Annotated in this window: 60 protein-coding genes (1 of these 60 cut by a window edge); 32 read left to right on the top strand and 28 right to left on the bottom strand. The window is 71.2% G+C overall.

The genetic code is table 11. The features are described 5' to 3' along the window. Together AB0J64_RS33055 and AB0J64_RS33060 are read right to left on the bottom strand one after the other, a co-directional pair. Window positions 1-318, bottom strand: a 318-nt coding sequence (locus tag AB0J64_RS33055) for a hypothetical protein (protein ID WP_364035665.1), incomplete at its 3' end; no start/stop codon positions are given. 254 nt (window positions 319-572) lie between these two features. Beyond that, a complete protein-coding gene (locus AB0J64_RS33060) occupies window positions 573-974 on the bottom strand; it encodes a nuclear transport factor 2 family protein (RefSeq protein ID WP_364035668.1) in 402 nt (133 codons plus the stop codon). Window positions 975-1,028: 54 nt separating this feature from the next. Here AB0J64_RS33060 and AB0J64_RS33065 point away from each other — a divergent pair, with 54 nt between their 5' ends. Next, window positions 1,029-1,583: a TetR family transcriptional regulator gene (locus AB0J64_RS33065; protein ID WP_364035671.1), complete on the top strand. Its 555-nt coding sequence runs from the start codon at window positions 1,029-1,031 to the stop codon at window positions 1,581-1,583. Window positions 1,584-1,631: 48 nt separating this feature from the next. Next, window positions 1,632-2,393: an SDR family oxidoreductase gene (locus AB0J64_RS33070; RefSeq protein ID WP_364035674.1), complete on the top strand. Its 762-nt coding sequence runs from the start codon at window positions 1,632-1,634 to the stop codon at window positions 2,391-2,393. A gap of 45 nt (window positions 2,394-2,438) precedes the next feature. Here AB0J64_RS33070 and AB0J64_RS33075 read toward each other — a convergent pair whose 3' ends face one another. The 4 genes from AB0J64_RS33075 to AB0J64_RS33090 form a co-directional block, all read right to left on the bottom strand. Continuing rightward, window positions 2,439-2,909: a pyridoxamine 5'-phosphate oxidase family protein gene (locus tag AB0J64_RS33075; protein WP_364035677.1), complete on the bottom strand. Its 471-nt coding sequence runs from the start codon at window positions 2,907-2,909 to the stop codon at window positions 2,439-2,441. An 83-nt stretch (window positions 2,910-2,992) separates the two neighbouring features. Beyond that, window positions 2,993-3,871 carry a helix-turn-helix transcriptional regulator gene (locus AB0J64_RS33080; RefSeq protein WP_364035680.1) on the bottom strand — a complete coding sequence of 293 codons (879 nt, stop codon included), beginning with the start codon at window positions 3,869-3,871 and terminating at the stop codon, window positions 2,993-2,995. A gap of 170 nt (window positions 3,872-4,041) precedes the next feature. Continuing rightward, complete coding sequence (locus AB0J64_RS33085; protein WP_364035683.1) at window positions 4,042-5,280, bottom strand: MFS transporter; 1,239 nt, start codon at window positions 5,278-5,280, stop codon at window positions 4,042-4,044. Between the two features lie 158 nt (window positions 5,281-5,438). Next, window positions 5,439-6,035 (bottom strand): NAD(P)-binding domain-containing protein, encoded by a 597-nt coding sequence (locus tag AB0J64_RS33090; RefSeq protein ID WP_364035686.1) that lies wholly within the window; start codon window positions 6,033-6,035, stop codon window positions 5,439-5,441. A gap of 278 nt (window positions 6,036-6,313) precedes the next feature. Here AB0J64_RS33090 and AB0J64_RS33095 point away from each other — a divergent pair, with 278 nt between their 5' ends. Further along, window positions 6,314-7,231: an aldo/keto reductase gene (locus AB0J64_RS33095; protein WP_364035689.1), complete on the top strand. Its 918-nt coding sequence runs from the start codon at window positions 6,314-6,316 to the stop codon at window positions 7,229-7,231. 89 nt (window positions 7,232-7,320) lie between these two features. On the opposite strand, the gene AB0J64_RS33100 is transcribed toward AB0J64_RS33095, so the two are convergent. Beyond that, window positions 7,321-7,890: a CGNR zinc finger domain-containing protein gene (locus AB0J64_RS33100; protein WP_364035692.1), complete on the bottom strand. Its 570-nt coding sequence runs from the start codon at window positions 7,888-7,890 to the stop codon at window positions 7,321-7,323. A gap of 33 nt (window positions 7,891-7,923) precedes the next feature. Between AB0J64_RS33100 and AB0J64_RS33105 the strand changes: the two genes are divergently transcribed. Further along, complete coding sequence (locus tag AB0J64_RS33105; protein ID WP_364035695.1) at window positions 7,924-8,802, top strand: hypothetical protein; 879 nt, start codon at window positions 7,924-7,926, stop codon at window positions 8,800-8,802. Between the two features lie 76 nt (window positions 8,803-8,878). On the opposite strand, the gene AB0J64_RS33110 is transcribed toward AB0J64_RS33105, so the two are convergent. Continuing rightward, complete coding sequence (locus tag AB0J64_RS33110; protein WP_364035698.1) at window positions 8,879-9,220, bottom strand: VOC family protein; 342 nt, start codon at window positions 9,218-9,220, stop codon at window positions 8,879-8,881. A 98-nt stretch (window positions 9,221-9,318) separates the two neighbouring features. On the opposite strand from AB0J64_RS33110, the gene AB0J64_RS33115 reads away from it, so the two are divergent. Then, window positions 9,319-9,621: a metalloregulator ArsR/SmtB family transcription factor gene (locus AB0J64_RS33115; RefSeq protein WP_364035904.1), complete on the top strand. Its 303-nt coding sequence runs from the start codon at window positions 9,319-9,321 to the stop codon at window positions 9,619-9,621. Then, the gene (locus AB0J64_RS33120; protein WP_364035701.1) at window positions 9,618-10,040 is read left to right on the top strand and encodes an SRPBCC domain-containing protein; all 423 of its coding nucleotides are present in this window, start codon (window positions 9,618-9,620) and stop codon (window positions 10,038-10,040) included. Before AB0J64_RS33115 ends, AB0J64_RS33120 begins: the two co-directional genes overlap by 4 nt. Here the strand turns inward: AB0J64_RS33120 and AB0J64_RS33125 are convergent. From AB0J64_RS33125 to AB0J64_RS33140, 4 genes are read right to left on the bottom strand one after another with little or no spacing between them, the layout of a single operon-like run. After that, the gene (locus tag AB0J64_RS33125; RefSeq protein ID WP_345002864.1) at window positions 10,037-10,249 is read right to left on the bottom strand and encodes a hypothetical protein; all 213 of its coding nucleotides are present in this window, start codon (window positions 10,247-10,249) and stop codon (window positions 10,037-10,039) included. The genes AB0J64_RS33120 and AB0J64_RS33125 overlap by 4 nt on opposite strands. Window positions 10,250-10,252: 3 nt before the next feature. After that, entirely contained in the window at window positions 10,253-10,987 is a 735-nt protein-coding gene (locus AB0J64_RS33130; RefSeq protein ID WP_364035705.1) for an alpha/beta hydrolase, read from the bottom strand. Beyond that, the gene (locus AB0J64_RS33135) at window positions 10,984-11,607 is read right to left on the bottom strand and encodes a LysE family translocator (RefSeq protein WP_364035708.1); all 624 of its coding nucleotides are present in this window, start codon (window positions 11,605-11,607) and stop codon (window positions 10,984-10,986) included. The genes AB0J64_RS33130 and AB0J64_RS33135 overlap by 4 nt, the downstream gene beginning before the upstream one ends. A gap of 48 nt (window positions 11,608-11,655) precedes the next feature. After that, window positions 11,656-12,642: a YafY family protein gene (locus AB0J64_RS33140; RefSeq protein ID WP_364035711.1), complete on the bottom strand. Its 987-nt coding sequence runs from the start codon at window positions 12,640-12,642 to the stop codon at window positions 11,656-11,658. Window positions 12,643-12,686: 44 nt separating this feature from the next. On the opposite strand from AB0J64_RS33140, the gene AB0J64_RS33145 reads away from it, so the two are divergent. Beyond that, on the top strand, window positions 12,687-13,439 hold the full coding sequence (locus AB0J64_RS33145) for a DeoR/GlpR family DNA-binding transcription regulator (RefSeq protein ID WP_364035714.1): 753 nt from the start codon (window positions 12,687-12,689) through the stop codon (window positions 13,437-13,439). Then, on the top strand, window positions 13,436-14,623 hold the full coding sequence (locus AB0J64_RS33150; RefSeq protein WP_364035718.1) for an MFS transporter: 1,188 nt from the start codon (window positions 13,436-13,438) through the stop codon (window positions 14,621-14,623). Before AB0J64_RS33145 ends, AB0J64_RS33150 begins: the two co-directional genes overlap by 4 nt. Here the strand turns inward: AB0J64_RS33150 and AB0J64_RS33155 are convergent. After that, window positions 14,620-14,991: a helix-turn-helix domain-containing protein gene (locus AB0J64_RS33155; protein WP_345002858.1), complete on the bottom strand. Its 372-nt coding sequence runs from the start codon at window positions 14,989-14,991 to the stop codon at window positions 14,620-14,622. The genes AB0J64_RS33150 and AB0J64_RS33155 overlap by 4 nt on opposite strands. A gap of 77 nt (window positions 14,992-15,068) precedes the next feature. On the opposite strand from AB0J64_RS33155, the gene AB0J64_RS33160 reads away from it, so the two are divergent. After that, on the top strand, window positions 15,069-15,905 hold the full coding sequence (locus AB0J64_RS33160) for an SDR family oxidoreductase (RefSeq protein ID WP_364035721.1): 837 nt from the start codon (window positions 15,069-15,071) through the stop codon (window positions 15,903-15,905). 48 nt (window positions 15,906-15,953) lie between these two features. On the opposite strand, the gene AB0J64_RS33165 is transcribed toward AB0J64_RS33160, so the two are convergent. Beyond that, on the bottom strand, window positions 15,954-16,718 hold the full coding sequence (locus AB0J64_RS33165) for a TSUP family transporter (RefSeq protein ID WP_364035724.1): 765 nt from the start codon (window positions 16,716-16,718) through the stop codon (window positions 15,954-15,956). Between the two features lie 224 nt (window positions 16,719-16,942). On the opposite strand from AB0J64_RS33165, the gene AB0J64_RS33170 reads away from it, so the two are divergent. From AB0J64_RS33170 to AB0J64_RS33200, 7 genes are all read left to right on the top strand, one after another. After that, window positions 16,943-17,662, top strand: a complete 720-nt coding sequence (locus AB0J64_RS33170; RefSeq protein WP_364035727.1) for a TetR/AcrR family transcriptional regulator — start codon at window positions 16,943-16,945, stop codon at window positions 17,660-17,662. A 90-nt stretch (window positions 17,663-17,752) separates the two neighbouring features. Then, a complete protein-coding gene (locus AB0J64_RS33175; RefSeq protein ID WP_364035730.1) occupies window positions 17,753-18,958 on the top strand; it encodes a sensor histidine kinase in 1,206 nt (401 codons plus the stop codon). Then, window positions 18,955-19,626: a response regulator transcription factor gene (locus AB0J64_RS33180; protein ID WP_364035733.1), complete on the top strand. Its 672-nt coding sequence runs from the start codon at window positions 18,955-18,957 to the stop codon at window positions 19,624-19,626. Before AB0J64_RS33175 ends, AB0J64_RS33180 begins: the two co-directional genes overlap by 4 nt. Before the next feature lie 293 nt (window positions 19,627-19,919). Continuing rightward, entirely contained in the window at window positions 19,920-21,164 is a 1,245-nt protein-coding gene (locus tag AB0J64_RS33185; protein ID WP_364035736.1) for a bifunctional glycosyltransferase family 2/GtrA family protein, read from the top strand. Between the two features lie 20 nt (window positions 21,165-21,184). Beyond that, on the top strand, window positions 21,185-23,323 hold the full coding sequence (locus AB0J64_RS33190) for a glycosyltransferase family 39 protein (RefSeq protein WP_364035739.1): 2,139 nt from the start codon (window positions 21,185-21,187) through the stop codon (window positions 23,321-23,323). Window positions 23,324-23,400: 77 nt separating this feature from the next. After that, window positions 23,401-24,612 carry an FAD-dependent monooxygenase gene (locus AB0J64_RS33195; RefSeq protein WP_364035742.1) on the top strand — a complete coding sequence of 404 codons (1,212 nt, stop codon included), beginning with the start codon at window positions 23,401-23,403 and terminating at the stop codon, window positions 24,610-24,612. A gap of 44 nt (window positions 24,613-24,656) precedes the next feature. Further along, complete coding sequence (locus AB0J64_RS33200) at window positions 24,657-25,010, top strand: VOC family protein (RefSeq protein ID WP_364035745.1); 354 nt, start codon at window positions 24,657-24,659, stop codon at window positions 25,008-25,010. A 72-nt stretch (window positions 25,011-25,082) separates the two neighbouring features. Here AB0J64_RS33200 and lexA read toward each other — a convergent pair whose 3' ends face one another. From lexA to AB0J64_RS33225, 5 genes are all read right to left on the bottom strand, one after another. Beyond that, window positions 25,083-25,751, bottom strand: coding sequence for a transcriptional repressor LexA (lexA, locus tag AB0J64_RS33205; RefSeq protein ID WP_364035748.1), 669 nt, complete (start codon window positions 25,749-25,751; stop codon window positions 25,083-25,085). A gap of 85 nt (window positions 25,752-25,836) precedes the next feature. Continuing rightward, on the bottom strand, window positions 25,837-25,980 hold the full coding sequence (locus AB0J64_RS33210; protein ID WP_364035751.1) for a hypothetical protein: 144 nt from the start codon (window positions 25,978-25,980) through the stop codon (window positions 25,837-25,839). 180 nt (window positions 25,981-26,160) lie between these two features. Next, complete coding sequence (locus AB0J64_RS33215; protein ID WP_364035754.1) at window positions 26,161-27,021, bottom strand: TIGR03619 family F420-dependent LLM class oxidoreductase; 861 nt, start codon at window positions 27,019-27,021, stop codon at window positions 26,161-26,163. Between the two features lie 169 nt (window positions 27,022-27,190). After that, the gene (locus AB0J64_RS33220) at window positions 27,191-27,808 is read right to left on the bottom strand and encodes an ATP-dependent Clp protease proteolytic subunit (protein ID WP_364035757.1); all 618 of its coding nucleotides are present in this window, start codon (window positions 27,806-27,808) and stop codon (window positions 27,191-27,193) included. A gap of 1 nt (window position 27,809) precedes the next feature. Next, window positions 27,810-28,373 (bottom strand): ATP-dependent Clp protease proteolytic subunit, encoded by a 564-nt coding sequence (locus AB0J64_RS33225; protein WP_364035760.1) that lies wholly within the window; start codon window positions 28,371-28,373, stop codon window positions 27,810-27,812. A 145-nt stretch (window positions 28,374-28,518) separates the two neighbouring features. Between AB0J64_RS33225 and AB0J64_RS33230 the strand changes: the two genes are divergently transcribed. Further along, on the top strand, window positions 28,519-30,099 hold the full coding sequence (locus AB0J64_RS33230) for a histidine kinase (protein ID WP_364035763.1): 1,581 nt from the start codon (window positions 28,519-28,521) through the stop codon (window positions 30,097-30,099). After that, the gene (locus AB0J64_RS33235) at window positions 30,096-30,740 is read left to right on the top strand and encodes a response regulator transcription factor (RefSeq protein ID WP_364035766.1); all 645 of its coding nucleotides are present in this window, start codon (window positions 30,096-30,098) and stop codon (window positions 30,738-30,740) included. Before AB0J64_RS33230 ends, AB0J64_RS33235 begins: the two co-directional genes overlap by 4 nt. A gap of 35 nt (window positions 30,741-30,775) precedes the next feature. Here AB0J64_RS33235 and AB0J64_RS33240 read toward each other — a convergent pair whose 3' ends face one another. Continuing rightward, complete coding sequence (locus tag AB0J64_RS33240; RefSeq protein WP_364035769.1) at window positions 30,776-31,639, bottom strand: DUF2268 domain-containing putative Zn-dependent protease; 864 nt, start codon at window positions 31,637-31,639, stop codon at window positions 30,776-30,778. A gap of 46 nt (window positions 31,640-31,685) precedes the next feature. Next, window positions 31,686-32,456, bottom strand: coding sequence for a hypothetical protein (locus AB0J64_RS33245; RefSeq protein ID WP_364035772.1), 771 nt, complete (start codon window positions 32,454-32,456; stop codon window positions 31,686-31,688). 55 nt (window positions 32,457-32,511) lie between these two features. Here AB0J64_RS33245 and AB0J64_RS33250 point away from each other — a divergent pair, with 55 nt between their 5' ends. From AB0J64_RS33250 to AB0J64_RS33280, 7 genes are all read left to right on the top strand, one after another. After that, complete coding sequence (locus tag AB0J64_RS33250; RefSeq protein ID WP_364035775.1) at window positions 32,512-33,513, top strand: AAA family ATPase; 1,002 nt, start codon at window positions 32,512-32,514, stop codon at window positions 33,511-33,513. Further along, entirely contained in the window at window positions 33,510-34,445 is a 936-nt protein-coding gene (locus tag AB0J64_RS33255) for a DUF58 domain-containing protein (RefSeq protein WP_364035778.1), read from the top strand. The genes AB0J64_RS33250 and AB0J64_RS33255 overlap by 4 nt, the downstream gene beginning before the upstream one ends. A gap of 64 nt (window positions 34,446-34,509) precedes the next feature. Continuing rightward, window positions 34,510-35,457 (top strand): VWA domain-containing protein, encoded by a 948-nt coding sequence (locus tag AB0J64_RS33260; RefSeq protein WP_364035781.1) that lies wholly within the window; start codon window positions 34,510-34,512, stop codon window positions 35,455-35,457. A 61-nt stretch (window positions 35,458-35,518) separates the two neighbouring features. Beyond that, window positions 35,519-36,109: a methyltransferase gene (locus AB0J64_RS33265; protein WP_364035783.1), complete on the top strand. Its 591-nt coding sequence runs from the start codon at window positions 35,519-35,521 to the stop codon at window positions 36,107-36,109. Further along, a complete protein-coding gene (locus tag AB0J64_RS33270) occupies window positions 36,106-36,645 on the top strand; it encodes a TrmH family RNA methyltransferase (protein ID WP_364035786.1) in 540 nt (179 codons plus the stop codon). Before AB0J64_RS33265 ends, AB0J64_RS33270 begins: the two co-directional genes overlap by 4 nt. Before the next feature lie 38 nt (window positions 36,646-36,683). Beyond that, on the top strand, window positions 36,684-37,481 hold the full coding sequence (locus AB0J64_RS33275) for a glycerophosphodiester phosphodiesterase family protein (RefSeq protein WP_364035907.1): 798 nt from the start codon (window positions 36,684-36,686) through the stop codon (window positions 37,479-37,481). Between the two features lie 55 nt (window positions 37,482-37,536). Continuing rightward, entirely contained in the window at window positions 37,537-38,970 is a 1,434-nt protein-coding gene (locus tag AB0J64_RS33280) for an MFS transporter (protein ID WP_364035789.1), read from the top strand. 12 nt (window positions 38,971-38,982) lie between these two features. On the opposite strand, the gene AB0J64_RS33285 is transcribed toward AB0J64_RS33280, so the two are convergent. Continuing rightward, a complete protein-coding gene (locus tag AB0J64_RS33285; RefSeq protein ID WP_364035792.1) occupies window positions 38,983-39,462 on the bottom strand; it encodes a helix-turn-helix domain-containing protein in 480 nt (159 codons plus the stop codon). Window positions 39,463-39,495: 33 nt separating this feature from the next. On the opposite strand from AB0J64_RS33285, the gene AB0J64_RS33290 reads away from it, so the two are divergent. The 3 genes from AB0J64_RS33290 (at window position 39,496) to AB0J64_RS33300 (ending at window position 41,199) form a co-directional block, all read left to right on the top strand. Then, entirely contained in the window at window positions 39,496-40,005 is a 510-nt protein-coding gene (locus AB0J64_RS33290) for a nuclear transport factor 2 family protein (RefSeq protein WP_364035795.1), read from the top strand. Between the two features lie 106 nt (window positions 40,006-40,111). Then, window positions 40,112-40,729 (top strand): hypothetical protein, encoded by a 618-nt coding sequence (locus tag AB0J64_RS33295; RefSeq protein ID WP_364035798.1) that lies wholly within the window; start codon window positions 40,112-40,114, stop codon window positions 40,727-40,729. 125 nt (window positions 40,730-40,854) lie between these two features. After that, window positions 40,855-41,199 (top strand): RNA polymerase-binding protein RbpA, encoded by a 345-nt coding sequence (locus AB0J64_RS33300; RefSeq protein ID WP_345002838.1) that lies wholly within the window; start codon window positions 40,855-40,857, stop codon window positions 41,197-41,199. A gap of 87 nt (window positions 41,200-41,286) precedes the next feature. On the opposite strand, the gene AB0J64_RS33305 is transcribed toward AB0J64_RS33300, so the two are convergent. The 6 genes from AB0J64_RS33305 to AB0J64_RS33330 form a co-directional block, all read right to left on the bottom strand. Next, the gene (locus AB0J64_RS33305; protein WP_364035801.1) at window positions 41,287-41,769 is read right to left on the bottom strand and encodes a hypothetical protein; all 483 of its coding nucleotides are present in this window, start codon (window positions 41,767-41,769) and stop codon (window positions 41,287-41,289) included. Continuing rightward, window positions 41,766-44,213, bottom strand: coding sequence for a nitrate reductase (locus AB0J64_RS33310; protein WP_364035804.1), 2,448 nt, complete (start codon window positions 44,211-44,213; stop codon window positions 41,766-41,768). The genes AB0J64_RS33305 and AB0J64_RS33310 overlap by 4 nt, the downstream gene beginning before the upstream one ends. Window positions 44,214-44,265: 52 nt before the next feature. Then, a complete protein-coding gene (locus tag AB0J64_RS33315) occupies window positions 44,266-44,742 on the bottom strand; it encodes an FxsA family protein (RefSeq protein WP_364035807.1) in 477 nt (158 codons plus the stop codon). A 175-nt stretch (window positions 44,743-44,917) separates the two neighbouring features. Continuing rightward, the gene (locus AB0J64_RS33320) at window positions 44,918-45,667 is read right to left on the bottom strand and encodes a polyprenol monophosphomannose synthase (protein WP_364035809.1); all 750 of its coding nucleotides are present in this window, start codon (window positions 45,665-45,667) and stop codon (window positions 44,918-44,920) included. After that, window positions 45,664-47,286 carry an apolipoprotein N-acyltransferase gene (gene lnt, locus AB0J64_RS33325; protein ID WP_364035812.1) on the bottom strand — a complete coding sequence of 541 codons (1,623 nt, stop codon included), beginning with the start codon at window positions 47,284-47,286 and terminating at the stop codon, window positions 45,664-45,666. Before lnt ends, AB0J64_RS33320 begins: the two co-directional genes overlap by 4 nt. 873 nt (window positions 47,287-48,159) lie before the next feature. Beyond that, window positions 48,160-50,376 (bottom strand): ATP-binding domain-containing protein, encoded by a 2,217-nt coding sequence (locus AB0J64_RS33330; RefSeq protein ID WP_364035815.1) that lies wholly within the window; start codon window positions 50,374-50,376, stop codon window positions 48,160-48,162. Between the two features lie 326 nt (window positions 50,377-50,702). Here AB0J64_RS33330 and AB0J64_RS33335 point away from each other — a divergent pair, with 326 nt between their 5' ends. The 4 genes in view from AB0J64_RS33335 to AB0J64_RS33350 are tightly spaced (at most 22 nt apart) and all read left to right on the top strand, a layout consistent with a single transcriptional unit that may run on beyond the window. Then, on the top strand, window positions 50,703-51,926 hold the full coding sequence (locus AB0J64_RS33335; protein ID WP_364035818.1) for an ROK family transcriptional regulator: 1,224 nt from the start codon (window positions 50,703-50,705) through the stop codon (window positions 51,924-51,926). Window positions 51,927-51,948: 22 nt separating this feature from the next. After that, window positions 51,949-53,280 (top strand): ABC transporter substrate-binding protein, encoded by a 1,332-nt coding sequence (locus AB0J64_RS33340; protein ID WP_364035821.1) that lies wholly within the window; start codon window positions 51,949-51,951, stop codon window positions 53,278-53,280. Window position 53,281: 1 nt separating this feature from the next. Next, window positions 53,282-54,211 (top strand): sugar ABC transporter permease, encoded by a 930-nt coding sequence (locus AB0J64_RS33345; RefSeq protein ID WP_364035823.1) that lies wholly within the window; start codon window positions 53,282-53,284, stop codon window positions 54,209-54,211. Beyond that, window positions 54,208-54,217, top strand: partial view of a carbohydrate ABC transporter permease gene (locus AB0J64_RS33350; RefSeq protein WP_364035826.1) — the 5' end (the start) only. It continues 884 nt past the right edge of the window; 10 of the gene's 894 nt are visible here — the first part of the coding sequence; its start codon is at window positions 54,208-54,210; its stop codon lies off the right edge, out of view. The genes AB0J64_RS33345 and AB0J64_RS33350 overlap by 4 nt, the downstream gene beginning before the upstream one ends.

The raw sequence follows: 54,217 nt of genomic DNA on the forward strand, positions 1-54,217 counted from the left end.
TCGGTCTGACCAGTGCAGCAGCGTGGGACGCAGCCGGTTCACCTGGATCCAGACCGACTTGATGTTGCGGGGCTTGATCCGCGGTGCGCCGTCGCACAGCGCCCGCGCCCAGGCCTCGACGTCATCTCGGATGCCTGGGGCGAGTCCTTCCAGCTTGGCTTCCAGCCACCCGTCGAAGGCCGGCGGCCGGTCATCGACGAACACCCCCATCTCCTGGAGCACCTCGAAGGTCCGCCCGACGGTGATGCCCAGCGCGCGCAGCGCGGGGAACACCTCCGAGTAGTAGACGACGTCCAGGCAGCTGTGCCGGGACAACACGATGATCAGGGCGCGCCGGACGGCGAATCGAACACCACGTCGCCACCCGCGCGCCTCGCCCCGCCGATAGACGAGATAGAGGGACAGTGACCGACCGGACCCGGCCCCGCTCAAGCATCGGCCCTCCCCGGGTGGGGGCGGGCCGAGAAGCGGCCCTGGTCATGCGAGTTCGGCGAGGTCGTCCGGTGTGAGGGCGATCGAACGAGCGGCTCGCCGCTCGTTCGGGGCTCATGGCACGTTTCTTGCCGGCACCCCTACGAGTGCAGGATTTTCAGGAGGGGCAGCGGGTTGATGTAGTCGCGATAGGTCACGACCTGCCCCTCCCGTACCCGGAAGACGGCCAGCGGTCGCTGCTCGAACGGCTCACCGGTGGCGGTGACCGTGCCGTGCGCCACGTACTCGACGATGACCACCTCCGGGTCGAGGGTCTCGTGCATCTCCACGTCGGTGTAGTCGTGGAAGGTGATCAGGTGCCTGTTGGCGGCCAGGAACGCCCCGATGGCCTCTCTGCCGCGCAGCTCTGCCGGGACGCCGTCAGGGCGGTACGGCCATTCGATCACCCCGTCGGGGGCCATGAGCTCCAGGAACCGCTCGTGGTCGCCCACGAGGCCGGCCCGCATGATTTCTTCCACCACTTTTGTTGAACGCATGTTCATTGAATGACCGTACAACGAAAATCCTGGTTCGTTCAACGCTCGTACAATCAAACGATGACCGAGCAGCCCCGCCGCACCCGCGCACAGCAACGCCGCGACACCGAAGCCCGGATCCTGACCGCAGCCCGCGAGACGTTCGCCGGGCTGGGCTACGAGCGCACGACGATCCGCGCGGTCGCCACCGCAGCCGGGGTCAACGCGGGCCTGGTGATGCATTACTTCGGGTCGAAAGAGGAACTGTTCACCCGCGCAGCCCACCTCTCACCCCACGAGCTGCCCCCTGGCGACCCTGCCGAGGCCCTGCTCGCCGCGCTGCGCAAGCGCCTGGACGGGGAGCCTGTGGCGTCCCTGGTGCTGCTGCGCTCGATGCTCACGCACGCCGAAGCGGCCGACGGGCTCCGCGAGGCGGCGAACGAGTGGCTGGAGCGGATCGAGGCGGCCATCCCGGCCGGCGACGCCGACCTGCGCGCGGGGCTGATCGGAGCGATCATGATGGGCGTGGTCGTCGATCGCTACCTGCTCAAGCTCAGCTCCCTGGCCGAAGCGCCCGCCGACGACATCCTCGCCCTCCTGCGCCCATGTTTCGAGAGCCTGGTCGGCTCCCGATGAGGACTCGCGCGGACGCTTCCGGAGCGCGGGGTGCTAGCTTGTCCGACCATGTCTGACTATCTGCGGGAGCTGTTCTCCCTCGACGGCCGGCGCGCCCTGGTGACCGGCGGCAGCTCCGGCATCGGGTACGCCATCGCCGAGGCGATCGGCAGGACCGGGGCCGAGGTCGTGGTGGTGGCCCGCAGGCAGGCCGAGCTCGACAAGGCCGTCACCCGGCTGCGCGAGCACGGCGTCATCGCCTCGTGGATCAGCGCCGACCTCGCCGACCGCGACGACATCCAGCGCGTGTGCGCCGCGGCCGGCGACATCGACATCCTCGTCAACGACGCCGGCAACAACATCCGCAAGCCCATGGCCGAGCTCACCGTCGAGGACTACGAGCACACCATCGCCGTCAACCTCACCGCCCCCTACCTCCTCGGCCAGCACTTCGGCCCGCGCATGGCCGCCCGCGGCTGGGGCCGCATCATCAACCTCGGCTCGCAGCAGTCCATCAGCGCCTTCGGCGACAGCGGCGCGTACGGCGCCGCCAAGGCCGCCATCGCCGGGCTGACCCGCTCCCAGGCCGAGGCCTGGTCGGGCGACGGCGTGTGCGTCAACACCATCATCCCCGGTTTCGTCCTGACCCCGCTCACCGAGCCCGCCCAGGCCATCCCCGGCCGCGTCGAAGCGCTCGCCGCCCGCCACATGGTCGGACGCAACGGCGTGCCGGAGGATTTCGCGGGCGCGGCGGTGTTCCTGGCCGGTGATGCCTCCGCTTTCGTCACCGGCCAGATGCTCTTCGTGGACGGCGGCTTCTCCGTCCACTGACGCTCCTTCGAGGGCTGTAAAGACCGGGCGCCTTTACTTTGTAGATTACTTGCGGCGGATCTCCCGCGCCCCAGCCCCCTCGTGCCAGGCGGTCATGACGAGCTCGTCGCCCTCGACCCGCGTCCACACCACCTCCGTCAGCTCGATCCGGAACAGGTGCGACTCCGGGCTGGGCTGCTGGAACTCCTCCCGCACCGCCTCGTCGGCGACCTCCATGGCCCGCCCGGCCAGCTTCACATCGCCCTCCCACGTCGACGGGTCGCCCTCCCCGGGCTCAGGAGAGGCGACATGGATCGCCATCCGCGGATCCCGCCGCAGGTCGTAGACCTTGACCGCCCGGGGCATCGACCCCGTCCACAGCTCGCCGTCCCTGAACGTGGTCTCGATGCCGCTGACCCGCGGTGAGCCGTCCTTGCGCAACGTCGCCAGCACCCGGTGCTTGCACGTGTCCATCACGCGCCGCGCCGCGCCGGCCAGCTCCGGCGCCTGCCTCTCGAACTCCTGCCATGAAGCCATGACGCACATCCTGGCCGACGCCACCGACAGAAGGGATGGCGCGAAGAACCGTGTCATGAGCCCCAAGAGGGCTGGGCCGGAGGTCAGCGTTCGGTGTCGGTGTGTGCGGCGGCCATGTCGTGCTCCTGGGTGGCTGCCCAGCTGGCCAGCAACTGCAGGGCGTCCGCGGCCGGTGTGCCGGGGTCGGCGCTGTAGACGGTGATGGACAGGCCTTCGTCACCGGGCAGGTCCAGGGACTCGTGCATCAGCTCCATCGCGCCTACCACCGGGTGGTGGAAGCGTTTGGTTCCTCTGGTGTAGACGTGCACGTTGTGGGCGCCCCACAGGGTGCGGAAGGCGTCGCTGCGGGTGCACAGCTCACCGATCAGGTTCGACAGGTCGCGGTCGTAGGGGTTCTTGGCGGCTTCGACGCGCAGGACTCCGACGCCGTCGCGGGCGACGCGTTCCCATTCGGGATAGAACGTTCTGGCCCGGGGGTCGAGGAAGACGAACCGGCAGGGGTTGGCCGGCTCCTGTTCGAAAGCCTCGCAGTGCAGGGCGCGGGCCAGTGGGTTGGCCGCCAGGATGTCCAGGCGGTTGTTGCGCAGGTAGGCCGGCTGGTCGTGCAGGCCTTCGATGATGCGCAGCACGCTGGGCCGCACGGTGGCCTGTCTCGGGCGGGGTCGCGCGCGCAGGGGGCGGGCGGTGGCCGCGTGTGCCAGGGCGTACAGGTGGTCCCGTTCGGTGTCGTCCAGGCGCAAGGCCCGGGCGAGGGCGTCCAGGACGCTGTCGGAGACCCCGCCGAGGTTGCCGCGTTCCAGGCGCGTGTAGTACTCGACGCTGACCCCGGCCAGCGTCGCGACCTCGCCTCGGCGCAGGCCGGGCACACGCCGCTGCCCGTGCGCGGGCAAGCCTGCCTGCTCCGGCGTGATCTTGTCGCGGCGGGACCTCAGGAAGGCGCTGACTTCGGCCCGATTGTCCATAACCCCAGCATAGGAAGGATGTAGCGGTCGGTGAGGGCGTGTGAGAGTCCCTGCCAGTACCCCCCACAGAGGTCCCCTCGGCAGGGGACGCGCACCGCACCGGAATCGGGACCTCACTGCGATGGCGGACGAGACGCAGGCGCACGATGGCTCCTCGCACGGTTCAGCCGCTAAAGGGATGCGTCGGTCTTTTCGGCGTACGGCGCGGAAACGTCCGCCGGAGAACCTGCCTCCTTGAGTCGGCCGCGGGTGAGCGCCCACATGACGAGGCCGAGAAGGGTGACGACCAGGGCGGCGGTCATGATCGCCGCCCAGCCGCCGGACGCCCACAGGGGGCCTGCGGCGGCCGATCCGATGGCGCCGCCCAGGAAGTTGCTGACGACGAGGGCGGTGTTCAGCCGGCTGCGGGCGGAACCGGGCAGGGCGAACAGCCGGGTCTGTCCGAGCACGACGATGGACTGCCCGGCCATGTCGAGGACGACGACGACAACGATCAGCGCGATGATCGAACTGTGGGCGGCCCAGCCGGCGACCAGCGACAGGGCCAGCACGGCCAGGGCGGCACCGGTGGCAGGAGCGGACCATCCCCGGTCGTGCAGGGCGCCGGCTCGCCGGGCGGCGAAGGCGCCGGCCATTCCGGCCAGGCCCAGCAGGCCGATCTGGCTGGCCGAGTAGGAGAACGGCGCCGCTGTCAGCAGATAGGTCAGTGACGTCCAGAACAAGGAGAACACCGCGAAGCTCGCGGCGCAGATGACCAGAGTCGGGGACGCTGCGCGGTGGCGCGCCACGGTGGTGCAGACCGACCCCAGAAGGCGCAGGTAGGGCACGGGTTCGCGGGGTTCGAGGGGCGGGATGACGGCGCGGAGTACGACGGCGAGGACGAGCGTCGCCGCGGCCGCGATCACGAAGATCGCCCGCCAGCCGAGCAGGTCTGCGACGAACCCGCTGATCGTGCGCGAGAGCAGGATGCCGATGTAGATGCCGGACGCGACGCTGCCGACGACTCGTCCGCGGCGCTCGGGCTCGGCGAGCTCACTGGCCAGCGGGGTCAGCATCTGCGCACTGACGGTCGTCAGCCCTACGCCGCCGAGCAGCGCCAGGAGCACCGGGAACGTCGGGGCCAGGGCCGCGCCCAGGAGCGCCACGGCCGACAGCGTCAGGACGAGGGGGATGAGCCGTCGCCGGTTGAGGACATCTCCCAGCGGCACGAGGAGGAAGATCCCGAGGGCGTATCCGACCTGGGTGACCGTCACCAGCGTCGCGGCGCTCGATGACGACACCTCCAGGGACGCGGCGATGACCTCGATCAGGGGCTGGGCCCAGTAGAGATTGCCGACGGCCAGGCCGGCGGCGATCGCGAAGATGAGGGTGCGCGCCGGAGTCATCCGGCGGTCGGGCACGGAGGGCATGAGGAGTCCTTTCAGAGAGCAGGGGCTGCGTCGTGAACGGGGTCCGCAGTGGTCTGCTCGCAGGGGGAGAACGAGGCCGTGCGCGCAGGATCACGAATGCGCCGCCGCCACGTAGCGGCCCGAGGTACTGACAGCGGTCCGGCCGGCCGCGCCCGGCGTCATATGGAGCGAGCGCCGGGTGATGGGCCGTTACGTGCGGACGATCGCGACGTTGAAGTCGTACGTTCCCAGTGCGGCCGAGACCGAGAAGAGCAGCGTCGAGTACATCTCTGTCGCGCGGGCGGCGCGGATGCCGCCGAGGTCCAGGATCGCCTCCTCGGACCAGCCGAACGCGCGCAGCAGGCTCTTGACGGTCTCCTTGGCGTCGGCGTCCTCGCCCGCGACGAAGACGTTGTGGTGGCCGGGAATGCGGCCAGGGAGGCTGCGCCCTGCGTGGCGTTGACGATGACCTCACCGTGTGCCCCCGCGTCGGCGAACGACAGCAGCCGTACCGCCGGGTGCGTCTGCCGCCACTGGGCGAAGGGCCCGTTGCCCAGCCGGTCGGGCTCGGTGCGCGCCAGGGTCTGCTCCACGTCACGAGTCCCGATCACCACGTCGTGACCCAGAGTGCTCAGCCGGTCGGCGAGAGCGCGGCCGACCATTCCCGTGCCGAGAACCGCGATCTTCACGATGGTCTCCCCTTTTCGGGTCAGTGTGTTCAGTCGAATGGCGTGTGGTGGAGCGCCGAACGGCCAGTCCTGCCGGAGTCTTCGCATCCAGGACCAGGCAGACCTGGCCGCTGACCATGCAACGCCAAACAGCCGTGACCTGGGAGTCCCCGCTGTGAGGGGTACTGGCAGAAACCCCCTGGCTCGCCGTGGGGTCCGCCATCCGGCACTAGAGTCGGAAACAGATCACTCGTGGGCGCAAAGCCGCAGGCCAGACAGGTCGGCGGCGCCTTCCGGGCGGCACGTCGAAGGTGACGACGACCACCAGGCCGCCGACGCGCGCATCACGTCATGGCCGCAACCCGAGCACCCATCCAGGAGGACCCATGACCACCTCGCACAGCAGGACACTCGCCCCTGGGATGGACATCCCGCTCCTCGGATTCGGCACCTACCTCATCCCTGACGCGGAGGCCGCCGACGCCGTCGAGGCAGCGCTGCGCGTCGGCTACCGCCACATCGACACCGCGGAGGTCTACCAGAACGAACGCGGCGTCGGTGAGGGCCTTCGCCGCGGGATGGCCGCCGAGGGGCTCACCCGCGACGACCTGTTCATCACGACCAAGCTCTGGCCGGGAGACGGAGGCACGTCCTTCAAGTCGACGCGGCAGGCCGTCGACGCCTTCGAGGAGAGTCTCCAGCGGCTCGGCCTCGACCACGTCGATCTGTACCTGATCCATGCACCGTTCAACCGGACGCAGCGGCTGGAGCAGTGGCGCGCACTGGTCGAGCTGTACGAGAAGCACCAGGCGCGGGCGATCGGCGTGTCGAACTTCAGTGCCGCGCACATCGAGGAACTGACCGCGGCGGGTCTCCCCTTGCCACACGCGAACCAGATCGAACTGCACCCGTGGTCTCAGAAGCCCGAACTCGTGCGCTTTCTCGACAAGAACGGCATCGTTCCCATCGCCTACAGCAGCCTGGTGCCGCTCTCGACATGGCGGACCGCCCCGGGACACGGCAGTGGCAAGACGGAGGAGATGCAGGCCGACAGCGCCCGTGGCGATTCGCCCTTCAAGGTCCTCGCTGCGAAGTACGGGGTCACCGAGGCGCAGCTGTTGCTGCGGTGGGGCGTCCAGAACGGGTACCCGGTCCTGCCGAAGAGCACCAACCCCGCACGGATGCGCGAGAACGCGGACGTGTTCTCGTTCGCCATTGATGACGACGACATGCGGGCCATCACCGCGATGGACCGCGGCCAGGGCGTCGCGTGGGGATCATCCGACCCCACTCACGCCGCTTGATCGCCGCGCTCAACCGCTCCGCCGTTCCCGCAACCCGTCGCGAACGTGCGGTGCCCGTAATGCGCACCCCCGAGCAATGACGGGGCCGCTCAGGCGCGGCGGCGGGCGCGGTAGGCGCTGGCCTTGGCGCGGTTCTGGCAGGACAGGCCGCAGAACCGGCGCGAGGCGTTCCTGGTGACGTCCATGAAGACCAGCTCACACCCCTCCGCCTCGCAGCTGCGCAGCCGCCGGCCCTGGCCGACGCCGATCACCATGGCCAGGGCCGTGGCGGCGTCGGCGGCCCAGGCGTCCACCAGGTCCGCCCCGGGCGCGTGGAAGGCCAGGACGGGTGGGTCACCGTGCAGGTTGGGCACGGCGCCGTGACGTGCCAGTGCCTCGTTCAGCGTGGCGACGTCGCCGGCGAACGCCGGGTGCAGCTCGGCGGCCACGTGGGCGAGCCGGTCGGCGTCCGCGCCGGTCAGCGCGCGGCTGGGAGGCCGGCCCTGGCGGGTGAACGCCTCCTCCAGCGCCGCCCTCCGGTCGGCGGGCGGCTCCACGGGACGGCCATGGGCCCAGGCGACCGACAGCTCGTTGACCAGGAGGACGGCCAGCTCCACCCACCTGCCGACATAACTGTCTATTTGTGATTGACCAGTGATGCGCCAAGCCTCTATCGTCACTGGCATAGCTTATCTAGACAGTGAGGGATTGTCGTGAGCGCATTGTCCGGGCTCGCCCGCCGCATGTGGCACCAGCTCGAGCCGATCCACGCGGTGCTGTACTTCTCGCCCCAGGCGTTCGAGGAGGCGGCCGCGCTCGGCTACGACGTGGAGTCCCGCTGGCCGAGCTACTTCGCCTACCGCACGGCGCCGCTCGGGCGGGCGGGCAGCCGGCTGGCCACCGCCACGTACTACAGCTTCAGCCCGCGTACGATCGGCGAGCACGTGCCCGCCGCCTGGGAGATCGCCTCACCCGAGCAGGTGCTCCAGGCGCGGCTGACCGCGGTCGACAGGACCTACCGCGACCTGCTGGGCGACAAGGTGGCCGGGCCGGACGTGGCGGAGGCGGCGGAGCTGGCCAGGCGGGCCGCCGAGAGCGTGACGGTGGCCGGGCGGCCGCTCGCCGCGGCCAACCTCGACCTGCCCTGGCCCGATGAGCCGCACCTGGTGCTCTGGCAGGCCGCCACCGTGCTGCGCGAGCACCGCGGCGACGGCCACCTGGCGGCGCTGCTGGCCGCCGGGCTGGACGGGTGTGAGGCGCTGGTGTCGTTCGCCGCGATCGGCGCCGCCCCGGCTGCCAACTTCGCCGGGCGCGGCTGGAGCGAGCAGGAGTGGGACGCCGCCCGCGAACGGCTGGCCGCGCGCGGCCTGGTCGGCCCCGACGGGCAGGCCACCGAGCAGGGACGGGAGCTGCGCGACCAGGTGGAGCGGATGACCGACGAACTGGCCGCCGAGCCGTGGCGGCTGCTGGGTGAGGAACGCGCCGAGCGGCTGGCCCGGCTCGCCGCGCCCTTCCTGGGCGCGGTCTTCGAGGCCGGGCTGCTGCCGATGACCAGCACCCTCGGCATCGCCACCGTCAAGGCCCCCGACTAACCCGCCCTCCCAGGCAGGCCGCTTCTGCGCGGCCTTCGAGAAGGGGCGCCGGGGGTATGGGGCGGCGTACGGAGAATCAGCCGAAGCCCGGCGCGGGCTGCCAGATGCTGATCTGCGTTCCCTGGTCGTCGGTGCAGGCGCAGCCGCGCCCCGACTTGCTGTCGTACACCGCGCCGGTGCTGCCGCCCAGCTCCCGCACCCGCTCCAGGGCCGCGTCGAGGTCGGTGACGTGGTAGTAGAGGTTGGGCTGCGAGGAGGGCCCGTCGGAGACGAAGCCCATCGGCACGGCCGTGTTCGTGACGTGCAGGTACGTCTCGTGCTCCCGCTTGAACTCCCAGCCGAACAGCCCCCCGTAGAAGGCGGCCGCCCGGTCCAGGTCCGCCACGGACAGCGTGTAGTACCCCAGCTCGGCACTCATGTACGCACCTCTGCAATAGTTGTCGCTATCGTTAAGGATTAACACCCTAACGGAAGCAGGCAACAATTAACACCAACGTTAATGACCTGGATGCCACGCTGGCCGCGCTCGCCGACCCCACCCGGCGTAAGGTCATCGACCTGCTGCGCGACGGGCCGCGACCGGCGGGCGAGCTGGCGCAGGCCGTGCAGATGAGCGCCCCCGCCCTCAGCAGGCACCTGCGCGTGCTGCGGGCCGGCGGTCTCGTACGCGCCGAGGCAGGCGGCGCCGACGCCCGGCTGCGCCTCTACACGCTGCGCCAGGAGCCGTTCACCGCGCTGCAGGCCTGGCTGGACCAGGTGCAGGCGTTCTGGGCCGAGCAGCTCGGCTCGTTCAAGGAGCACGTGGAACGCGGCCGGTGAGCTCCGTCCAGGCCGGCGTCACCGTGCCCGTCGACCCGGCGACCGCGTTCCGGATCTTCACCGACGAGATCGACCGCTGGTACGTACGTGGCCGCCACAGCTGGGTCGACCCCGCCCGCGCGACCGGCATCCGCTTTCAGGACGGCTACCTGCGCGAGCTGTGGTCCGACGGCGGCCACGTCGACACCGGCAGGATCATCGCCTGGGAGCCCCCGCACCGCCTCGCCTGGGCCGACCTCGTCAACCCCACCGGCCGGATGGAGATCGAGGTGACCTTCCACCCGGTCGAGGGCGGCACCGAGGTGCTGCTCGAGCACCGCGGCCTGGAAACCCTGCCCCCGGACGTGGCCGGGCGTATCCGGCGCGGCTACTCCTGGAACATCGTGCTGCGCTGGTTCGCCGGCCAGTGGGAGGACTAACGGCGGCCGTACTTCTTGTGCACGGCCTGCTTGCTCACCCCGATCGCGTCGGCGATCTGCGCCCACGCCAGCCCCGCCACCCTGGCCCGCCGCACCTGGACCGCCTCCAGACGCTCGATCTCACGGCGCAGCGCGGTGGTGGCGTGCAGTGCCAGCAGCGGATCGTCGTCCTGCGCCTGCCTCACAAGGGTCGCCAGGTCGTTCGTCATGCACTAAAGGTAATCCAGGAGCAGCCGGTTGATCTCCTCAGGCCGTTCCATGGCCGGCAGGTGGCCGGCCCACTCCAGCTCCACCAGCCGCGCCCGCGGCAACTCACCGGCCAGGTGGCGGGCGCTGGCCAGGAAGTACGGCAGATCGTGCGCGCCGGCCACCACCAGCGCGGGCACGTCGATCTTCGCCGGCTCGATCTCGCCCTCCGCCTGCTCGGGCTCCGGATCGGCGGCCAGCTGCACCTCGAACGCGTGCCGCTGCATCTCCACCACCCGCCCGAACGCCTCCCGCGTCGCCTCGGGCCCGAGCAGGGTGCGCGCGTTCAGCTCGGCCGCGCCCTGGACGTCGCCCTGCTTCAGCAGGCGCCGCTCCTCCGCCCAGTACGCCCGCAGGTCGTCCGTGGGCGGCAGCGTGGAGAGCGGGTTGAGCAGCACCAGCCGGTCGGCGAGCCCGGCCGCGGCCAGCTCCAGCGCGACCCGGCCCGCTCCTGACGCCCCGACCAGCGCCGCGCGGCCCACCTCCAGCTCGGCCAGCAGCCGGGCCACGTCGCCCGCGTCGCTGTAGGGCCCGTCCGCCCGGAACGCGCTGCGCCCGTACCCGCGGAAGTCCACCGTGATCACCCGGAAGCGGCCGGACAGGGCCTCCACCTGCGCGTCCCACATCCCGGAGTCGACCGCCGTCGAATGCAGCAGCACCACGGGCTCGCCCGTGCCGTGTTCGGCGTGCCAGATCGTCATCGTGCCTCCACCACCAGTCGCACACCCAGTCCGATGAGCACCACGCCGGAGATCTGCTCCAGCCGCCGGCGCACCGCCGGCCTGCCCAGCCATGCCTTCGCCTTGCCGACCGCCCAGATGAGCAGCCCGTACCAGAGCAGGTCCACCAGCACCCACACCACGGCCAGCGTCACGAGCGTCAGCGGCACGTTCCGCCCCGGCGGGACGAACTGCGGCAGGAACGACATCGCGAACACCGCCGCCTTGGGGTTGGCAAGGCACGTCCCGACCCCCGCCAGGTACGGCCCGCGCCAGCCCGGCACGACCGCCTCGTCGGAGGCCGCCTCTGACGGCTGGGCGCCCTTGCGGGCCTGCCACAGCGCCTGCGCGCCCATCGCCACCAGCACCACGGCGCCCGCGATCCGCATCAGGTCGTAGGCCAGCTGCGAGGCCACCAGCAGCGCCGACAGGCCGAACGCGGCGGCCAGCCCCCACAGCAGGATCCCCGTCTCGTTGCCCAGGGTGGCGGCCATTCCGGAGCCGCGGCCCGCGCGCAGCGTCTGCCGCAGGATGATGGCCGTGCTGACCCCGGGCACCATGGCGATCAGGACGCACGCGCCCGCGAAAGCGAGAAGATACATGCCGGGCATGCTCCCAGAAGCGTGTCCGAATATCGCCTCAATAAAGGCTCAACCGTACAACTTGTGCAGTTCCGCGACCGCCTCGCACATCGCCGCCCGCAGCTCCGGCGGCCCGAGCACCTCGACGGCGGCCCCCATCCGCAGCAGCAGCCAGCGCCCGTGCGGGATCGACTCGATGGGCACCGTGAGCGTCACCCAGCCCTCCGGATCGGGCTCTGCCGCGACGGCCAGCGCGGCGCCGACGACGTCGGAGCCCATCGTGTACGCCAGCAGATCGGCATACCCGGGAGCCAGCCTGATCACGGCCTCGGCCGTGTACATCCGCTCGCGGAACTCCTTGGCGTACTCCTGCCAGAACCCGCCCAGGTCGAACTCTTCAGGCCGGGCGAACCGCCCCGGCAGCGTCTCCGTCGTCAGGATCCGCGCCACCCGGTACGTGCGCGGGCTCCCGCCCTGCTTGCTATGTGGGCGCGGCGCGGCCACCATGTACCAGGAGCCGCCCTTGAGCACCAGGCCGTACGGGTGCACCACCCGGTCGACCTCCTGCTGCCCCCAGCGCCGGTACGTCATGTGCAGCGGCCGCTGGTCCCACACCGCCTCGGCCACCTCGCTCAGATGCGGCACGTCGTCGGCCGAGCGGTACCAGCTCGGCACGTCCAGCAGGAACCGTTCGCGCATCCGCGAGGCGTGCGAGCGCGGCTCGGGCGGCAGCGCGGCCAGCAGCTTCAGCTCCGCGGTGGCGGCCACCTCGGCCAGCCCCAGCTCGGCCGCCGGGCCGGGCAGCCCCGCCAGGAAGAGCGACGAGGCCTCCTCGGCCGTCAATCCGTTCAGCCGGGTGCGGTAGCCGTCGAGGAGCTGGTAGCCGCCCGCCGGCCCCCGGTCGGCGTAGACGGGCACGCCGGCCGCCGACAGCGCCTCCACGTCGCGGTAGACCGTACGGACCGACACCTCCAGCTCCGCGGCCAGCTCGGGCGCGGTCATGCGGCCGCGCGTCTGCAGGAGCAGCAGCAGGGAGAGCAGACGGCTGGCACGCATGCACCCCATTGTATTGCGCACATACGTCGTGTTTGTATGAACACATGGATCGTTTGCGAGCCATCATGAACGCCTTGCGTACCAACGACAGCGTCTCGGTCGCCGAGCTGGCCACCGAGCACGGCGTCTCCGAGATGACCATCAGGCGCGACCTGGACGAGCTGGCCCAGCAAGGAGTGGTGCGCCGGGTCAGGGGCGGGGCGCTGTCGCTGCTGCTGCGCGGCGAGGAGCCGCCGTTCGGCGTGCGCGAGCGGGAGGCGGTGGAGGCCAAGCAGCGCATCGGCGCGGAGGTGGCGGCCCTGATCGCCGACGGGGAGGCGGTGGTGCTGGACGGCGGCACGACCGCGCTGGAGGTGGCCCGCGCCCTGCACGACCGGCGCCTGACCGTGCTGCCGCTGGCCTTGCAGGCGGTGGCGCTGCTGGCCTCGGCCCCGCGCGTGCGGCTGGTGCTGCCCGGCGGCGAGGTACGCCAGGGCGAGCTGAACGTCATGGGGCCGCTGACCGAGAGCTCGTTGAAGGCGTTGCGGTTCGACACGGCGGTGATCGGCTGCTGCGGGCTGTCGGCCGAACACGGGCTGACCGCGCACGACCTGCCGGAGGTGGCGGTCAAGCAGGCGGCCATCGCCTCGGCGCGGCGGGTGATCGTGGCGTGCGACTCGGGCAAGTTCGCGCGTACGGCGTTCGGCGCGGTGTGCCCGATCTCGCGGCTGGACGTGGTGGTGACGGACCCCGGGATACCGGGCGAGGAGCGCGACGCCCTGGTGGCGGCCGGGGTGACGGTCAGGGAGGCCGGGTGAGAGCCGCGCCCGGCACCCGGCGGGGCGCCCTGCTACGGGAGCGTACGGCGGTCTACCTGCTGTTCTTCCTGGCCGGTACGGCCATGGGCACCTGGACGGCCCGCATCCCCGCCATCAAGGAGCACCTCGGACTGGGCGACGGCCACTTCAGCCTCGCCCTGCTGGCCATCGCCGGCGGGGCCATGGCCGGGATGACCGCGGTGGGCCGGCTGGTCGACCGCCACGGCAGCAGCCGCGTCATGATCCCGGCCGCCCTCCTCCAGGGCGTCGTCCTTGTGCCGCCCGCCTACGCCCCGAACCTGTGGGCGCTGGCGGGCACGCTGCTGGCGTTCGGGACCGTGCACGGGATCCTCGACGTGGCCATGAACGCCAACGCCGTCGAGGTGGAGCGGGCCCACGGGCGGCCGATCATGTCGTCGTTCCACGCCGTCTACAGCATCGGCGGGTTCGCGGGAGCCACGTCGGGCGGCCTGTTCGCGCATCTCAGCCTGTCGGCCGCCGCCACGTTCGCGTCGGTGGGCGCGGCCGTCGTGCTGCTGGCGATCTGGGCCGCCCGCTGGGCTCTTCGCTCGCTCCCGTCCCCCGCCGAGGATCCATCGATCGAGGGCGGCTCGGCCGCGCGGCCGAAGGGGATCGTGTTCCTGGGCGTGCTGGCGTTCTGCTGCCTGGTGGGCGAGGGCGCCTCGGCCGACTGGAGCTCGGTCTACCTGCGCGAGGACCTGGCCGCCTCGCCGGGGCTGGCGGCGGCGGGGTATGCCGCGTTCTCCATCATGATGACGGCCGGGCGGCTGGCGGGCGACCGGCTGGCGGCCAGGTTCGGCGCGGTGCCGCTGGTGCGCTGCTGCGGGCTGCTGGCCGCGACGGGGCTGGGGCTGGCGCTGCTGGGCGGGCACCAGGTGGCGGGGGTGATCGGGTTCGGCTGCTTCGGGGCGGGGCTGTCGTGCATCGTGCCGCAGGTGTTCTCGGCCGCCGGCCACCGAGATCCCGCCTTCGCGGGCCGGGCGCTGGCGCGGGTGGCCTCCATCGGGTACATGGGGATCCTGTCGGGGCCGGTGTTCATCGGGGCCGCGGCCGAGCTGACCGGGCTGCCCCTCGCGCTGGCCATCCCGGCGGTGCTGGCCGCCTTCGTCGCCCTGGCCGCCACAGCGCTGCGCCCTCGTACCTCCGCTTCTCCCGGTCGCTAGCGCGAGGCGTGCTCCTCGCGGGCGGACACGACCTCGGGCATGCGCTCCTCCACCCACTCCAGCAGGGGGATCAGGCGCTCGGCGGCCTCGCGGCCCAGCGCGGTGAGACTGTATTCGACCCGGGGCGGGATCGAGGTCTCGGCCACGCGCAGCACCATGCCGTCGCGTTCGAGGGCGTGCAGCGTCTGGGACAGCATCTTCTCGCTCACCCCGTCGACGCGGCGGCGCAGCGCGTTGAAGCGGTAGGGCCCTTCGTGCAGGGCCACCAGCGCCAGGATCGCCCATCGGCCGGTGAGGGTCTCCAGCACCGTGCGCGAGGTGCACCTGCGCGAGAAGACGTCTGCCACCAGCTCATCGAACTCCTCCATGGAAGACAGCTTACGCCTTTGGGTGTACTTTCTGATAGAAAGCACTAACCAACAGAAAGTACCGAGGGAGAGAAACCATGATCGTGGTAACCGGAGCGAGCGGTCACCTGGGCCGGCTGGTGGTCGAGGAGCTCACGAAGCGGGTCCCCGCCGCGCAGGTCGTCGCGGCCGCGCGTACCCCGCAGAAGGCCGCCGACCTGGGCGTCGAGGTCCGCGAGGCCGACTACGACCGGCCCGAGACGATCGAGGCCGCCGTGCGGGGCGCCGCCAAGGTGCTGCTCATCTCCGGCATCGAGCCCCAGCGGGTGCGCCAGCACGCGGCCGTCGTGGACGCGGCCAAGCAGGCCGGGGCCACGCTCGTCTACACCAGCGCGCCCAGGGCCGACACCACCGAGGCCGCCCTGGCCGCCGACCACCGGGCGACCGAGGAGTACATCAAGGCGTCCGGGGTGACGTACACGATCCTGCGCAACAACTGGTACAACGAGGTCTACGAGCAGTCGATCGTCACCGCGCCCGAGCTCGGCGCCGTGTACGGCGCCGCCGGTGACGGCCGGGTCGCCTCGGCTTCACGTGCCGACTACGCCGCCGCCGCGGCCGCCGTGCTGACCGGCGAGGGCCACGACGGCAAGGTGTACGAGCTGGCCGGCGACACCACCTGGAGCCGGGCCGATCTGGCCGCCGAGATCTCCAAGGTCACCGGCAAGGAGGTCGCCTACCGGGACCTGCCGAAGGACGAGTACGCGGGCGTCCTGGCCGGCGCCGGCCTCCCGGCCGCGTTCGCCGAGATCCTGGCCGATGTGGACGTCAACATCGCCCGTGGCTGGCTCGACCACACCCCCGGCACGCTACGCGAGCTCATCGGCCGCCCCACCCAGCCGATCGCCGACTACGTCCGCTCCCTGCTGGCCTGACCACCGCAGCCGCACCGGGGGCGCCCCGCTTGCCACGGAGGCGCCCCTTCAGGGGCCGAACTGCTGCCACCCCAGCCGGGCGACCAGGGCCACCACGACGCACAGCAGGACGATCCGCACGAAGCCGGCGCCGCGCTTGAGCGCCATCCGCGCGCCGAACTGGGCCCCGGCCACGTTGCACACGGCCATGCCGAGCCCGAGCGCCCAGTTCACGTGCCCCTGGAGCCCGAACACCACGAGCGCCCCGAGATTCGTCCCGATGTTGATGATCTTGGCGGAGGCCGACGCCGAGACGAAGTCGAGCCCGAGGATGGTGGTGAAGGCGATGATGAGGAACGTCCCCGTACCGGGCCCCACGATGCCGTCGTAGAAGGCGATCCCGACCCCCGCCGTCGCCACGGCGGCGAACACCCTGGCGTCGGTGCGCAGATGAGGCACCGGCACGGCCCCGAGCGCGGGCCGCAGCGTCACGAACGCGGCCACGCCCAGCAGCACCACCATGACGAGGGGCCGCAGCACCTCGGCCGAGATCGCCGCCGCCGCCCATGCCCCTAATCCGGCGCTCACCATGGCCAGTCCCGCGCCCGGGAGAGCCACCTGCCGATCGACCTTGGTGGACCGGGCGTAGGCGATGGCGGCCGACGTGGTCCCGAAGACCGAGGAGAGCTTGTTGGTGGCCATCGCCTCGACGGTCGGCATTCCGGTCATCATGATGGCGGGAAGCTGCAACAGCCCCCCGCCGCCCACGACGGCGTCGACCCACCCCGCCCCTGCCGCTGCGGCCAGCAACACCAGGACCTGCTCCAGCGGCACGCCACTCCCCCGTTTTCCCCCGTAAACGCAAAGAGTGTACAAGGTGCACTTTGACCGGTTTTCGCCGCCACCTTCCCGCGCGCAGCCTCATCCACCAGGTGGAGGGGCAGGCTAATATCGGAACGCATGGTCGCGCCCGCCGAGCACGACGTCATGTTCCCGCGCTGCGCCGGCTCCGCCTCCCGAGCCCGCACCCGACCGCGAAGCGAAGAGGACAGTCCCCGGTGAGCCAGCTGGTCGAACTCCACTCACGCAAAGCCGCCCGCATCCTGGACAGCGCACGCGAGCTGGTGCTCGACCACGGCGCGGGCAAGGTCACCGTGTCCGAGATCAGCCGGGCGGCCGGCGTCGGCAAAGGCACCGTCTACCTGTACTGGCCCAGCAAGGAAGACCTCATCCGCGGCCTGTTCGCCCGCGACCTGCTGGCCGCCATGGACGAGATCATCGCCGCCATCACCGCCGACCCCGCCGACGTCCGGCCCAGCCGCATGGCCCCGCTCATCGTCCGCACCGCGCAGAAGCTCCCGCTGGGACAGCGCCTGCACAGCGGCGACCCGGAGTTGCTGCGGCTGCTCACCCAGGAACCCGGCGATCGCGACCTGTACGCCCGCACCAATCCCGCCGCCATGGCCAACGCGGTCCTGCCGATCCTCCACCGCCACGGCCTGATCCGCGACGACCGCCCCCTGGCCGGCCAGACCTACGCCCTGCACGCCGTGCTCATCGGGTTCCTGGCCACCATGTCCGCTCCCGCCGCCGCTCCGCCCGGCGTCGACGACCCGGCCGCAGTCCTCGCCGACACCGTCGCCACCCTGGTCGACCCCCCGGACCCGCCCGGCGAACGGGCCACGGCCGCGGCCGCCGAGGAGATCGTCGCTCTCTTCCGCGGCATCCGCGACGCGGTCCTGGACCTGATCGACCGCAGCCAGGTCCTCCAACCGTGACGGCCGGCCCCGGGCGTACCACGGTCGCAGTAGAGCGGGTGGGTACCACGGGATGAGGGAATGCGCCGAGGTCAGACCTACCGTGGAGGGGTGCGTCCGCAGACCTGGCTGAGACAGGAGCTCCTCTCCCGCCCCTACGTGGCGGACACGATCCTGGCCGCGTGCGCGTACGCGATGGCCCTGCTGGCGCCGGGGCCGCCGGGGCCGCCCGGGGCGGAGTGGCCCGGCCGGATGCAGTCCCTCACCGGGTACGGCATCGCGCTGGCCTCGGTCGTCTGCGGGGCGCTGATCTTCAGGCGGCGGTGGCCACGCGCCGTGCTCGCCGTCACGGTCACCGGGTTCGTCGTCTACGTCATGATCGACGGCGGACGCTCCCCCTTGGACATGGCGTCGGCGATCGCGGTGTACACGGTGGCCTCGCGATGCCCCCGCAGGAAGGCGTGGGCCTACGGGGAGCTCGTCGCGCTCGTCGTCGTCGTGGCCAGGGTCGGGTTCGGCGGGAGCGCGTGGCTGGCGCCCGAGGTGCTGGCGCCGATCGCCTTCATCGGCATGGCCACCGCCGTCGGGGACGCGCTGCGCAGCCGCCGGGCCTATGTGGCCGCCGTCGAGGAGCGGGCGCGCCGGGCCGAGGAGACCCGCGAGGAGGAGGCCGAACGCCGGGTCATGGAGGAACGGCTGCGCATCGCACGGGAGCTGCACGACGTTCTCGCCCACCACATCGCGCTGATCAACGTGCAGGCGCAGGTCGCCGAGCATGTGCTGGCGACCCAGCCCGAGCAGGCCCGCACGGCGCTGGGCCATGTCCGCCATGCCGGCAAGGAGGCGCTGGACGAGCTGCGGACCACGGTGGGGCTGCTGCGCCGTCCGGGCAGCCGCGACGAGCTCCTCACCGAGCCCGCGCCGGGGCTGGACCGGCTGCCCGAGCTGGCCGACTCGTTCACCGCCGCCGGGCTGAAGCTGGACTGGCAGATCCACGGCGACCCCGGACCGCTGCCCGCTCCCGTGGACCTCGCCGCGTTCCGGATCGCCCAGGAGGCGCTGACCAACGTGAGCAAGCATGCCCCGCGGGCGAGCGCGACCGTACGGATCGGCTACGCCTCCCATGAGGTGATCGTCGACGTGACCGACGACGGCGCCGGGCATCCGGGCGGCATCTCCTCCGGGACCGGTCACGGGCTGATCGGCATGCGGGAGCGCGCCCTGTCGGTCGGCGGCACCTTCCTCGCCGGGCCCGTGGCAGGCGGCGGGTTCCGGGTCCACGCCGTGCTCCCCCTCTCCAGGAAGAGCCGGCCATGACCGTCAAAGTGCTGCTGGCCGACGACCAGGCGCTGGTCCGCGCCGGCTTCCGGGTGCTGGTCGACTCGGCGCCCGACCTCGAGGTGGTCGGCGAAGCCGCCAACGGTCATGAAGCCGTACGGCTGGCGCGCGAGACCCTGGCCGACGTGGTGCTGATGGACGTCCGCATGCCCGGCATGGACGGCCTGGCCGCGACGAGGGAGATCACCTCCGATGAGGCCCTCGCCGACGTCCGGGTGCTGGTCCTGACCACGTTCGAGATCGACGAGTACGTCTTCGCCGCGCTGCGGGCGGGCGCCAGCGGCTTCCTCGGCAAGAGCGTGGAGGCCGGCGAGCTGCAGGAGGCCATCAGGGTGGTGGCCCGGGGCGAGGCGCTGCTGTCGCCGTCGGCGACCAGAGGCCTGATCACCCGCTTCCTGGCCAGCCCCGGCGCCTCGGCCGCGCACGTACCCGAAGACCTGGCGGTGCTCACCGAACGCGAGCGGGAGGTGATGATCCTGGTGGCCTACGGGCGCACCAACGACGAGATCGCCGACCTGCTGGGCATCAGCCGCGTGACCGCCAAGACGCACGTCAACCGGGCGATGACCAAGCTGAAGGCACACGACCGCGCCCAACTGGTGATCATCGCCTACGAGACCGGCCTGGTCCGCCCCCAGTCCCGCTGATCGGCCCGGGACCACGGGCGCGGTAGCCCGCCCCCGCCTCTACTGCGATCGCCGCAGTTCAGAACCGTCCTCCAGGCGGACGTCCGGCCGCGACGACGCCACGAGGCTTGGTGGTGACCACGACGATGCCGCCGCACCGCCCATGGCCGAGACCCCCCAAGGAGCCGGTCTCCTCCGGCCGGCCCGGCCCCGCGGGCCTGCGCGCGACCGGCACCGTTCAGCGCTCGTTCCCGATGCCCCGGCGCGGCGAACATCCTGCTCGCCCATCCGGCATCGGCTCCATGAGGAGATCAATGACCAACACCACCCGCGGCCCAGACATCTGCCGCGATCTCCAGCACTCGAAGGTACCGAATCCCACGGTCGAGGTCGTCATCCCCGTCTACAACGAGGAGCGGGCGCTCCCCGGATGCCTGCGCACCCTGCACGCGCACCTGCGTGAGCGGATGCCGTTCCCCTGGCGGATCACCGTGGCGGACAACGCGAGCAGTGACCGCACCCTGGAGGTGGCCCGGGAACTGGCCGCCGAACTGCCCGGGACCGACGTGGTCCACCTCGACAGGAAAGGGCGCGGCCTCGCGCTGCGTACGGCGTGGGGCGCGAGCGAGGCCGACATCGTCGTCTACATGGACGTCGACCTGTCCACGCGCCTGGACGCCCTGTTGCCGCTGATCGCCCCGCTCGCCAGCGGCCACTCCGACCTGGCCATCGGCAGCCGGCTGGCCCCGGGCTCCCGCACCGTGCGCGGCCCGCGCCGCGAGCTGATCTCCCGCTGTTACAACGCGATCATCCGGCTCACCCACGGAGCCCGCTTCAGCGACGCGCAGTGCGGCTTCAAGGCCGCGCGTACGGACGTGCTCGGCCCGCTGCTCGAAAAGACGCAGGACGACGCGTGGTTCTTCGACACCGAGCTGCTGCTGCTCGCCGAGCACAACGGGCTGCGCATCCACGAGGTGCCTGTCGACTGGGTCGAGGACGTCGACACCCGGGTCGACGTCGTCAGCACCGCCGCGGACGATCTGCGCGGACTGTGGCGGGTGGCCCGCATGAAGGCGTCGGGCGCCGCGCGGGCCTCGTTGCCGGGACGCCCCGCTCCCGCCGCCGAGCACCCCGACGCCGTGCTCGCCCCCGGCAGGGCAGGCTCCAGGATCACCTGGGAGGTCGGCTGCTTCGTGGCCATCGGCGTGCTCTCCACGGCCGGTCAGGCGCTGCTCTACTGGCTGCTGCGCGCGTGGTGGCCGCCCGTGCTCGCGAACCTGGTGTCGCTGCTGGTCCTCACCGTGCTCAACACCGAGGCCAACCGCCGGCTCACCTTCCGCTGGTCAGGCACCGGGGCCGGACGGGCGCACCTGGGGGCCGGAGCCCTGTTCCTCATCGGGTACGTCGTCACGTCCGCCGCCGTGCTGCTGTTCCGCCAGGCCCAGCCCGAGGCGTCGGCCGCGGCCGAGACGCTGGTGCTCACCGCCTCGTCCGTGCTGGTCACCGCCGTCCGCTTCGTGGTGCTGCGGCTGGCCGTCTTCCGCCGTACCACGTCCTGATCCGCCCACATTTCCAGAGAGTGACGTACCAGATGACTCTGCCGTCCACCCCACGTGCCGCAGGCCGTCCGCTCCCAGGCTGGGCGGCGCCGGCCGCGCTGGCGGCGATCCTGCTCCTGGCCACCGGCCTGTACGGCTGGGCCATGGGCTCCCTCGGCTGGGGCAACAGCTACTACTCCGCCGCCGTGAAGTCGATGGGCCAGAGCTGGACGAACTTCCTGTTCGGCTCCTTCGACCCGGCGGGTGCGATCACCGTCGACAAGCCACCGGCGGCGCTGTGGCCGCAGGTACTCAGCACGAAGATCTTCGGCCTGCACGGCTGGGCGATGATCCTGCCCCAGTTGCTGGAAGGCGTCGCCGCCGTGTTCCTCCTGCACCGCACCGTGCGCCTGTGGGCGGGCGAGGCGGCGGGGCTGCTGGCCGCGCTGGTCCTGACCCTGACCCCGATCACGGTGGCGATCAACCGCGACAACAACCCTGACACCCTGCTGGTGCTGACGCTGGTGGCGGCGGCGTACGCGCTGACCCGGGCCTTGCGGACGGCTTCCGGACGGTCCGCCCTGCGGTGGCTGTGCGCCGCCGGGTTCCTGATCGGCCTCGGCTTCATGACGAAGATGCTGGCCGCCTGGATGGTGATCCCCGCGTTCGCGGCGGCCTGGCTGGTCGGCGCGAACGGACCCTGGCTCGGCCGGCTCGCCAGGCTGCTGGCCGGCGGCGCCGTGCTCGCGGTGTCCTCCCTGTGGTGGGTGGCGATGGTGGCGATCTGGCCGGGAGAGCGGCCGTACATCGGCGGCAGCACCGACGGCGACGCCTGGGACCTGGTGATCGGCTACAACGGCCTCGGCCGGGTCCTCGGCGGGAACGGCGGCGGCATGGGCGGCTTCGGCATCTCCTTCGGCGGGGCGGCCGGTCCGGGACGGCTCTTCAACGAGCAGGTCGGCGGGCAGATCAGCTGGCTGCTGCCGTTGTGCGCGGTGGCGCTGACGCTGGCCGCGGCCCTCGCCGTGCTGCGCCGGCGTGGGGTCACGATGCCCGGTGAGCCGCTCGCCGCGGCCGGATGGGTGCTGTGGGGCACCTGGCTGGTGGTCTGCGGCGTGGTGTTCGCCACTCAGCAGGGAATCTTCCACCCGTACTACACGACGCAGCTGGCTCCGGCCGTCGCCGCCATCACCGCCGGCTTCGTCACGACGCTGGCCCGCGCCCACCGGGCAGGAGCTCGCTGGGCGCTCCCGCTGGGCGCCGGGACCGTCGCGGTGACCACGGCCTGGGCGTACGTCATGATCGAGCGGGTGCCGTCCTGGAACGGCTGGCTGGTGTGGCCCGTGGGCATCGTCGGAGTGGCGGCGATCGTGCTGCTGCTCCTGTCCGCCGGCCGACAGGGATCTACGCGACGGCTGCTGCCCGCCGCGCTCGGCCTCGCACTCGTCGCGGTGCTGTCGGCTCCCGCGGCCTGGGCGATCAGCGTTCCCGGCTCCACGTCGGTGATGGGCGGCGCCAACCCCACCGCGGGGCCGATGGCCATGCCCTTCGGCGGTGGAGGCGGAGGTGGCCAGGCTCGGGGCGGGTTCGAACTGCCGGAGGGGATGGAGCTTCCGCCAGGCATGGAGCTCCCTGGAGGGATGGAGCTTCCCGGAGGGATGCAGCTCCCGCCGGGCATGGAGACCCCCGAAGGACGCCCCGGCGGGAACGGTGGCATGCCGGCCGGGTTCTCCGGAGGCTTCCCCGGCGCCGCAGCCGAGCTCACCTCCGACCAGCGCAAGATCCTCGACTATGCCGTCAAGAACGCCGGCTCCGCCCGGATCAAGCTCGCCGTCGAGGGCGGCGCCATGTTCGCCGCCGGTTTCATCCTCCACAGCGACGCCACCGTCATCGGCATGGGCGGCTTCATCGGCATCGACGACGCCCCGACGGTCCAGCAGCTGAAGGACTGGACGGGTTCCGGGCAACTGCGCTTCGTCATGGGATCCGGCTGGGGCGGCTTCGCCGCCATGATGGGCGGGACGAGCACGCACCGCTCGCAGTGGCTGAAAGAGAACTGCGCCGAAGTGCCCGCCGCCGCATATGGCGGCAGTCCCACCGCCTCCACGCCGGGCAGCCCGACGGCCGGCGGCCCCATGGGAGGCGGCACCACCCTCTACGACTGCGCCCCCAAGCACTGAGGGCGGACTGACCAATAGAACTCAAACGGTCAGTTTGTTTGATAGCGTGGCGAGGACGTGACAGGAAGGGAGCCGTCATGAAGGACGGAGTCGGGCGTGGCCGGGCGCTCGTGGTCGGGCTCGGGATCGCGGGCATCGCCACCGCGCTGCGGCTGCGGCAGATCGGCTGGGAGCCGGTGGTGGTGGAGCGGGCCGCCGCACGCCGCTCAGGCGGGTACTTCATCCTGCTGTTCGGCACCGGTCTCGCCTCCGCGAGCCGGCTGGGCGTGCTGGAGGCGATCGGCGACCGTACCCCGCAGCTCGCCCCGTACGAGGCGAACCGGGCCGGACGCCTCACTGTCGGCATGAGCCTGGCCGGCCTGCCCGGCAAACCGCGGGTGGTGCTGCGCGGCGACATCGAGCAGGCGCTGTTCTCCGCGCTGCCGGCCGATGTGGAGATCCGCTACTCCACCGTGCCCACCCGCATCACCCAGGACGAATCGGCGGCGGAGGTCACCTTGCACGACACCGCGGCCGACACCACCGTCACCGAGCGCTTCGACCTGGTGGTGGGCGCCGACGGGATGCGCTCGACCGTGCGCAGGCTGGCCTTCGGCCCCGATGACCACCTGCGTCCGCTGAACTACATGATCGGCGCCACCGTCCTGGACAAGCCCGTCGAGGGCATCGGCCAGGACCGGGGCCTGACCCTGGCCGAGCCGGGCCGCTCGGCATGGATCTTCCCCTTCTCCAACCACGCACCGGGCCTGCTGTTCTCCTACCGCACCCACGACATCGACGCCGAGTTCACGCGCTCACCGATCGAGTCCATCCGCGCCGCCTTCGGCCCGCAGCCCACCGGACCGATCCTGGAGAAGCTGCTCACCGCGTTCGAGCAGGCTCCCGAGTATCTGTTCGACTCGGTGAACCAGGTCAAGATGCCGCGCTGGCACCAGGGCCGGGTGGTCCTGGTCGGCGACGCCGCCTGGTGCGTCACTCTCTACGCGGGCATGGGCGCCTCCAGCGGCATCGCCGGAGGCGAGCTCCTGGGCACCATGCTGCAGCGCCACCCCGGCGACCTGCCCGCCGCGCTGCACGCGTGGGAGGCCCGGATGCGGCCCTTCATCCAGACCGAGCAGGACAGCGCGCTGATCATGCGCAGGATCTTCACGCCCCACGACCGCAAGGAGCTGCTCCTGCGCGCCGCGATGCTGCGCCTGATGCGCGCGCCGGTCATCGGGCAGGCCATGGGCAAGCTGATGAACGGCGCGGACATGAAGAACAAGACGTTCGACGTCGCCGCCGTCTGACCCGGCCCCAGCACGATCGATCGCAGTCCTGGCAAGATGGCGACATGGAACGTGTGTTGGGAATCGGTGGATACTTCATGCGGGCCGCCGACCCGGTAGCCCTGGGCGCGTGGTATCGCGACTGCCTAGGCCTGGACGCCGATGACCACGGCCTGTGGCGTCAGGAAGCCGGCCCGACGGTGTTCGCGACGTTTGAGTCCGAGACCGACTACTTCGGGTCCCGCGCCCAGCAGGCAATGATCAACTTCCGGGTCCGCGACCTGGAAGCGATGCTCGCACAACTGCGCGCCAAGGGAGCGGACGTGGCTGCGGAGACGCAGGACATGGAGGGTGTCGGTCGATTCGGCTGGGTCACCGATCCTGAGGGCAACCGGATCGAGCTGTGGCAGCCCGCCTGACCGTGTCTTCACGCAGGCGGTGACTGCTCCGGGCCACCTGGCAGATCCATGGTGGACTTCCTCTCAGGGTGCTCAAACGGTGCGAAGGACCGAGACCACGATGCCCAGCACCGTGGCAGCGTCGCCGTCAATGATGTCGTAGTCGCGGTTGCGTGGTTCGAGATAGATGTGCCCGTTGCGTCGGCGGTACACCTTGACGGTGGCCTCACCATCGATCATTGCGGCGACGATCTGGCCCGAGTGCGCCTCGGACTGCTGCCGTACCACGACGATGTCGCCGTCGCAGATCGCGGCATCGATCATCGAATCGCCCCGTACACGCAGGCCGAACACGGTGCCACGCCCGGTGAGGTCGCGGGGCAGGGTCAGCGCTTCGTCCAGGTACTCGTCGGCCGGGATGGGAGTGCCCGCGGCGATGTCCCCGACCACAGGCACGGTCACCAGACCGTCAGCCGGTTTCGGCTCCGATGCCGGCAGGAACGGACGCACGTCGATCGGCCTGGTCATCGTCGTGCTTCGGCGAAGGAACCCCTTGTCCTCCAGGCTCTTCAGGTGTTTCGACACCGACGAGGACGACCGCAGCCCGGCCGCGTGGCCGATCTCGCGGGTGCTCGGAGGATACCCATACCTGACCACCCAGTCCCGGATCACGGCCAGGATCCGCTGCTGACGCGGCGGCAAGGCCGAGAAGTCCAGGTACTCGAACGCGTCATGGTCGTCGTAGGTGGTCACGTGCGCCATGCTAGAGCCCTCGGCACCGCTGTGAATCCATCCAGCGGGCGACAGCGCCGAGCCGGCCCGGCATATGACCGCTCGCAGCCTGAGTTCACACCTGCCGACTCTGGCGCGCCCGCTCGTTCGCGCCGGCCTGGGCCGTGGACCGGCGCTCCACCGTGGCCTTGCCGGCCTGCCAGGTCATCTCCGGCCTGCTGGGAGTGCTCGGCCTGTTCGCCACCACCACGGCGCTCAATGAGCTGATCCGATCGGCTCGCGACCCCGCACGCTTTGAGGACGGCCCTGCCCTCGCGGCAGTACTGGTCGCAGCGGCCGGCCTGCGGGCCGTTCTCGGCGTCGCGATCCAGGGCCTGCCGAGCCGGCTGAGCCCGCGGATCTCCCGGGAGGCGGTGTGGGCCGAGCCCCGAGCGCCCGGTCAGCCGGCGTTGAGGCGGCCGACGCGCTCCACCATCTCGTCGGGGTCCGCCTCGAACGTGTGCCAGAACACGTGGTCCACGCCCATCGCCCGCACCTCGGCCAGGTCCTCGGCAACCTGCTCCGCCGAGCCGGTCAACGGCATCCGCTCGTCCAGCGGCCGGTCCGTGATCACCCCGTTGACCTGGGCCACCACCGGCCCCGAGCCCTTGCCGTACGTCTCGACGGCCTGCCTGAGCTGGTCCCAGGCGAACACGACCACGGTGAGCCCCATCCCCAGCCGGGCCGCCCGCTCGATCGCGGCCGGCGCCGCCGCACCAGCCAGCAGCGTCAGCCCGGTGGGCTTCGGGCCGATCTGCGACTCCGCGATGGTGTAGAAACGGCCGGCGAAGCTCACCGGGTCGGGGCCCCAGCAGGCGCGCATGGCCGCGACGTGCTCCTCGAACCCCGCGCCGCGACGCCGTACGGGAGTGCCGGTCGCGTCGTACTCCTGCTGCATCCACCCCTGTCCCAGGCCGATCATGGCACGCCCGCCGCTGAGCCGGTCGAGCGTCGCCAGCCGCTTGGCCAGCACGACCGGGCTGTGGAACAGCGCGTCCACGACGCTCGTGCCGAGCCGGATCGTGCTGGTCTTGGCCGCGACGTAGGCCAGGGTCTCCAAGGGGTCGTAGACGAGGGCGTTGTTGTCGGGGAGCGGCATGGACTGGTCGGTGCCGGCGAACACCGCCTCGGCCGGCCGCAGCAGCCGCTCGAACGCCCACACCGCCCCCAGCCCCGCCCGCTCCGCCGCCTGCGCCACTCTGCTGATCGCCTCAGGGTCCGCGTGCCTCCCAGACGTGGGGAGACCGATTCCGAGATCCATGTCCTGCTCCTCTCTGCTACCTGTTGGACCAGGGTGGCAGAGAAAAGTCATCGGTCTTCCGGGACGGATCCGGGAAACGGCCCCTCCGAGCTACCAAGGAACCCGGTTATCCACGCACGAGGAGCCTCACCCGGCCGTGAGAGGCCGGGTGAGAGCCTCGGGCGGCGGCTCAGCGGGCGGCGGTCAGGGTGCGCTTTCTGGAGGCGTAGACGTCGTCGATCAGCCGATACGTACGCGCCTGCTCCGCCGTGAAGATCCGGTCGCGCTCGATGTCCTTCCTGATCTCCAGGATCCCCCGCCCCGTGTGCCGGGAAAGGATCTGTTCCTGCTGGTCGCGCATCCGCAGGATCTCCCTGGCGTGGATCTCCAGGTCGCTGCCCTGGCCGCGCCCGCCCTCCGTGTGGGGCTCGTGCAGCAGGACACGGGCGTGGGGCAGGGCGGCGCGCTTGCCGGCCGTGCCCGCCGCCAGCAGGACCGCCGCCGCCGAGGCGGCCTCGCCGATGCAGACCGTGTGGATCTCCGGCCGGACGAACTGCATCGTGTCGTAGATGGCCGTCATCGCCGTGAACGACCCGCCAGGGGAGTTGATGTAGATGCTGATGTCACGGTCGGGGTCGAGCGACTCCAGCGTCAGCAGCTGGGCCATCACGTCGTTGGCCACGACGTCGTCGATGGGCGCGCCGACGAAGACGACCCGGTCCTCGAAGAGCTTGCTGTAGGGGGTCGTCTCCTTGACCCCGTACGACGTGCGCTCCGAGAACGAGGGCAGGACGTAACGGCCGCTCATATCAGTTCATCCCCGCTGAGATGTGGTCGACGATGCCGTACTCGAGCGCTTCCTGGGCGGTGAACCACCGGTCGCGGTCGGAGTCGGCCTGGATGCGCTCCAGCGGCTGGCCGGTGTGGTGGGCGATGATCTCGGCCATCCGGCGCTTGGTGTAGAGCATGTTGTCGGCCTGGATCTGGATGTCGCTGGCCGAGCCGCCGATGCCGCCGAGCGGCTGGTGCATGACGACCCGGGCGTTGGGCAGGGCGTAACGCTTGCCCTTGGCGCCCGCCGAAAGCAGCACCTGCCCCATGGACGCGGCGAACCCCATCGCCACCGTCGCCACGTCGCACGGAATGAACTGCATCATGTCGTAGAGCGCCATCCCGGCCGTCACGGATCCGCCCGGCGAATTGATGTAAAGCGTTATGTCGCGCCTCGGGTCCTCGGCCGCCAGCAATAGGAGCTCCCCGCAGAGCCGGTTGCAAATCTCGTCGTCCACCTCTTGGCCGAGAACGACGATGCGCTCCTTCAGCAAGCGCTGGCCGAGCTGGTCAGGCCAGGTCGCGCGCTGGGTCTCCGTCATGACCGGTCGCCTTTCTGTGCTGGGTATTTCTGGGAAAAACGCTAGACCCGGCGGCCGGTAATTCTGAGATTATTTCGCTGGCGGCGCATTTCTCCAAGGGCGCATTCCACCGAGAGCGAATAACTATCGACATACAATCGCGGATGTGAGAAGGAACCTCCCCCGCCGGTGGGCGTGCCTCATCCTGGGCGGCGCGCTGCTGATGCCGTACATGATGGCCGGGGTCGTCGTCTCGGCCCAGTGGCAGGAGCAGAACGCCAACCTGCTGCTGCCCATCCAGATCGGGGTGTTCGTGGCGGTGCTGCCGGTGGTGGCCGTGACCGGGCTGTTCCTGCCCGTCCGCGGGCTGGAGGTGAACGCGGCGCAGGGCCTGCTCGGGGCGCACGTCGAGACACCGCCCAGGCAGGCCGGCCGCTCCTGGCAGGAGCGCCGCCGCACGGCCGCCTGGTTCACCCTGCACCTGGCGATCGGCGGCCTGGTCAGCGGGTGCACGCTGGCGATCGTGCCGTTCACGCTGGCCACGCTCGCGCTGCCGTTCACCGGGCAGGCGACACCGGTCCTCGGCGTCGCGGTGGAGCCGGGGTGGCCGGTCGCGCTGTGGATGGCGGGCGGGCTGGCGCTGCTCGCGGCGCTGGTGGCGGTGGCGGCGGGCGCGGGCGCACTGCTCGCCCGGCTGGCTCCCGTCCTGCTCGGCCCCACCCCGGCCGAACGCCTGGCCGCCGCCGAGGAGCACGCCCGTACGCTCGCCGAGCGCAACCGGCTGGCCCGCGAGCTGCACGACTCGGTCGGCCATGCGCTCAGCGTCGTCACCCTGCAGGCCGCGGCCGCGGGCCGGGTCATCGACCGGGATCCCCAGACGGCGAGGACCGCCCTGGCCGCCATCGAACAGTCGGCCCGCGCCGCCCTGGAAGACCTCGATCACGTCCTGGGCCTGCTCCGCGAGGACGCCCCGGCCAACGGCTCTGTGGGCGTCCAAGACCTGCCCGGCGTCTCCCGGAACAGCCGCGATGCAGCCGACCTCGCCCGAGGCGACCGCGACACGGGCCGCATCGACCACGGGGATCGCCACGCAGGACGCGTCCCCCGGGGCGACCGCGACGCGGCCCGCGTCCCCCGGGAGGACCGCGACGCGGATGGCGTGGGATTGCCCGGCCGCGACGTGGCCGGCGTCGCCGAGGGGGACCGCGACGCAGGCGGCGTGGGACTGCCCGGCCGCGACATGGCCGGCGGCCCAGATGGTGCCCGCCGCGCTTCGCTCCCCGAAGGGACCCCGGCCGGCGCGCGGAGGGACTCTGACCCTGCTGGGCGAACCCGGCGCGGTCCGGACGGACACGATGCGCGGCGAGGGTCGCGGGCGCCCAGGGCCACGCTGGCCGACCTCGACGAGCTGGTCGCCGCGTCGGGCGCACAGGTACGGCAGGAGGTGGGCGATCTGTCCGCCGTGCCCGCCGTGGTCTCCAGGGAGGCCTACCGCATCGTCCAGGAGGCACTCACCAACGCCATCAAGCACGGCCGCGACCCCGTACACCTGACCGCCACCGTGCACGGGGACGACCTGCGGCTCGAGGTCACCAACCCCGGAGGCCGGAACGGCGCCCACTCCGGCGGCAGGGGCGTGACCGGCATGCGCGAGCGTGTCCGGCTGCTCCGCGGCGAGCTGGAGGCCGGGCCCACCGAGACCGGATGGAAGGTCTCGGTACGCCTGCCGCTACGGTCGAGCCCATGACGCTCAAAGTCGTGATCGCCGACGACGAGGACCTCATCCGTGCCGGCCTGCGGATCATCATCGACGCCGAGCCGGACCTGACCGTGGTCGGCGAGGCCGCCGACGGCGCCGCGGTCGTGCCCGTGGTACGCCGTGAACGGCCCGACGTGGTCCTCATGGACGTACGCATGCCCGCGCTCGACGGCATCCAGGCCACCCAGCGCCTCCTGGCCCTCGACGACCCGCCCAAGGTGCTCGTGGTCACCACGTTCGAGAACGACGACTACGTCTACGACGCGCTGCGCGCCGGGGCCAGCGGTTTCCTGCTCAAGCGCGCCAGGCCGGACGATCTCGTGCAGGCCGTCAGGCTGGTCGCCGCGGGCGACTCGCTGCTGTTCCCCGCCGCGATCCGGACGCTGGCCGGGCGCCGCCCCAAGGGCTCGGCGCGAGTGCCCGGGATCGACCGGCTGACCGGCCGCGAGGGCGACGTGCTGCGCCTGATGACCAAGGGCCTGTCCAACAACGAGATCGCCGCAGAACTGGTCGTCAGCCAGGAGACGATCAAGACGCACGTCGGGAACGTGCTGGCCAAGCTGGGTGTCCGCGACCGCACCCAGGCCGTGATCGCCGCCTACGAGTCCGGCTTCGTCTCCCCCGCCTGAGACCGCCCCACGGGGCCGTGACCCCGATCGGCGGGTTACGGCCGGAGGCCGGCGCGTCGTAGGAGCTCGGAGGCAGGCAGCAGCGTCGCCTCGGTGGCGGTCAGCCCCGTGGCGGCCAGGGCCCGGTCCACGAGCCGCAGTCCCACCGCATATCCCGCCATGTCGGGAATGCCGCGAGGCTCCTGCCCGAAGTTCCGCACCGCCGAGTCCCCCAGCACGTACGCGGGCGTGTTCTGCATCCCGGCCAGCTCGAAGTCCGCCATGATCCGCTCATACGCGAGCTCGAACGCGTCCCCGGTCACCATCGACGACCACGGCCCCATGGCCCCGGGGCCCGACAGCTCCCGTACGAACGCCTCCGCCAGCCCCTCGGCGACGACGTGCTCGCCCACGGTCACGGTCGCCGGGTTCCACTCGACGTTCGTGTACCGGACGTTGTGGTGGAACTCGTGCACCGCGAGGTGCGCGATGCGGCCGATCACCTCGTCCGAGGGCCAGGCCAGCAGGTAGAGCCAGCCGGGAGCGCCACCCATGCCGTAGTAGCCGCCCGTCACGTTCATCAGGTGCGCGTTGTCGGGGTCGCCCATCACGAACATGACCTGCAGCGAGTCGGCCTGCTTGGCCCCGTGGAGCCGTTCGGAGGCGCGTTCCAGCTCGCGCCGCACCTGGCCGGGCACGTCGGCGTCGATCATGCGCTGGACCGCGGGCAGGTAGCGGGGGTCGTCGGCGTCGACGCGGAAGCCGCCGCCCTGGTGGTGGATGTCGACGATGTCGCCGGGCATCGGGATCGCCTGGCGCATCGGCGCCAGCATCTCCCGCAGCGCGTCGGGCCGCCGGTCGAGCGGCTCCCGAAGAAGGGCGGCCATGGCCGTGAGCGTGTCGTGAACGATGAACTCCATGCCGCGGACGGTAAAGCCTCACGGAACGTGAGGCTCAAACCGGATGTCAGAGCGGAGATTCCTCGCCCGCGTCGTCGCCGGGCGTCTGCCCGGGCGTGACCTGCCCGCTCTGCGAGGGCGACGGAGACTGCGACGGGGAGGGCCGCGGCTCGGGGCTCGCCGGCGTCGGCGGCGGCGTCGGGACGAACACCGTCGGCGGCAGCTGCTTGGGCTGCGGCTCGCTGTCGCGCCTGCCCAGCAGGAGCATCAGCAGGATCGCCGTCACCAACAGCACCAGAAGCACCAGCGCGAGCGCGGCCGTCAGCACCCGCTTGCGGGTCTCGGTCAGCGGCCTGCGCCGCCGCGTCGGCCCCGGCAGGGCGGGCGCGCGGTCGGTCAGCCAGTACGGCACGAAGTCGGGCCCGTGAGCCTGCCCGATGAGCGTCCCGCCCACCATGACCGGCTCCAGGAAGCGTTCCGCCCCCGGCCGGCCCGGCACGTACGGCACCGCCACCCACGGCGCGGGCCCGCCGTCGAAGGCGAGCACCTCGGGCGCGCCGTCCAGCACCGCGCTCCGCGACCGCCCGGCGAGCCCGAGCCAGCCGCGCACCCCGGACCGCTCGCCCTTGGCCTCCGTGATCGCGGTCACGAACCTGTCGCGCGCCGCCGCGTCGAACGCGGCCCCTCGGGTCAGCACGGCCAGTGACACGGCGCGCCCGTCCGGTCCCTGGCCCAGGTACACGAAACCGGCCGGGGCCGCGTGCAGGCGGGCCTGGACCACGTATGGTCCCAGCCGGGGTGGATCGCCGTACTGCAGGGGACTTGCCACGTTTGCCATGAAAGCACAGACGTGGCGTCGTGCACGTTTGCGGCGCGTTTGGTGGAATGGCGTCATGAGCGTCGCCGAAGAGTTGCCAGGCGGAAACGACGTGGAGCTGCTGCGTCAAAGTCTTGACGAGGTCCGGCGTGTCATCGTCGGCCAGGACCACATGGTCGAAAGACTCATCGTGGCCCTGCTGGCGCGCGGGCACTGCCTGCTCGAAGGAGTCCCAGGCGTCGCCAAGACCCTCGCCGCCTCCACCCTGGCCACTGTCGTGGGCGGCACGTTCGCCCGGATCCAGTTCACCCCCGACCTGGTGCCGAGCGACATCGTCGGCACCCGCGTCTACCATCCCTCCAACGAGAAGTTCGATGTCGAGCTCGGCCCCGTGTTCGTCAACTTCCTGCTGGCCGACGAGATCAACCGCGCCCCCGCCAAGGTCCAGTCCGCGCTGCTGGAGGTGATGGCCGAGCGGCAGGTCACCCTCGCGGGCGTCACCCATCCGCTGCCCAAGCCGTTCATCGTGCTCGCCACCCAGAACCCGATCGAGTCCGAGGGCGTCTACCCGCTGCCCGAGGTGCAGCGCGACCGCTTCCTGTTCCGGGTACGGGTGCCGCACCCCAGCGCGCACGAGGAGCTGGAGATCCTGCACCGGATGAGCGTCACTCCGCCGGTCCCCGAGCGGGTGCTCGACCCCGGCAAGCTGCTGGCCCTGCAGGAGGCGGCCGAGCAGATCTCGGTGCACCAGCTCGTCGCCGACTACGTGGTACGGCTGGTCATGTCCACCCGCAACCCCGCCGAGTACGGCCTGGCCGACCTCACCGAGACCATCGAGATCGGCGTCAGCCCGCGGGCCACCCTGGGCCTGGTCTCGGCCGGCCGGGCCCTGGCCCTGCTGCGCGGCCGCGACTACCTGCTGCCCGACGACGTACGCGACGTGGCCGTGGACGTCATGTCGCACCGGCTGATGCTCACCTTCGACGCCCTGGCCGACGGCGTCGATCCGGAGCAGGTGGTCAGGCAGATCCTGCACGCGGTGCCCCCGCCCCTCGTCGTCTGGAACCAGAACCGTTGAGCACGACAGCGGAGCAGGCGCTTCGGCGGCTGGAACTCACGGTCACCCGGCGGCTGGACGGGCTGCTGCACGGCGCCCACCAGGGGCTGCTGCCGGGGCCGGGCAGCGAGGCCGGCGACAGCCGCGTCTACGTGCCCGGCGAGGACGACGTGCGCCGCATGGACTGGAACGTCACCGCCCGCACCACCGTCCCCCACGTACGCGACCTGATCGCCGACCGCGAGCTGGAGACCTGGGCGCTGGCCGACCTGTCGCCCAGCATGGACTTCGGCACCGCCGACACCGACAAGCGCGACCTGGTGGTGGCGGCCGTCGGCGCGATCGGGTTCCTGTCGAGCAGGATGGGCGACCGGTTCGGCGCGCTGGTGCTGCACGACGAGTACGTGCACCGCATGCCCGCCCGCACCGGCCGCCCCGCACTCTACGGGCTGCTGCACTCGCTCATGGACGCCCCGCGCGGGCGGGTCGTGCCCGACCCGCCCGACCTGGCCGAGGGCATCGAGGTGCTGGCGGCCAGCCGCAGGCGGCGCGGCGTGCGGCTGATCGTCTCGGACTTCCTCGACGCCCACCCCGACCTCGACCCCGACGCCGAACGGCCCTGGGAGCGGCCCATCAGGCGGCTGGCGGCCCGGCACCAGGTGCTGGCCGTGGAGGTGATCGACCCGCGCGAGCTTGAGCTGCCCGATGTCGGCCGGGTAGCGTTCACGGACCCCGAGACCGGGAACGTACGCGAAGTGCATCTTTCACCCAAAGTTCGGCAAGCGTACGCGGAGGCGGCCGCCCTGCAGCGCGAGGGCACCCGCGTGGCGCTGCGCCGCGCCGGCATCGCGCACCTGGTGCTGCGTACCGACCGGGACTGGGTGTTCGACGTGGCACAGTTCGTCCTGCGCCAGCGCCGCATGAGCCACCTCGCCCACAGGAGACCCAAGTGACCGAGCGAAGCGAGGGCACCATTAGACGCAGCACTTCTGTCACAAGCCCGACGAAGGAGGCCTTGTGACGTTCCTCGCCCCCGGCTGGCTGTGGCTGTTCCTGCTGGTGGGGCTCCTGGTGGCCGGGTACATCGCGTCGATGTTCGCCCGCCGCCGCTACACCGTGCGCTTCACGAACCTGGCCCTGCTCGACCTGGTCGCCCCCGCCGGGCCCGGCTGGCGCCGCCACGTCGCCCCCTCGCTGTTCCTGGCCATGATGGCGCTCCTGGTGGTCGGCGCGGCCAAACCCGCCGACCAGGTACGCGTCCCGCGCGACCGCGCCACCATCATGATCGCGCTGGACGTGTCGCTGTCCATGGACGCCGACGACGTCCAGCCGGACCGCATCAGCGCCGCCAAGGCCGCCGCGCAGGCGTTCGTCAGGGAGCTGCCCGACCGCTTCAACGTCGGCGTGGTGTCCTTCGCCCGCTCCGCCAACGTCGTCATCTCGCCCACCACCGACCACCAGGCCGTGGTCACCGCCCTCGGCACCCTCACCACCCGCCCGGGCACCGCGATCGGCGAGGCGGTCTTCAACTCGCTCGACTCGCTGCGCTCCTTCGACCAGCAGGCCGCCACGGACCCGCCGCCGGCCGCGATCGTGCTGCTCTCCGACGGCGACAACACCTCCGGCAGATCCGTGAACGAGGCCATCGACGCCGCGCAGCAGGCCCGCGTGCCGGTCTCCACGATCGCGTACGGCACCCAGGAGGGCACCGTCAGCATCGACGGCAGGCCGGTGAACGTGCCGGTCAACAAGCAGACCCTGCAGTCGCTGTCCGACGGCACCAGCGGCCGGGCCTACGCCGCCGAGTCCGGCAGCGAGCTGCGCGAGGTCTACGAGCAGATCGGCACCTCGCTCGGCTACAAGCTGGTCAACCAGGAGATCAGCCAGTGGTTCATCGTGGCCGCGATCGTGGCGGGGCTGCTGGTGGCGGGGGCGGCGGTGCTGTTCGGGTCCAGAATCCCCTGACCCGGCCCGCCGGCCTCGGCGCGGACCGAGGCCGGCGGGCGGTCCGGTAACGTTTTGCGACGTGGCCCACTACTTCTCCGAGCAGCCGAAGACCGCGAGCAGGCCGGGTTCGGTCGACCTGGTCCTGCCCGATCTGCACCTGCGGCTGGAGACCGACAGCGGCGTGTTCTCGCCGGAGCGGGTCGACGTGGGCACGCGCGTCCTGCTGGAGAGCGTTCCGCCACCCCCGCAGGAGGGCGACCTGCTCGACCTGGGCTGCGGCTACGGCCCGATCGCGCTGACCATGGCCTCGCGGGCGCCCGAGGCGACGGTCTGGGCCGTCGATGTGAACCGGCGCAGTCTGGAGCTGACGGCCAGGAATGCACAGGCCGCCCGCCTTTACAAAGTAAGATCAGTACATGTCGATGAAGTTCCAGATGATGTGAAATTTCGGGCAATCTGGTCTAATCCTGCGATCCGAATAGGGAAGCAGGCTCTGCACGAGATGCTCACCAGGTGGCTGACGAGGCTCACCCCTGACGGCGTGGCCTACCTGGTCGTCCAGAAACACCTCGGCTCGGACTCCCTGCAGCGCTGGCTCGGCGAGCAGGGCTGGCACGCCTCGCGCGAAGCCAGCCGGGCCGCCTACCGGATCCTGAAGGTGACCCGATGAGAAGGCAACTGCGCCCCACCGACGTCAAGCGGCTCAACCGCACCTGGCGCAGGAACACCGGAAACCGCCTCGGCCTGATCATCGAATCGGTCACGGGCCCGTTCAACATCGGCTCCATCTTCCGCAGCGCGGCCGCGTTCGGCGTGGACGAGATCTGGCTCGCGGGCAACGCCACCCCGCCCACCAACCCCAAGGCGGGCAAGACCGCGCTCGGCACCGAGCGCCTGGTCACCTGGCACGAGCCGGTCGTGGCCACCGAGGCGGTCAAGGCCGCCAAGGAGGAGGGCTACGCGGTGCTGGCCATCGAGCTGACCGCCGAAGCCGTGCCGCTGCACCGGGCCGATCTGGCCCGCGACGTGTGCCTGGTGGTCGGCAGCGAGGACCACGGTTGCTCCCCCGCTCTGCTCGAGGCCGTGGACGGCGTCTGCTACATCCCGCAGGTCGGGCGGGTGGGCTCGTTCAACGTGGCGGTCGCGGCGGCCATCGCGCTGGCCGAGGCGCGCCGCCAGGAGTGGGAGAATCTCCCCGAACCGTAACCGATCCGTTCACCCACGGAAGGCATACTCAGGACGTGCTGAGCCGTCGATTCGCCTTTCTCGACCATCCGGGCCCGCTGGCCTTCGCCCACCGCGGCGGGGCAGCCGAGAGCGCGGAGAACTCCCTCGCGGCCTTCGAGCGGGCGGTCGCCCTCGGCTACACCTATCTGGAGACCGACGCGCACGCCACCTCCGACGGCGTGCTGCTCGCCTTCCACGACCACACGCTCGACCGCGTGACCGACCACCGGGGCCGCATCTCGGAGCTGCCCTACCGGGCGGTCAGGCAGGCCCGCATCGGCGGGGTCCACGAGATCCCGCTGCTGGAGGACCTGCTGGGCACCTGGCCGGAGGTCCGGTTCAACATCGACGTCAAGGAGGCGGCCGCCATCGCCCCGCTGGCCGCGGCGATCCGGCGTACCAACTCCTATGACCGGATCTGCCTGACCTCCTTCTCCGACGAACGCCTGGTGCTGGCCAGGGCGGCGCTGGGCAGGGAGGTGTGCTCGGCGCTCGGGCCGCGCGGCGTCGCCGCGCTGCGCGCCGCCGCCTCCACCTCCGGCTATGGCCGCCTGCTGGCCCGCCTGTCGCGCTCCGGCGTCCCCTGCGCGCAGGTTCCGGTGGGCTTCCGCGGCCTGCGCGTGACCACCCGGGCCCTGGTGCGTACGGCGCACGCCGTCGGCATGCAGGTGCACGTATGGACCGTCAACGACGCCGCCCGCATGGAGCGCCTGCTCGACCTCGGCGTGGACGGCATCATGACCGACAACCTCACGGCCCTGCGCGGCGTGCTGGAGCGCCGCGGCCAGTGGCACCCCGGCAGCCTGGCCGCGTAGGAGCCCCCACCCCCTCCACAAACCCCTCACGGCCGCATAGGAGCGACCCGACGCCATGCCCGTACCCGCACCCCCCGCGGCCCTCGACGACTCCCCCGCAGCGCGCAGGCGCGAGCAGCGCGGCTGGTACCTCTACGACTGGGCCAACTCCGCCTTCTACACCACGATCATCTCGGTCTTCCTCGGCCCGTATCTCATCCCGGTCGCCAAGACCGCGGCCTGCGCCAAGGACTTCCCGACGGTCGCGTCCGACACGTGCGTGGCCGACTTCGACAAGCTGGCCGCCGCCCACCCGGGCCTGGGGTACGTCGACGTGCTGGGCGCCGACATCAGGCCGGCCGCGTTCTTCGGGCTGACCCTGACGATCGCGGTGCTGCTGCAGATCGTCGCGCTGCCCGTGGTGGGCGCGCTGGCCGACCACACCGGCCGCAAGCGGGAGCTGCTCGGCGGCTTCGCCTACGCCGGAGCGCTGGCCACGATGTGCCTGTACTTCGTCGAGGGCGACCGCTACCTGCTGGGCGGGGTGCTGTTCATCCTGGCCAACCTGGCGTACGGGTCCTCGGTCGTGGTCTACGACTCGTTCCTGCCGCAGATCTCCACCCCGCAGGAGCGCGACGGGGTCTCCTCGCGCGGCTGGGCCATCGGCTACCTCGGCGGCGGCCTGCTGCTGGCGCTCAACCTCGTGCTCTACCTCCAGCACGAGAGCCTGGGCCTGGGCGAGGGCATGGCGGTGCGCATCAGCATGATGTCGGCGGGCCTGTGGTGGGCGATCTTCACGATCATCCCGCTGCTGCGGCTGCGCAACCGGCCCGTTCCCGTCCACGAGGGCACGGCGCTGCGCTCGGTCGGCGGCAGCTTCCGCCAGCTCGGCCGCACCCTGGCCGAGCTGCGCCGCTATCCGCTGACGCTGCTGTTCCTGATCGCCTACCTGGTCTACAACGACGGGGTGCAGACGGTCATCGGCAACAGCGCGGCCTTCGCCTCCGAGGCGCTGAAGCTCGACAAGACGGTGCAGATCACCGCGATCCTGATGGTGCAGTTCGTGGCGTTCTTCGGGGCGCTGCTGCTGGGGTGGCTGGCCCGCGGCTTCGGGACCAAGCGCACCGTCCTGGCGAGCCTGGTGCTGTGGACGATGATCGTGGTGGCGGCGATGTTCGTGGCGGAGGGGCAGGAGCTGCAGTTCTACCTGATGGCCTTCGCGATCGCCATCGTGCTGGGCGGCACTCAGGCCCTGTCGCGCTCGCTGTTCTCGCAGGTGATCCCCAAGGGGCGGGAGGCCGAGTACTTCAGCCTGCTGCAGATCAGCGACAAGGGGTCGGCGTTCATCGGCTCCCTGACGGTCACCATCGCGCTGCAGCTGACCAACAGCTACCGCATCGCCATCGTTTCCATGATCATCTTCTTTGTGGTCGGCTTCGTCCTGCTGGCCCTGACCAACCTCCGCAAGGCCATCGAGGCGGCGGGCAACGAGGTGCCCGACCGCCTCTGAGTGACGGCCGGCTTACGACGGCGCCGCGAGGAGCATGGTGCCGGGGCCCTGGGCCGCGCCCGGGCCCCCGATGGCCGTCACCGTGTCGGCCGTGGCCTCGCCGCCGCAGTGCGGGCAGGTGACCACGGGCGTGAAGCGCTCGCCGCAGGAGTGCACCAGGAGCGCGGGCGGGCCGCCCGGCGGCGTCGCCCAGCGGTCCCCCCACGCCATCAACGTCAGCAGGGCGGGCACGATGTCGCGGCCCGCCTCGGTGAGGACGTACTCGTGACGCACCGGACGCTCCTGGTACGGCCGCCTGTCCACCACCCCCGCCGCGACCAGGTGCTCCAGGCGGCGGGTGAGGAGGTTGCGCGAGATCCCCAGATCCTCCGCCAGGTCGTCGAACCTGCGCAGCCCCAGGAACAGGTCGCGCAGGATCAGCGGCGTCCACGGCTCGGCGACCACGCCGACGGCCTGGGCGATGGAGCAGTGCATCTCGCCGAACCTGTTCATGCGCCCAGCATAGTGGGTTGATAAAGTGAACTCATGACAGTTCACATTCAGGACTCACCTGCGAGGGCGTACCGCGAGGCCGGGGAGGCGCACGACGTCGACGCCCTCCTCGCCACGCTCGCCGACGACGTCGTCTTCCGCTCGCCGCTCAGCGCCACGGCCTCCTTCGCGGGCAAGGAGCAGGTCCGGGAGCTGTTCTCGGTCGCGTTCAGCGCCCTGTCCGACCTGCGCTACCAGAGCGACATCGGCGACGGACGCCGCCGCGCCCTGACCGCGACCGCCCGGCTGGGCCGCCAGGAGATCCACGAGGCCGCCTTCGTCGAGGTGGGTGACGACGGGCTGATCAAGGAGGTCACCATGTGGGTCCGCCCGCTGCCCGGCCTGACGGCGATGATGGCCGCGCTCGGCCCCGGCCTGGCCCGGGCCACCGGCAGGCCGGGGCTTCCCTGGCTGGTGAGCGCCGCCGTCAAGCCGCTGGCGGCGATGACCCGCCTGGGCGACAGAACACTGGTCCCCCTCCTGACCCGGCGGCGCTCCCGCTGAAAGGCGTATTCACCGCTCCAAAGAGAGAGCACCGCTCTTGACATTAGCGACCACTGGCGAGAGCATTGCTCTCGCATAAGAGCGTTGTCCTCTTCAAGGAGCATTGATGGCCCCCAGACTCACCTCCGCCGCCTTCGCCGCCGCCGGGATCCTGTTCCTCGTCTATCCAGCGGTCCGCCCCTCAGGCGACGACGCCGAGGCCATGGCCTCCACCGCGTGGGTCGCCGGGCACGCGGCCGCCATGGTCGGATTCGTGCTGCTGGGCCTGGCGGTGCTGGGGCTGCACCAGGTGCTCGGCGACCGCCTCTCCCTGCGCGCCGCGGCGGTGACCTGGGTGGGCGCGGGCCTGACCCTTCCGTACTACGGCGCCGAGGACTTCGGCCTGAACGTGATCGCCCAGCGCTCGCTCCGCGACCAGGCGCCGGCGCTGATGGAGCTGGCCCAGGAGTTCAGGTACGGGCCCGTCGCGGTCACCATGTTCGCCGCCGGACTGTTGCTGCTCGGCGTCGGCACGATCATGGCCGCGGTCTCCGTGTGGCGGTCCGGCACGCTGCCCAAGTGGAGCGGGACGGCGCTGGCGCTGGGGTTCGCGCTGTTCATCCCGCAGTTCTTCGGACCGTATCCGCTGCGGATCGCGCACGGCGTCCTGATCATGATCGGCGGACTTTGGCTGGCTGCGGCCCTGGTCACGGCCGGGATGCGGGCCCGTTCGGCGAAGGTGTGAAGAACCGAGGCCCCAAGCGCGATTGGATCACCCCGCGGGTGGGAATCCCATCACGGTACCAAGCGTTAGACACCGTGGGAGACAGACCCCCCCACGCAAGGGGGCCCTGTAGGAGGCATTTAGACATGGGCGAGCGCGCGCTTCGTGGCACCCGGCTCGGGGCAACCAGCTACGAGAACGACCGTAACACGGATCTGGCCCCGCGCCAGGAGGTGTCCTACACCTGTCCTAAGGGCCATCGCTTCGAGGTTCCGCTTGCAGCCGAGGCTGAGATCCCAGCGACCTGGGAGTGCCGCATGTGCGGCGCGACCGCGGTACGCATGGACGGCGAGCAGCCGGAGTCCAAGAAGGTCAAGCCCCCGCGGACACACTGGGACATGCTTCTGGAGCGGCGGTCCATCGAAGACCTTGAGGAGGTGCTCAACGAGAGGCTCGCGGTTCTGCGGGCCCAGCGTCGTAAGAGCGCCTGAATTGATCTCACGGTGACACCCCCGGGCGGCCTGCCGCCCGGGGGTTCTTCATGCGCGCGTGTCAGGAGGCCGTGTCAGGAGGCCGTGTCAGGAGGCCAGGGCCTGCGGGGCGGACTCCTTCAGCCGGGCGTTGGCCCACCGGAGCTGCCTGAGCGTCTGAGGATGGCAACGCCGCGCCAGCTCGAGCAGGTCCCGCTGTTTCGCCCCCTGGGCGGCCTGGGCCAGCAGTTCCCAGTCCAGGGAGACCCCAGAGGCCGCCAGATACAGGTGGCGGAAGTCGGCCAGCAGGAGCAGCCCGGGCTCCGGGCGGCGGCCGAGCCATTCGGCGGCCTTGTCGCGCAGGCGTTCCACCATGGACGGGTCGCCCGCCGGGGACGGGTCCAGGTCCAGCCCGTAGTCCTTGCCCGCCTCGGCCAGGGCCCGCACGTGGTCATGGCACCAGCTCGCGAGGTCGCGGGCCACGTGGTACGTCTCGTGGTCGCTCTTGTGCCGCTCGGACATCCGCAGCAGCACGTGGGCCAGCTCGTTCTCGGAGCGGTGCAGTTCGCGGATCACCAGATCCAGGTTCATGACAGGGACTCCTCCGCCTGGGCTTCGGCTCCTCCGACCGTCGCGGGCACCTCGGAGGAGACGGGACGGGACGCCGTGGTGGTCGGCGCCAGGGACGGCGTGCCGGGGCAGACCTCCACCAGCGAGACCCGCGCCGCGGCGGTCTTGAAGAGAGGCTGTTTGGAGACCGGGTCCCAGTCCGTGATCGTCAGCTCGTTGGCCGCCCGGCCCGATCCGGCCCCGGGCCCGCAGCCGCCAGGAAGGTCCCAGTAGCCGTAGTGGAACGGCAGGAAGACCAGTCCGTCCCGCATCTCGGTGATCCGCAGCCGCGCCCGCACCGCGCCGCGCGCCGTGGCGATCTCCAGCAGGTCGCCCTCGGCGAAGCCGTCGCGGGAGGCGTCCGCCGGGGACATCTCCACCCACGGCTCCGGCGCCGCCCGCTGGAGCTGCGGCGCCCGCGCGGTCTTGGTCCTGGTGTGGAAGTGGTAGAGGGTACGCCCGGTCGTCAGCCAGAACGGGAACTCGCCGCCCGCCTGCTCGTGCGGCGGGACGTACTCGGCGGCCTTGATGATCGCCTTGCCGTCGGGGTTGAGCGCCCGGTACTCGGTGTCGGACACCGGCGCCCCCGTGAGCAGGTCATGCCCATAGTCCTCGCAGTAGCCGGGGGCGCTCCAGAAGCGGCCCTCGGCGTACAGGCGCTCGGTGCCGCCGGGGTGGTCGGCGTCGCACGGCCACTGGATGCCGCCGCTCCCGCGCAACCGCGCGTACGACAGCCCGCTGTAGTCGCACGGGCGCCCGCGCGAGCACTCCTTCCACGCCTCGAACGCCCCCTCCGCGTCGCTCCACTTCACCAGCGGCGCGCCGTCCTTGTCGCGCAGGTCGAGCCGATGTGCGAGGTCCAGGAAGATGTCCAGGTCGGGGCGGGCCTCGCCGGGCGGCTCGACGGCCTTGTCCGACAGGTGGACGGTGCGGTCGGCGTTCGTGAACGTGCCGGTCTTCTCGGCCCACGTCGCGGCGGGCAGCACCACGTCGGCCAGCTGCGCGGTCTCGGACAGGAAGATGTCCTGGACGACCAGGAAGAGCCGTTCCTGGGCGAGGATCGAGCGGATCCGCTCCAGCTCGGGCAGCGACACGGCCGGATTGGTCCCCGTCACGTACAGGAACCGGATCGAGCCCTCCTCCGCGTAACGGAACATCTGCATGGCGTGGGTGGGCGGAGCGTAGTGCGGGATGTCCATGGGGTCGACGTTCCAGACGCGGGCGAGGTCGCGCACGTGGGTGTCGTTGGACCAGTTGCGGAAGCCCGGCAGGTCTCCGTCGGCGCCGCATTCGCGGGTGTTCTGGGCGGTCGGCTGGCCGTTCATCTGCAGGACGCCGCAGCCGGGCCTGCCCAGCATGCCGCGTACGAGATGGATGTTGTTCACCTGGACGGCCGCGGCCGTGGCCTGGTGGGCCTGGTAGAAGCCCTGCAGGACGGTGGAGAGCAGCCGCTGCGCGGTGCCGATCAGGCGGGCCGCCTCGCGCAGCGCGTCCGGAGGGACGTCGCAGATCCGGGCGGCCTCCTCCACCGGGAAGTCGTGCACCCGTTTCCGCAGCTCCTCGAAGCCGACCACATGGTCGCGCAGGTACCGCTCGTCGATCCAGCCGTTGGCGATGATCTCGTGGAGCAGCCCGTTCATCAGCGCGACGTTGGTACCGGGACGGTTGGTCAGGTGCACGGTGGCGGCCCGGGCCACCGGCGTCTCGCGCGGGTCCACGCAGACGAGCGCGGGCGGGTTCGGGCCGGCGAGCCGGTCGAGGATCCGCGTCCACAGGACGCTCTGCGTCTCGGCCATGTTGTGCCCGTACAGGGCGATGACGTCGGCGTGGTCCACGTCGGTGTAGGAGCCCGGCTGCCCGTCGCAGCCGAACGACTCCTTGAGCGAGGCCGCCGCCGTGGCCGTGCAGAGCCGGGTGTTGCCGTCGAGGTGGTTGGTGCCGATGCCGCCGTGCGCGATCACGGCGAGCGTGTAGTACTCCTCCAGGAACAGCTGGCCGGTGGTGTAGAAGCCGATGGCGCTCGGTCCCTGCTCGTCGAGGAGCTGCCTGGCGCGGCCGGCCACGCGTTCCATCGCAGTGTCCCAGTCGGTCTCGACCAGCCGTCCGTTCTGGCGGACGAGCGGGCGGACGAGCCGGTCGGGCGCGTTGACGGCCTGCCAGCCGTACAGGTCCTTAGGGCCGAGGCGGCCGTGGTTGACGCGGTCCTCGGCACGCCCGCGCACCCCGACGACGCGCCCGTCCTTGACGGCGATGTCCAGCCCGTCACCGTTGCTGTGCAGGATGGTCGCGCTCTGCACCCAGCGGTCCACGTCCTGCGCGCGTACGCCGGCCTCGAGGAAGGAGTCGACGCGGACCGGCCAGGGCTCCCCCGGCCCGTACGGCGTCCGCGTCCCCCATGGCTCGGCGATCCTGTCCACATGCGGCATGCGCCCTCCCCCGAGTCGTCCGGTCCCGGACGCATGCCCCGTGCGGGAGGAGTCAGTCGCGCTCCTCGCGGATGACCTCGCCGTGGACCACCCGGCCGCCGTGGGCCGCTCCGGGGTCCTCGACGGAGGGGAAGAGGTGCGCGTACGGGGAGCTCGCGGAGAGCTTCTTGACCCTGCGGTCGAAGAACCAGGCGCCCAGGCGGCGCATCAGGGGCCGGGTGAACGGCAGCACGCACAGGAACCCGAACACGTCGGTGAAGAAGCCCGGCGTCAGCAGCAGCGCGCCGCCCACCAGGACCAGGCCGCCGTCGGCCAGCTCGCGGTCGGGCATCCGGCCGGACCGCAGCGCCTCCTGCAGTGCCTGCCAGGCCCTGCGGCCCTCGCGGCGCACCAGCCACGCGCCCAGCAGGCTGTCGGCGATGAGCAGGGCCACTGTCGCGGGGCCGCCGATCACCGAGCCGACCTGGATGAGCAGCCAGATCTCCAGGACGGGGACGACCAGGAAGGCCAGGAAGAGCAGGAGCCGCATCGTTTCCTCGATTCCGCACACGCGTTACAGCACGAACAACGCCCGGCGGCCGGAAAGCGTTCCGCCCCTCCTGAGAGCCCGCTCAGTTGCGCCCGCCCGGACCGCTCAGCCGCGGCCGATCAACCACGTCGGCTCGGTTGCGGCCGCTCAGCGGCCGCCACTCAGTTGTGGCCGCTCAGTTGTGGCCGCTGCCGCGCAGGCGCTTGGGCAGGCCGGTGACGCCCCACAGGCCGATGCGCCACAGCGCCTCGGACATGACCTTGCCGCTCATCTTGCTCTTGCCGATCGTGCGCTCCACGAACGTGATCGGCACCTCCACCACGCGCAGCCCGTGCTTGGACGTACGCAGCGTCAGGTCCACCTGGAAGCAGTAGCCCTGCGACTCCACGCCGGACAGGCCCACCTTCTCCAGGGTGGCGGCGCGGTAGGCGCGGAAGCCGGCGGTCGCGTCGCGTACGGGCAGGCCGAGCATGACCCGGGTGTAGAGGTTGGCGCCCTTGGACAGCAGCTCGCGCCGGTGGGGCCAGTTGACCACCTTGCCGCCGGGCACGTAGCGGGAGCCGATCGCCAGGTCGGCGCCGTCGGCCAGCGCCTCGAGCAGCTTGGGCAGCTCCTCGGGCTGGTGGGAGCCGTCGGCGTCCATCTCGACCAGGACGTCGTAGCCCTCCCGCAGACCCCAGCGGAACCCGGCGATGTAGGCGGCGCCGAGGCCCTGCTTGGCCTCCCTGTGCATGACGTGCACGTGGTCGTCGTCGGCGGCCAGCCCGTCGGCGACCTCACCGGTGCCGTCGGGGCTGTTGTCGTCGGCCACGAGCACGTGGGCCTCCGGCACCGCGGCCCGGATCCGCTCGACGATCGCGGGCAGATTGTCGTGCTCGTTGTAGGTCGGCACGACGACGAGCACCCGGCCGAGAGTCTCCATCATCCGTCGTTCCTCATCCGATCGCCTCGACGCCTGCCACGCCATGCGGCGACTCCTGCCGCCGCCGCTCCCATCATCATCAATGCCCATTCCGGAACCGCGCCCACTTGCGTGGCGATCGTCTCCCGGGTGCGTACGGGCACCTTGACCACGTTCATGTCCGCGACCAGTTCGCGGGTCCGCCAGGAGACCTTACCGTCAGGTCCGATGTTCGCGGAGATCCCCGTGGTGGCGGCGGCCACCACCGCCCTGTTGTGCTCGACGGCGCGCAGCTTGTACATGGCCAGCTGCTGCGGCGGCAGGTTGGACAGGGCGTAGGTGGCGTTGTTGGCCTGCATCACCAGCGGGCTGCCCCCGGCGCGTACGGTGCCGCGCACCGTGTCGTCGTAGGCGACCTCGTAGCAGTTGACCGCGCCGATCGTGACCGGCCCCAGCTTCAGGTCGCCCGGTTTGTCGCCCGCGACCGACTGCCTGCCGACCAGGCTCGCCCGTTCCCACAGGGCCAGCACGATGTCCTTGAACGGCGTGTACTCCCCGAACGGGACCAGGTGCTGCTTGTCGTAGTAGGCGCCGGGCCCGGTCTTCGGGTCCCACACGAGGCTGCGGGTGGCGCGGTTCTCCTCGCCGATCTCGACCACGGCTCCGATCAGCGTCGGGACGCCGACGTCCTGGACGGAGTCCTGGATGATCTGGCGGGCGTACGGGTCGCGGTAGGGGTCGATGTCCGTGGAGTTCTCGGGGAGAGCGACGAAGTCCGGCTTGGGGAGCTTTCCCTCGCGTACGGCCTGGGCCAGGCGTTTCGTCTCGTTGGCATGATTTTTCAGGACAACGGCGGGTTCGTCGCCCAGAAAGCCCATGCCCCTTCCCGGGACGTTCCCCTGGACGATGCCGACGTTGACGGTCCGTCCCTCGTCGCCCGGCCGGGGGATCGCGAGGGTCAGCACCGGCACGGCCAGCGCCACCCCCACGGGTACGGCCCTGCGCCACACGGCATTTCCCTTGAGCCCGGAGCCGACCTCGGGCCGCGCACCGGCGCCCGGCGCCGGAGCAGCATCGGGCGTCAGGGCACCGTCAGAGGGCGGTGAGACGAGCTCGGGCCTTGGAGTGGCCTCGGGCTTGTGAAGGGCGGCGTAGGCCAGCAGGGCGCCGCACGCAGCGACGGCGAACGACACCAGCGGCGCGCCGCCCAGCGCCGCGTACTCGGTGAACAGCGACTCGCTCTGACTGAACGCCACCCGCGCCCACGGGAACCCGCCGACGGGCACCAGCCCGCGCGCCCACTCCATGGCCACCCACAGCCCGCCGAACCACAACGGCCAGGCCCGCAGCCTGAACACCAGCGCGGCCAGCGCGGCCATGACGGCGTAGAACACGCTCTCCGTGCCCACCAGCATGAGCCAGACGTCGTCGCCGATGGCCCGCACCCAGGCGAGGGTGGGCAGCAGGAACACCACGGCCGTCAGGTAACCGAGCCAGGCGGCTCTCCTGGGCCTGGTGCCGTAGAGGGACGCGACGATCAGGCCGATGCCGAGAGGGGCGCACAGCCACCAGTCGAGCGGGGGGAAGGCGGTGTAGAGCGCGAGCCCACCGACCACACCCGCCACCACACGTGCGAGCAGCACCCACCGCCCCTCGGTGTGCCCACCCCGCGCGGACCCGGCAACCGGCACAGAAGCGGTCGCCGGCGCGGCCTCGGGCTCAGGCGTCGATGCCGCGCCGAACGGCAGCTCAGGCTCCGACGCTGCAACGCCCGCCACTCCGTCCTCGGCAACCGCAGCATCCGACGTGGCAGTCGTGGAGGCGACGTCAGTGAGTGGTGCCGCGTCCGGCGCGGGCGCCTGCTTGCTGCCGGTCGAGAGGGGGCCGTCGGGAAGGGCTGCGTCGTGAGGCGTCTGCGGGGCGGCGGGAGGCGGCGCAGTGGCATGCGTCGAGTCGCGCCCGGGGGTGGGCGGTAGGCTCGCTCTCTCCTGAACCACTCCGGGGTCTCCTCCGCCGAATCGCACGCCTGCTTGCGAAAACGCTACCGCCCCGCGGGCACGGCTCAAGCCAGCGCGGTAAAGAAGATCGAAAGAATCCGCGTTCCATGGAGGCGGCAGGGTGATCCCGTAGCCGACGGGACCACCCGGCGCACATGTCGGTCCTGCGCACGAGAGCGGGAAGAGGGCCCGGAAACCCTTCGGACCGGACCCGTCTCGTCGGCGGCGAGCGCGGAATTCCGTTGTCTACTGGGCTCCCGGACCCGTCCCGGGTCCAACCCCCCGCCCGGTTGGGGTGCCCCGACTCGACGGACCGACGGCCCTGCACCTGGCTGTGTGGACGAAGTCACGCTCCGTCACGGACGCAGGATCCGACGATGTCAGAGACGGCCAACCGGCCAAGTCCCGTGCTGGACTGCGCAGCAAACTACCGACTCCACCTCAGATGTCAACCGTGTCCCGATCAGCAGAAACATCAAGTTTTCGCAGGTAGGACATGGGCCGGAAGCCGATCGAAGCTCATTTGCGTGCCGGTGAGCGGCTTTGCAGACCGCTCAGCGCCTGCGAAAGCGGGCGCGCGTGCACCACTCCGAGCCGTTGCGTGGCACGGGTCAGAGCAACATACAGGTCGCTCGGCCCCCGTGGCGACTGGGCGGCGATGAGGTCGGGCTCGGCCACGATCACCGAGTCGAACTCCAGCCCCTTCGCGTCGGCCACCGACATCACGGCCACCGGAGCGTCAAGAGCAGCCGCCGCCCCGGCCCGTACCGTACCTCCAGAGCCCCCAGAGCCCCCTGAACCGGCCCTGGCCGCGCCTGAGGTCACCACCGCCGCGCCCGTCACCGTGGCGGCCACCTCGGCGCCCAGGGACTCCAGCAGCGCGTCCGGGACCACCACGGCGACCTTGCCGCCCTCGCCCACTTCCGCCTTGGCCAGCTCCGGCAGCGCGGTCAGCGGCGCTGACCACGGCTCCACGCCCGCCTCACGCACGGACGTCGGAGCCTGCAGCGAGGGATCGATGGTGGCCAGGACGCGGGCGGCCACCGCCATCAGCTCCACCGGCGTGCGGTAGTTGACGGTGAGCCGCTCCTGCCGCCATCGCCCGGCCACGTACGGATCCAGGACCTCCGCCCATGACCGCGCCCCGGCGGCGGATCCGGTCTGCGCGATGTCCCCGACGATGGTCATCGACCGCGTCGGGCACCGCCGCATGACCGCCCGCCACGCCATCGGCGACAGCTCCTGCGCCTCGTCCACGATCACGTGCCCGTAGGCCCACGTGCGGTCGGCCGCGGCGCGTTCGGCGGTGGTGAGGTAGGGACCCCCGTCGCGCTGCCGCTCGGCCAGGCGCTCGGCCTCCATGACGTCGGACAGCCCGGTCAGCTCCAGGACCTCGCGGGCGTAGGCGAGCTCGGCCTCGCGCTGGTGCTCCTCGGCCTGCCTGGCCGCGGCCAGCTCCTCCTCGGCCTGCATCGCGGTGGCGCGCAGCACCTGCTCGTCGATGTCGCCGAGCAGGTCGGCGGCCTCGTCGAGCAGCGGCACGTCCGACTCGGTCCATTCGCCGCCGTCGCGTCGCAGCAGCGCGCGTTCCTCCGGGCTCAGCGCCGAGGCCGCGTACCCGAGCCGCTCCGGGGACCCGTACAGGCCGAGCAGGAGCCGCTGCGGCGTCAGGTACGGCCACAGCCGGTTGAGCGCGGACTTGACCGCCGGCTCGGTGCGCAGTTCCTCGCGCAGGTCGGCCAGCTCGTCGTCGTCGATGAGCCCCTTGCCGATCTTCCGTGCCTGCTGCCTGGCCAGGGCGTTGAGCAGCGAGCGCACGAACACGGCGCGGGCCTGGTTGTGCGGGCGGCGGGAGCGGGCGGCCTTGTTCCTGGCGGCCTCGAGCATGGAACGGTCGACGGTGAGCGCGATGCGCCCGATGGTGATCTCGACGGGTTTGCGCGGCACCCGCTGCCGGTCGCGCACGGCCTTGGCGATCACCTCGGCCATGCGGATGTCGCCCTTGACGGCGGCCACCTCGGGCCGTTCCCTGGCGGTGGCGGTCACACCCGGGTACAGCTCCCCGACCGTGGACAGCAGCACGTCGGTCTCGCCGAGCGAGGGCAGGACCTGCTCGATGTAGCGCAGGAAGGTGAGGTTGGGGCCGAGGACGAGCACGCCGCGGCGCTCGAGGCGCTCGCGGTGGGTGTAGAGCAGGTACGCGGCGCGGTGCAGGGCCACGACGGTCTTGCCGGTGCCGGGGCCGCCCTGCACGACCAGCACGCCGTTGAGGTCGCTGCGGATGACGCGGTCCTGCTCGGCCTGGATGGTGGCGACGATGTCGCGCATGCGGCCCGTGCGCCGCTCGTCGAGCGCGGCCAGCAGCGCGGCCTCGCCGTTGAGCGTGGCGCGGTCGTCGTCGGTGAGCGAGTCGAGGTCGAGCAGGTCGTCGTCGACGCCGACCACGGCGCGGCCCTTGGTCTGCAGGTGGCGGCGCCTGGTGACGCCCATCGGGGCGGCGGGGGTGGCGCGGTAGAACGGCTGCGCCACCGGCGCCCGCCAGTCGATGAGCAGGCGCGTCTGCTCGTCGTCGGTCATGCCGATCTTGCCGATGTACAGCCGGCCCTCGTCGACGTGATCCAGGCGACCGAAAACCAGGCCGCGCTCGACCGCCCACAGCCGCGCGAGTCTGGAGGCGTGCATGTCGGCGAACGTGTCGCGTTCGGACATGTTCTGCATCGTGCCGACGGCCCCCATGGCCAACACCTCTTTGAGCTGCCGCTGGGTACGCTCGCGAAGCTCGTCGAGGCGGGCGTAGAGTCCGGTGACGTACGCCTGCTCCTTGGCGAGCTCTGTTTGACGAGTTGCCGCCTGACCATTATTGTGGTTAATGGGACACTCCGGGCCATTCTGCTTGTTGTTACGACAAACGACTACATTAGCAGGCCTGTTGAGGCACTCCCACTCGCTTTCTCTTGATCCTCTCCTGTTACGTCTTGGTCTCACCCCTTGACCAGCACGGGCCGACTCCATATGTTCCGAGTTAGGAAACTTTCCTAACTCTTGAGCAAGGAGATTTGACTGTGAGCGGTCCGGTCCCGGGGACCCCTAGTCTGCTACGCGCCATCAATGATCGCGCCGCCCTGCAGGCCCTCCTCGAACGCGGTCCGCTGACCCGCCCCGAGATCGGCACCCTCACCGGGCTGTCCAAGCCGACGGCCTCGCAGCTGCTCTCCCGGCTGCAGGAGGCGGGGCTGGTCGTGCTCGACGGCATCAGGGAGGGCCTGCCGGGGCGTACGGCCGAGGTCTACCGCATCAACCCGGCGGCGGCGTACGTGGCCGCGCTCGACGTCACCCCGGACCGGATCGAGGCCAAGGTGGCCGACATCACCGGCGCGATCGTCGGCGAGCACGCGCTGCCGACCCCGCGCCGGCCCCACGGCGAGCTCGTGGACCGTCTCAAAGCCGCCCTGCGGGGCGCGAACCCGCCGGGCAGGCTGCGCCGGGTCGTGATCGGCGTGCAGGCCGCCATCGACCCGTCCACCGGCCGGCTCGGGTACGCCGCCGCCAAGGACGTGCCCGGCTGGCAGATCCCCGACCTGGTGCCCACCCTCAGCGCGGGCCTGGGCGTGCCGGTGGACGTGGAGAACAACGTCAACCTCGTCGCGCAGGCCGAGCAGGCGCACGGCGCCGCGCAGGGTCACCAGGACTTCGTGCTGCTCTGGGCCGACGAGGGCATCGGCGCGGCCATCGTGCTGGGCGGGCGCATGCACAGGGGCGCCACGGGCGGCGCGGGCGAGGTGGGCTACATGCCGACCCCGGGCGCGCCCACGGCCCGCGAGGCGGGCCGCTACGCCAACCACGGCTACCAGGCGCTCACCGGCGGCCCGGCCGTGCTGAAGCTGCTGCGCTCGTACGGCGTGCGCGGCGCCGACTTCCAGCACGCCGTCGCCAACGCCGTCAAGGCGGCCGAGGGCAAGGGGCAGAAGGCCGACGACGCCAGGGCCGGGCTGCGCGACATCGCCGCCCGGCTGGCCGTGGGCCTGGCCGCCATCACCTCCGTGGTCGACCCGGGGCTGGTGATCCTGACCGGCGGCATCGTGCTGTCGGGCGGCGAGACCCTGCGCGAGCTGGTCGAGCACGAGTTGCACGCGCTCACCATCCCGCAGCCCCGGGTCCGCCTGTCGAGCGTCGAAGGCAACCCCGTCCTGGCCGGCGCACTCCACCTGGCCCTCGGCACCGTACGCGACCAGGTCTTCAGCTCCACGGTGGCCGCGTCCAGCGGCTCGCCGACCGTTCCGTCATGATCCCCGGCAGGAGGCACCCCCCGTGCGCTTCGTCCCCCTGGCGGTCGCCGCGCTTCTCGCGCTGACCGCCTGCACAGCAGGCAAGGAGGCGGGGCCCTCGCTCGGCGCCCGGCCCAGACCCTCGGGCTCCGCCTCGCAGCCCCTCCCCGCCGCCACGCTGGAGCTGTGGCACGGTTTCTCCACCGACGCCGAGGTCAAGGCGTTCGAGGACGCCATCAAGGGCTTCAACCAGAAATTCCCGCAGATCACCGTCAAGGCTGTCAAGGGCGTGCAGGACGACCAGATCACCCAGGCCATCCGCGGCGGGAACGCGCCGGACGTGGCGGCCTCGTTCACGACCGACAGCGTCGCCCAATGGTGCAAGTCGGGATCGTTCCAGGACCTCACTCCGGTGATCAAGCAGGACGGCATCGACCTGTCGGTGCTGCCGGAGGTGGCGCGGTCCTACTCGAGCTTCGAGGGCAGGCAGTGCACGCTGCCGCTGCTGGCCGACGCGTACGGCCTCTACTACAACAAGGCCCTGATGAAGGGGAACGCGCCGCCCAAGACGCTGAGCGAGCTGACGGCGCTGGCCAAGAAGCTCACCGTGCGCGACGCCGACGGCACGATCAAGGTGGCCGGGTTCGTCCCGAGCGCCCAGTACTACGAGAACGTGCCGAGCCACCTCGCCCCCTTGGTGGGCGCCACGTGGTACAACGACGACGGCACCTCGGCCATCGGCTCCGACCCGGCCTGGAAGAAGCTGCTCACCTGGCAGAAGGAGCTCGTCGACTGGTACGGCTACGCCAACCTGGAGAAGTTCCGCAAGAGCCTGGGCGACGAGTGGAGCGCCAAGCACCCGTTCTACGAGGGCAAGGTCGCCATGGTCCTCGACGGCGAGTGGCGCAACGCCATGATCGGCAACGAGGCGAAGGGCCTCGACTACAGCACCGCTCCGCTGCCCGTCGCCGACGACCGGCCCGACCTGTACGGCAGCGGCTTCACCGCGGGCACCGTGATCGGCGTGCCGAAGGGCGCCAAGCATCCGCAGCAGGCGTGGGAGCTGGTCAAGTACCTCACCACGGACACCTCCTCGCTGGTGACGCTGTCGAACGCGCTGCGCAACGTCCCCACGACGAGGGCCGCGATGGACTCCCCCGACCTCGCCAAAGACGCCAACTTCACGACTTTTCTGGATATCTTCGCCCACCCGAAGACCTCGACCATCCCCGCCAGCGTGAACAGCGTCTTCAACCAGGAGGCCATGCAGACCTTCATGGAGAAGTGGGAGAAGGGCGCCGTACCGGACCTTGACGCGGGCCTGAAGATCGTCGACAAGCAGATCAACGACAAGCTGAAGCTGTCCGGGGGCTGAGGTGGCCTCGCTCCCTGACGTGTGGCGGCGCCGCGAGGGCCTGCGCGCCCTCGTGTGGCTCTCGCCGTGGCTGGCCGGAGTGGCGATCTTCTTCGTCTACCCGCTGCTGTCCACGGTGTACTTCTCCTTCCACCGCTACGACATGTACACGCTCGAGTTCGCCGGCCTGGACAACTACCGGTACCTCTTCCAGGACCCCAGAGTGCTGACCTCGGCCAAGAACACGCTCTGGCTGGTGATCGTCCTGGTGCCGACGACCGTGCTGTTCTCGCTGGCCCTGGCGCAGCTCGTGGTCAGGCTCAAGGCCGGGGCCGGGCTGTTCCGCACGATCTTCTACCTGCCGTCGCTGGTGCCGATGGCGGCCGGCACGATCACGTTCGTCTTCCTGATGAACCCCTCGACCGGGCCGTGGAACCAGTTCCTCGCCCTGTTCGGCATCCAGGGGCCCGACTGGTTCGGCGACCCGGCCTGGTCCAAGCCGAGCCTGACGCTGCTGTCGCTGTGGAGCTGCGGCCAGCTCGTCGTGATCTTCCTGGCGGCGCTGCTGGACGTGCCCAGACACCTGTACGAGGCGGCCGCCATCGACGGGGCGGGCCCGTGGCGGCAGTTCCGCAGCGTTACGCTGCCCACGCTCGCGCCGGTGCTGATGTTCGCCCTGGTCACGAACGTCATCTACGCCCTGCAGTACTTCACGCAGGCAATGATCGCCTCCCGCGTGGCCTCGGGCTCGACCGACTCCCCCGGCAGCTCGTTCTCGCCCGGCTATCCGGACGAGTCGCTGCTCACGCTGCCGCAGTGGCTCTTCCAGGTCGGCTTCCGCGACTACTCCATGGGGTACGCCTGCGTGCTCGCGCTGCTCCTGTTCGCCACGTCGATGATCTTCACGTTGATCCTGCTCCGGCAGTTCCGCCGGGCCGAGGAGGCGTCATGAGCGCCA

It is taken from the genome of Nonomuraea sp. NPDC049695 (assembly GCF_040674955.1).
Taxonomy (GTDB): domain Bacteria; phylum Actinomycetota; class Actinomycetes; order Streptosporangiales; family Streptosporangiaceae; genus Nonomuraea; species Nonomuraea helvata.

What these genes read in the sequence shown, in the direction of transcription:
- AB0J64_RS33060 (WP_364035668.1), bottom strand. Translation starts at nt 974, where the DNA reads ATGAACATGCGTTCAACAAAAGTGGTGGAAGAAATCATGCGGGCCGGC.
- AB0J64_RS33065 (WP_364035671.1), top strand. Translation starts at nt 1,029, where the DNA reads ATGACCGAGCAGCCCCGCCGCACCCGCGCACAGCAACGCCGCGACACC.
- AB0J64_RS33070 (WP_364035674.1), top strand. Translation starts at nt 1,632, where the DNA reads ATGTCTGACTATCTGCGGGAGCTGTTCTCCCTCGACGGCCGGCGCGCC.
- AB0J64_RS33075 (WP_364035677.1), bottom strand. Translation starts at nt 2,909, where the DNA reads ATGGCTTCATGGCAGGAGTTCGAGAGGCAGGCGCCGGAGCTGGCCGGC.
- AB0J64_RS33080 (WP_364035680.1), bottom strand. Translation starts at nt 3,871, where the DNA reads ATGGACAATCGGGCCGAAGTCAGCGCCTTCCTGAGGTCCCGCCGCGAC.
- AB0J64_RS33085 (WP_364035683.1), bottom strand. Translation starts at nt 5,280, where the DNA reads ATGCCCTCCGTGCCCGACCGCCGGATGACTCCGGCGCGCACCCTCATC.
- AB0J64_RS33090 (WP_364035686.1), bottom strand. Translation starts at nt 6,035, where the DNA reads ATGCGAAGACTCCGGCAGGACTGGCCGTTCGGCGCTCCACCACACGCC.
- AB0J64_RS33095 (WP_364035689.1), top strand. Translation starts at nt 6,314, where the DNA reads ATGACCACCTCGCACAGCAGGACACTCGCCCCTGGGATGGACATCCCG.
- AB0J64_RS33110 (WP_364035698.1), bottom strand. Translation starts at nt 9,220, where the DNA reads ATGAGTGCCGAGCTGGGGTACTACACGCTGTCCGTGGCGGACCTGGAC.
- AB0J64_RS33125 (WP_345002864.1), bottom strand. Translation starts at nt 10,249, where the DNA reads ATGACGAACGACCTGGCGACCCTTGTGAGGCAGGCGCAGGACGACGAT.
- AB0J64_RS33130 (WP_364035705.1), bottom strand. Translation starts at nt 10,987, where the DNA reads ATGACGATCTGGCACGCCGAACACGGCACGGGCGAGCCCGTGGTGCTG.
- AB0J64_RS33135 (WP_364035708.1), bottom strand. Translation starts at nt 11,607, where the DNA reads ATGTATCTTCTCGCTTTCGCGGGCGCGTGCGTCCTGATCGCCATGGTG.
- AB0J64_RS33140 (WP_364035711.1), bottom strand. Translation starts at nt 12,642, where the DNA reads ATGCGTGCCAGCCGTCTGCTCTCCCTGCTGCTGCTCCTGCAGACGCGC.
- AB0J64_RS33145 (WP_364035714.1), top strand. Translation starts at nt 12,687, where the DNA reads ATGGATCGTTTGCGAGCCATCATGAACGCCTTGCGTACCAACGACAGC.
- AB0J64_RS33155 (WP_345002858.1), bottom strand. Translation starts at nt 14,991, where the DNA reads ATGGAGGAGTTCGATGAGCTGGTGGCAGACGTCTTCTCGCGCAGGTGC.
- AB0J64_RS33160 (WP_364035721.1), top strand. Translation starts at nt 15,069, where the DNA reads ATGATCGTGGTAACCGGAGCGAGCGGTCACCTGGGCCGGCTGGTGGTC.
- AB0J64_RS33180 (WP_364035733.1), top strand. Translation starts at nt 18,955, where the DNA reads ATGACCGTCAAAGTGCTGCTGGCCGACGACCAGGCGCTGGTCCGCGCC.
- AB0J64_RS33185 (WP_364035736.1), top strand. Translation starts at nt 19,920, where the DNA reads ATGACCAACACCACCCGCGGCCCAGACATCTGCCGCGATCTCCAGCAC.
- AB0J64_RS33195 (WP_364035742.1), top strand. Translation starts at nt 23,401, where the DNA reads ATGAAGGACGGAGTCGGGCGTGGCCGGGCGCTCGTGGTCGGGCTCGGG.
- AB0J64_RS33200 (WP_364035745.1), top strand. Translation starts at nt 24,657, where the DNA reads ATGGAACGTGTGTTGGGAATCGGTGGATACTTCATGCGGGCCGCCGAC.
- lexA (WP_364035748.1), bottom strand. Translation starts at nt 25,751, where the DNA reads ATGGCGCACGTGACCACCTACGACGACCATGACGCGTTCGAGTACCTG.
- AB0J64_RS33215 (WP_364035754.1), bottom strand. Translation starts at nt 27,021, where the DNA reads ATGGATCTCGGAATCGGTCTCCCCACGTCTGGGAGGCACGCGGACCCT.
- AB0J64_RS33220 (WP_364035757.1), bottom strand. Translation starts at nt 27,808, where the DNA reads ATGAGCGGCCGTTACGTCCTGCCCTCGTTCTCGGAGCGCACGTCGTAC.
- AB0J64_RS33225 (WP_364035760.1), bottom strand. Translation starts at nt 28,373, where the DNA reads ATGACGGAGACCCAGCGCGCGACCTGGCCTGACCAGCTCGGCCAGCGC.
- AB0J64_RS33235 (WP_364035766.1), top strand. Translation starts at nt 30,096, where the DNA reads ATGACGCTCAAAGTCGTGATCGCCGACGACGAGGACCTCATCCGTGCC.
- AB0J64_RS33240 (WP_364035769.1), bottom strand. Translation starts at nt 31,639, where the DNA reads ATGGAGTTCATCGTTCACGACACGCTCACGGCCATGGCCGCCCTTCTT.
- AB0J64_RS33245 (WP_364035772.1), bottom strand. Translation starts at nt 32,456, where the DNA reads ATGGCAAACGTGGCAAGTCCCCTGCAGTACGGCGATCCACCCCGGCTG.
- AB0J64_RS33250 (WP_364035775.1), top strand. Translation starts at nt 32,512, where the DNA reads ATGAGCGTCGCCGAAGAGTTGCCAGGCGGAAACGACGTGGAGCTGCTG.
- AB0J64_RS33270 (WP_364035786.1), top strand. Translation starts at nt 36,106, where the DNA reads ATGAGAAGGCAACTGCGCCCCACCGACGTCAAGCGGCTCAACCGCACC.
- AB0J64_RS33280 (WP_364035789.1), top strand. Translation starts at nt 37,537, where the DNA reads ATGCCCGTACCCGCACCCCCCGCGGCCCTCGACGACTCCCCCGCAGCG.
- AB0J64_RS33285 (WP_364035792.1), bottom strand. Translation starts at nt 39,462, where the DNA reads ATGAACAGGTTCGGCGAGATGCACTGCTCCATCGCCCAGGCCGTCGGC.
- AB0J64_RS33290 (WP_364035795.1), top strand. Translation starts at nt 39,496, where the DNA reads ATGACAGTTCACATTCAGGACTCACCTGCGAGGGCGTACCGCGAGGCC.
- AB0J64_RS33295 (WP_364035798.1), top strand. Translation starts at nt 40,112, where the DNA reads ATGGCCCCCAGACTCACCTCCGCCGCCTTCGCCGCCGCCGGGATCCTG.
- AB0J64_RS33300 (WP_345002838.1), top strand. Translation starts at nt 40,855, where the DNA reads ATGGGCGAGCGCGCGCTTCGTGGCACCCGGCTCGGGGCAACCAGCTAC.
- AB0J64_RS33305 (WP_364035801.1), bottom strand. Translation starts at nt 41,769, where the DNA reads ATGAACCTGGATCTGGTGATCCGCGAACTGCACCGCTCCGAGAACGAG.
- AB0J64_RS33310 (WP_364035804.1), bottom strand. Translation starts at nt 44,213, where the DNA reads ATGCCGCATGTGGACAGGATCGCCGAGCCATGGGGGACGCGGACGCCG.
- AB0J64_RS33315 (WP_364035807.1), bottom strand. Translation starts at nt 44,742, where the DNA reads ATGCGGCTCCTGCTCTTCCTGGCCTTCCTGGTCGTCCCCGTCCTGGAG.
- AB0J64_RS33320 (WP_364035809.1), bottom strand. Translation starts at nt 45,667, where the DNA reads ATGATGGAGACTCTCGGCCGGGTGCTCGTCGTCGTGCCGACCTACAAC.
- AB0J64_RS33330 (WP_364035815.1), bottom strand. Translation starts at nt 50,376, where the DNA reads ATGGGGGCCGTCGGCACGATGCAGAACATGTCCGAACGCGACACGTTC.